Origin of the sequence: Hyunsoonleella aestuarii, assembly GCF_006148925.1 — a bacterium.
Taxonomy (GTDB): Bacteria; Bacteroidota; Bacteroidia; order Flavobacteriales; family Flavobacteriaceae; genus Algibacter_D; species Algibacter_D aestuarii.
The window spans coordinates 1,149,727-1,207,397 of sequence record NZ_VAWB01000001.1 but is presented as its reverse complement, the minus strand read 5'-3'; the positions used below and the strand labels follow the sequence as shown (position 1 = coordinate 1,207,397).

General features: G+C 32.2%; 54 protein-coding genes and 1 tRNA gene (2 of these 55 only partly in view). 8 read left to right on the top strand and 47 right to left on the bottom strand.

The window, feature by feature from the left end:
• From FEF17_RS05400 to FEF17_RS05275, 26 genes are all read right to left on the bottom strand, one after another.
• On the bottom strand, window positions 1–249 hold the 5' portion of the coding sequence (locus tag FEF17_RS05400; RefSeq protein ID WP_139001326.1) for a UDP-glucuronic acid decarboxylase family protein. The gene continues 738 nt to the left of window position 1, outside the view; 249 of the gene's 987 nt are visible here — the first part of the coding sequence; it begins with the start codon at window positions 247–249; the stop codon falls past the left edge of the window.
• Complete coding sequence (locus FEF17_RS05395; protein ID WP_139001325.1) at window positions 246–1,559, bottom strand: UDP-glucose dehydrogenase family protein; 1,314 nt, start codon at window positions 1,557–1,559, stop codon at window positions 246–248. The genes FEF17_RS05400 and FEF17_RS05395 overlap by 4 nt, the downstream gene beginning before the upstream one ends.
• A 7-nt stretch (window positions 1,560–1,566) precedes the next feature.
• A complete protein-coding gene (locus FEF17_RS05390; protein WP_139001324.1) occupies window positions 1,567–2,484 on the bottom strand; it encodes a WD40 repeat domain-containing protein in 918 nt (305 codons plus the stop codon).
• Window positions 2,471–3,670: an O-antigen ligase family protein gene (locus tag FEF17_RS05385; protein ID WP_139001323.1), complete on the bottom strand. Its 1,200-nt coding sequence runs from the start codon at window positions 3,668–3,670 to the stop codon at window positions 2,471–2,473. Before FEF17_RS05385 ends, FEF17_RS05390 begins: the two co-directional genes overlap by 14 nt.
• Before the next feature lie 3 nt (window positions 3,671–3,673).
• The gene (locus tag FEF17_RS05380; RefSeq protein ID WP_246046788.1) at window positions 3,674–4,399 is read right to left on the bottom strand and encodes a WecB/TagA/CpsF family glycosyltransferase; all 726 of its coding nucleotides are present in this window, start codon (window positions 4,397–4,399) and stop codon (window positions 3,674–3,676) included.
• 4 nt (window positions 4,400–4,403) lie between these two features.
• Window positions 4,404–5,519, bottom strand: coding sequence for a glycosyltransferase family 4 protein (locus FEF17_RS05375; protein ID WP_139001322.1), 1,116 nt, complete (start codon window positions 5,517–5,519; stop codon window positions 4,404–4,406).
• A gap of 34 nt (window positions 5,520–5,553) precedes the next feature.
• Entirely contained in the window at window positions 5,554–6,072 is a 519-nt protein-coding gene (locus FEF17_RS05370) for a serine acetyltransferase (RefSeq protein ID WP_139001321.1), read from the bottom strand.
• Between the two features lie 25 nt (window positions 6,073–6,097).
• Window positions 6,098–7,315, bottom strand: a complete 1,218-nt coding sequence (locus FEF17_RS05365; protein WP_139001320.1) for a glycosyltransferase family 4 protein — start codon at window positions 7,313–7,315, stop codon at window positions 6,098–6,100.
• Window positions 7,316–7,344: 29 nt separating this feature from the next.
• A complete protein-coding gene (locus FEF17_RS05360; protein ID WP_139001319.1) occupies window positions 7,345–8,322 on the bottom strand; it encodes a polysaccharide pyruvyl transferase family protein in 978 nt (325 codons plus the stop codon).
• 146 nt (window positions 8,323–8,468) lie between these two features.
• Window positions 8,469–9,605 (bottom strand): hypothetical protein, encoded by a 1,137-nt coding sequence (locus tag FEF17_RS05355; protein ID WP_139001318.1) that lies wholly within the window; start codon window positions 9,603–9,605, stop codon window positions 8,469–8,471.
• A gap of 49 nt (window positions 9,606–9,654) precedes the next feature.
• Window positions 9,655–10,422 carry a glycosyltransferase family 2 protein gene (locus tag FEF17_RS05350; protein WP_139001317.1) on the bottom strand — a complete coding sequence of 256 codons (768 nt, stop codon included), beginning with the start codon at window positions 10,420–10,422 and terminating at the stop codon, window positions 9,655–9,657.
• The gene (locus FEF17_RS05345; protein WP_139001316.1) at window positions 10,419–11,453 is read right to left on the bottom strand and encodes a hypothetical protein; all 1,035 of its coding nucleotides are present in this window, start codon (window positions 11,451–11,453) and stop codon (window positions 10,419–10,421) included. Before FEF17_RS05345 ends, FEF17_RS05350 begins: the two co-directional genes overlap by 4 nt.
• 224 nt (window positions 11,454–11,677) lie before the next feature.
• Window positions 11,678–13,042 carry a lipopolysaccharide biosynthesis protein gene (locus FEF17_RS05340; RefSeq protein ID WP_170180969.1) on the bottom strand — a complete coding sequence of 455 codons (1,365 nt, stop codon included), beginning with the start codon at window positions 13,040–13,042 and terminating at the stop codon, window positions 11,678–11,680.
• Between the two features lie 5 nt (window positions 13,043–13,047).
• The gene (locus FEF17_RS05335) at window positions 13,048–14,097 is read right to left on the bottom strand and encodes a GDP-L-fucose synthase family protein (RefSeq protein ID WP_139001314.1); all 1,050 of its coding nucleotides are present in this window, start codon (window positions 14,095–14,097) and stop codon (window positions 13,048–13,050) included.
• Between the two features lie 5 nt (window positions 14,098–14,102).
• Window positions 14,103–15,221: a GDP-mannose 4,6-dehydratase gene (gene gmd, locus FEF17_RS05330; RefSeq protein WP_139001313.1), complete on the bottom strand. Its 1,119-nt coding sequence runs from the start codon at window positions 15,219–15,221 to the stop codon at window positions 14,103–14,105.
• 111 nt (window positions 15,222–15,332) lie between these two features.
• On the bottom strand, window positions 15,333–16,328 hold the full coding sequence (gene pseB / locus FEF17_RS05325) for a UDP-N-acetylglucosamine 4,6-dehydratase (inverting) (RefSeq protein WP_344736097.1): 996 nt from the start codon (window positions 16,326–16,328) through the stop codon (window positions 15,333–15,335).
• 27 nt (window positions 16,329–16,355) lie between these two features.
• A complete protein-coding gene (locus FEF17_RS05320) occupies window positions 16,356–17,492 on the bottom strand; it encodes a DegT/DnrJ/EryC1/StrS family aminotransferase (RefSeq protein ID WP_139001311.1) in 1,137 nt (378 codons plus the stop codon).
• Window positions 17,493–17,495: 3 nt separating this feature from the next.
• The gene (locus FEF17_RS05315; protein WP_246046787.1) at window positions 17,496–18,065 is read right to left on the bottom strand and encodes a sugar transferase; all 570 of its coding nucleotides are present in this window, start codon (window positions 18,063–18,065) and stop codon (window positions 17,496–17,498) included.
• Between the two features lie 216 nt (window positions 18,066–18,281).
• The gene (gene rfbD, locus FEF17_RS05310; protein ID WP_139001310.1) at window positions 18,282–19,064 is read right to left on the bottom strand and encodes a dTDP-4-dehydrorhamnose reductase; all 783 of its coding nucleotides are present in this window, start codon (window positions 19,062–19,064) and stop codon (window positions 18,282–18,284) included.
• Entirely contained in the window at window positions 19,054–19,605 is a 552-nt protein-coding gene (gene rfbC / locus FEF17_RS05305; protein WP_139001309.1) for a dTDP-4-dehydrorhamnose 3,5-epimerase, read from the bottom strand. Before rfbC ends, rfbD begins: the two co-directional genes overlap by 11 nt.
• Window positions 19,595–20,464 carry a glucose-1-phosphate thymidylyltransferase RfbA gene (rfbA, locus tag FEF17_RS05300; RefSeq protein WP_139001308.1) on the bottom strand — a complete coding sequence of 290 codons (870 nt, stop codon included), beginning with the start codon at window positions 20,462–20,464 and terminating at the stop codon, window positions 19,595–19,597. The genes rfbC and rfbA overlap by 11 nt, the downstream gene beginning before the upstream one ends.
• Window positions 20,465–21,508 (bottom strand): dTDP-glucose 4,6-dehydratase, encoded by a 1,044-nt coding sequence (gene rfbB, locus FEF17_RS05295; RefSeq protein ID WP_139001307.1) that lies wholly within the window; start codon window positions 21,506–21,508, stop codon window positions 20,465–20,467.
• Between the two features lie 4 nt (window positions 21,509–21,512).
• Entirely contained in the window at window positions 21,513–22,586 is a 1,074-nt protein-coding gene (locus FEF17_RS05290; RefSeq protein WP_139001306.1) for a YveK family protein, read from the bottom strand.
• 9 nt (window positions 22,587–22,595) lie between these two features.
• Window positions 22,596–24,284: a DUF6909 family protein gene (locus FEF17_RS05285; protein WP_139001305.1), complete on the bottom strand. Its 1,689-nt coding sequence runs from the start codon at window positions 24,282–24,284 to the stop codon at window positions 22,596–22,598.
• Between the two features lie 28 nt (window positions 24,285–24,312).
• Window positions 24,313–25,815 (bottom strand): GH3 auxin-responsive promoter family protein, encoded by a 1,503-nt coding sequence (locus FEF17_RS05280; RefSeq protein WP_139001304.1) that lies wholly within the window; start codon window positions 25,813–25,815, stop codon window positions 24,313–24,315.
• Window positions 25,816–26,685, bottom strand: a complete 870-nt coding sequence (locus tag FEF17_RS05275) for a M23 family metallopeptidase (protein WP_139001303.1) — start codon at window positions 26,683–26,685, stop codon at window positions 25,816–25,818.
• A gap of 114 nt (window positions 26,686–26,799) precedes the next feature.
• On the opposite strand from FEF17_RS05275, the gene tatA reads away from it, so the two are divergent.
• The gene (tatA, locus tag FEF17_RS05270) at window positions 26,800–26,985 is read left to right on the top strand and encodes a twin-arginine translocase TatA/TatE family subunit (RefSeq protein ID WP_139001302.1); all 186 of its coding nucleotides are present in this window, start codon (window positions 26,800–26,802) and stop codon (window positions 26,983–26,985) included.
• A gap of 46 nt (window positions 26,986–27,031) precedes the next feature.
• Here the strand turns inward: tatA and FEF17_RS05265 are convergent, their stop codons facing one another.
• The 4 genes from FEF17_RS05265 to FEF17_RS05250 form a co-directional block, all read right to left on the bottom strand.
• The gene (locus tag FEF17_RS05265; RefSeq protein WP_139001301.1) at window positions 27,032–28,012 is read right to left on the bottom strand and encodes a DUF4837 family protein; all 981 of its coding nucleotides are present in this window, start codon (window positions 28,010–28,012) and stop codon (window positions 27,032–27,034) included.
• Window positions 28,013–28,033: 21 nt separating this feature from the next.
• Entirely contained in the window at window positions 28,034–29,587 is a 1,554-nt protein-coding gene (locus tag FEF17_RS05260; RefSeq protein WP_139001300.1) for a LysM peptidoglycan-binding domain-containing protein, read from the bottom strand.
• A 78-nt stretch (window positions 29,588–29,665) separates the two neighbouring features.
• Window positions 29,666–30,853 (bottom strand): phosphoglycerate kinase, encoded by a 1,188-nt coding sequence (locus tag FEF17_RS05255; RefSeq protein ID WP_139001299.1) that lies wholly within the window; start codon window positions 30,851–30,853, stop codon window positions 29,666–29,668.
• Window positions 30,854–31,032: 179 nt separating this feature from the next.
• Window positions 31,033–31,884: a T9SS type A sorting domain-containing protein gene (locus FEF17_RS05250; protein ID WP_139001298.1), complete on the bottom strand. Its 852-nt coding sequence runs from the start codon at window positions 31,882–31,884 to the stop codon at window positions 31,033–31,035.
• A 148-nt stretch (window positions 31,885–32,032) separates the two neighbouring features.
• Here FEF17_RS05250 and FEF17_RS05245 point away from each other — a divergent pair, with 148 nt between their 5' ends.
• Window positions 32,033–33,187 (top strand): DNA polymerase III subunit, encoded by a 1,155-nt coding sequence (locus tag FEF17_RS05245; RefSeq protein ID WP_139001297.1) that lies wholly within the window; start codon window positions 32,033–32,035, stop codon window positions 33,185–33,187.
• Between the two features lie 18 nt (window positions 33,188–33,205).
• Here FEF17_RS05245 and FEF17_RS05240 read toward each other — a convergent pair whose 3' ends face one another.
• The 3 genes from FEF17_RS05240 to FEF17_RS05230 form a co-directional block, all read right to left on the bottom strand.
• Window positions 33,206–35,557 carry a TonB-dependent receptor domain-containing protein gene (locus FEF17_RS05240; RefSeq protein ID WP_139001296.1) on the bottom strand — a complete coding sequence of 784 codons (2,352 nt, stop codon included), beginning with the start codon at window positions 35,555–35,557 and terminating at the stop codon, window positions 33,206–33,208.
• A 63-nt stretch (window positions 35,558–35,620) separates the two neighbouring features.
• On the bottom strand, window positions 35,621–36,556 hold the full coding sequence (locus FEF17_RS05235) for a FecR family protein (RefSeq protein ID WP_139001295.1): 936 nt from the start codon (window positions 36,554–36,556) through the stop codon (window positions 35,621–35,623).
• A 52-nt stretch (window positions 36,557–36,608) separates the two neighbouring features.
• Window positions 36,609–37,121, bottom strand: a complete 513-nt coding sequence (locus FEF17_RS05230) for an RNA polymerase sigma factor (protein WP_139001294.1) — start codon at window positions 37,119–37,121, stop codon at window positions 36,609–36,611.
• A 370-nt stretch (window positions 37,122–37,491) separates the two neighbouring features.
• On the opposite strand from FEF17_RS05230, the gene FEF17_RS05225 reads away from it, so the two are divergent.
• Window positions 37,492–37,899: a DUF6438 domain-containing protein gene (locus FEF17_RS05225; protein ID WP_139001293.1), complete on the top strand. Its 408-nt coding sequence runs from the start codon at window positions 37,492–37,494 to the stop codon at window positions 37,897–37,899.
• A gap of 127 nt (window positions 37,900–38,026) precedes the next feature.
• Here the strand turns inward: FEF17_RS05225 and FEF17_RS05220 are convergent, their stop codons facing one another.
• The 5 genes from FEF17_RS05220 to FEF17_RS05200 all read right to left on the bottom strand — a co-directional run bounded on the left by FEF17_RS05220 (window position 38,027) and on the right by FEF17_RS05200 (window position 45,449).
• Window positions 38,027–38,548, bottom strand: a complete 522-nt coding sequence (locus FEF17_RS05220; RefSeq protein WP_139001292.1) for an OmpH/Skp family outer membrane protein — start codon at window positions 38,546–38,548, stop codon at window positions 38,027–38,029.
• A 226-nt stretch (window positions 38,549–38,774) separates the two neighbouring features.
• Complete coding sequence (locus FEF17_RS05215; protein ID WP_139001291.1) at window positions 38,775–39,626, bottom strand: class I SAM-dependent methyltransferase; 852 nt, start codon at window positions 39,624–39,626, stop codon at window positions 38,775–38,777.
• 84 nt (window positions 39,627–39,710) lie between these two features.
• The gene (mnmG, locus tag FEF17_RS05210; RefSeq protein WP_139001290.1) at window positions 39,711–41,582 is read right to left on the bottom strand and encodes a tRNA uridine-5-carboxymethylaminomethyl(34) synthesis enzyme MnmG; all 1,872 of its coding nucleotides are present in this window, start codon (window positions 41,580–41,582) and stop codon (window positions 39,711–39,713) included.
• A 74-nt stretch (window positions 41,583–41,656) separates the two neighbouring features.
• On the bottom strand, window positions 41,657–42,073 hold the full coding sequence (gene ybeY / locus FEF17_RS05205; protein ID WP_139001289.1) for an rRNA maturation RNase YbeY: 417 nt from the start codon (window positions 42,071–42,073) through the stop codon (window positions 41,657–41,659).
• Window positions 42,066–45,449 (bottom strand): DUF4175 family protein, encoded by a 3,384-nt coding sequence (locus FEF17_RS05200; RefSeq protein WP_139001288.1) that lies wholly within the window; start codon window positions 45,447–45,449, stop codon window positions 42,066–42,068. The genes ybeY and FEF17_RS05200 overlap by 8 nt, the downstream gene beginning before the upstream one ends.
• Before the next feature lie 146 nt (window positions 45,450–45,595).
• Here FEF17_RS05200 and gltX point away from each other — a divergent pair, with 146 nt between their 5' ends.
• A complete protein-coding gene (gene gltX, locus FEF17_RS05195; RefSeq protein WP_139001287.1) occupies window positions 45,596–47,116 on the top strand; it encodes a glutamate--tRNA ligase in 1,521 nt (506 codons plus the stop codon).
• 1 nt (window position 47,117) lies between these two features.
• Here gltX and FEF17_RS05190 read toward each other — a convergent pair whose 3' ends face one another.
• Window positions 47,118–47,801, bottom strand: a complete 684-nt coding sequence (locus tag FEF17_RS05190) for a hypothetical protein (RefSeq protein ID WP_139001286.1) — start codon at window positions 47,799–47,801, stop codon at window positions 47,118–47,120.
• 74 nt (window positions 47,802–47,875) lie between these two features.
• Here FEF17_RS05190 and FEF17_RS05185 point away from each other — a divergent pair, with 74 nt between their 5' ends.
• Window positions 47,876–48,799 carry an SPFH domain-containing protein gene (locus tag FEF17_RS05185; RefSeq protein WP_139001285.1) on the top strand — a complete coding sequence of 308 codons (924 nt, stop codon included), beginning with the start codon at window positions 47,876–47,878 and terminating at the stop codon, window positions 48,797–48,799.
• Window positions 48,800–48,879: 80 nt separating this feature from the next.
• Here the strand turns inward: FEF17_RS05185 and FEF17_RS05180 are convergent, their stop codons facing one another.
• From FEF17_RS05180 to FEF17_RS05155, 6 genes are all read right to left on the bottom strand, one after another.
• On the bottom strand, window positions 48,880–49,185 hold the full coding sequence (locus FEF17_RS05180) for a hypothetical protein (RefSeq protein WP_139001284.1): 306 nt from the start codon (window positions 49,183–49,185) through the stop codon (window positions 48,880–48,882).
• A 147-nt stretch (window positions 49,186–49,332) separates the two neighbouring features.
• Window positions 49,333–49,968: a response regulator gene (locus FEF17_RS05175; RefSeq protein WP_139001283.1), complete on the bottom strand. Its 636-nt coding sequence runs from the start codon at window positions 49,966–49,968 to the stop codon at window positions 49,333–49,335.
• Window positions 49,955–51,556: a sensor histidine kinase gene (locus tag FEF17_RS05170; RefSeq protein ID WP_139001282.1), complete on the bottom strand. Its 1,602-nt coding sequence runs from the start codon at window positions 51,554–51,556 to the stop codon at window positions 49,955–49,957. Before FEF17_RS05170 ends, FEF17_RS05175 begins: the two co-directional genes overlap by 14 nt.
• A gap of 267 nt (window positions 51,557–51,823) precedes the next feature.
• Window positions 51,824–52,975, bottom strand: coding sequence for a GNAT family N-acetyltransferase (locus tag FEF17_RS05165; RefSeq protein WP_246046786.1), 1,152 nt, complete (start codon window positions 52,973–52,975; stop codon window positions 51,824–51,826).
• A gap of 67 nt (window positions 52,976–53,042) precedes the next feature.
• Window positions 53,043–53,525, bottom strand: a complete 483-nt coding sequence (locus tag FEF17_RS05160) for a DUF1761 domain-containing protein (RefSeq protein ID WP_139001280.1) — start codon at window positions 53,523–53,525, stop codon at window positions 53,043–53,045.
• A gap of 91 nt (window positions 53,526–53,616) precedes the next feature.
• Window positions 53,617–55,611, bottom strand: coding sequence for a glutamine--tRNA ligase/YqeY domain fusion protein (locus FEF17_RS05155; RefSeq protein WP_139001279.1), 1,995 nt, complete (start codon window positions 55,609–55,611; stop codon window positions 53,617–53,619).
• A 138-nt stretch (window positions 55,612–55,749) separates the two neighbouring features.
• Between FEF17_RS05155 and FEF17_RS05150 the strand changes: the two genes are divergently transcribed.
• The 3 genes from FEF17_RS05150 to FEF17_RS05140 all read left to right on the top strand — a co-directional run bounded on the left by FEF17_RS05150 (window position 55,750) and on the right by FEF17_RS05140 (window position 56,442).
• Complete coding sequence (locus tag FEF17_RS05150; RefSeq protein ID WP_139001278.1) at window positions 55,750–55,959, top strand: zinc ribbon domain-containing protein; 210 nt, start codon at window positions 55,750–55,752, stop codon at window positions 55,957–55,959.
• Entirely contained in the window at window positions 55,959–56,321 is a 363-nt protein-coding gene (gene folB / locus FEF17_RS05145; RefSeq protein ID WP_139001277.1) for a dihydroneopterin aldolase, read from the top strand. Before FEF17_RS05150 ends, folB begins: the two co-directional genes overlap by 1 nt.
• Window positions 56,322–56,371: 50 nt before the next feature.
• Window positions 56,372–56,442, top strand: a tRNA-Cys gene (locus FEF17_RS05140).
• Between the two features lie 156 nt (window positions 56,443–56,598).
• On the opposite strand, the gene FEF17_RS05135 is transcribed toward FEF17_RS05140, so the two are convergent.
• Window positions 56,599–57,279 carry a LysE family translocator gene (locus FEF17_RS05135; protein ID WP_139001276.1) on the bottom strand — a complete coding sequence of 227 codons (681 nt, stop codon included), beginning with the start codon at window positions 57,277–57,279 and terminating at the stop codon, window positions 56,599–56,601.
• Window positions 57,280–57,539: 260 nt separating this feature from the next.
• On the bottom strand, window positions 57,540–57,671 hold the final stretch of the coding sequence (locus tag FEF17_RS05130) for a glycosyl hydrolase (RefSeq protein WP_170180968.1). Its footprint extends 3,603 nt past the window's final position; the window shows 132 of its 3,735 coding nt (coding positions 3,604–3,735); its start codon lies beyond the right edge, outside the window; its stop codon occupies window positions 57,540–57,542.

The following is a 57,671-nucleotide window of genomic DNA, read 5'->3' as shown; positions in this document are numbered from 1 at the left end:
ATAGTCTATTGGACTTGCAGGTGAAGCAAAATGAAGTATGTAATCTAAATCGCAGTCAACTTTTATAAATTCTGAAACATCATGTTCAATAAATTCAAAACTAGGGTTATTAAACAAATGACTAATATTTTTACTATCGCCAGTAATGAAGTTATCCATACCAATAACTCGATAGCCTTCCTTTAAAAATCTTTCACATAAATGTGATCCTAAAAACCCTGATGCTCCTGTAATTAAAACCTTCTTCATGCTTTTTTAAAATTTCTTCCTATTGATCTATAATAAAAACCTTCTTTTTCCATATCCTCTACATCATATAGATTTCTACCATCGAAAATTACTGGGTTATTTAAATTGTTTTTTAACCTTTCAAAATCTGGCGTTCTAAAAATACTCCATTCCGTACAAATAATTAATGCATCTGCTGATTTTAAGGCTGCATACATATTGGCAGAAAAAATTAATTGGTCACCAAATTGTCTTTTAACATTGGGCATAGCTTCTGGATCAAAAACTTGTACTTTTGCTCCATTTTTTAATAACTCGTCAATTATATATAAAGCTGGAGCTTCTCTTATATCATCTGTTTCTGGCTTAAATGCTAATCCCCAAATTGCGAAAGTTTTGTTTCTAACATCTCCATTAAAATAAGATGTTATTCTAGGAATTAGAATTTTCTTTTGTAAGTCATTTACTCTAATTACAGCATTCAAAATATCAAATTCATAACCTTCATCCTTACCGGATTTATATAATGCTTTTACGTCTTTTGGAAAACACGATCCTCCATATCCTATGCCTGGAAATAAAAAACGTTTACCTATTCTCGAATCAGTACCCATACCAGCCCTAACTTTATCTACATCGGCTCCCACTTTTTCGCAAAAATTTGCAATTTCATTCATAAAGGTAATCTTAGTTGCTAGAAAAGAGTTGGCGGCATATTTAGTAAGTTCAGCTGATTTTTCATCCATAACTATTATTGGGTTTCCTGATCTTACAAACGGTTTATATAATTTTTCCATTAAGGCGGTTGCCTTATCAGAATTAGACCCAATTACAATACGCTCTGGTTTCAAAAAATCGTCAACAGCAAAACCTTCTCTTAAAAATTCTGGATTAGAAACAACATCAAACTCAACATCTGTTACACTAGAAATAACATGTCTAACTTTTTCTGAGGTTCCAACTGGCACCGTACTTTTATCAACTATTACCTTATAATTTTTTAATAATTTACCTATTTCTTGAGCCGCTCCTAAAACATAGGATAAATCTGCAGAACCATCTTCATCTTCTGGAGTAGGCAAAGCTAAAAATATAATGTCTCCATGCTCCAGCCCTTCTTTTAATGATTTTGAAAAATGTAGTCTGCTAGCTTTTATATTTCTATGAAATAGTAAATCTAAATGAGGTTCGTATATGGGCACCTCTCCATTATTCATTCTTTTCACTTTATTTTCATCAATGTCTATGCATAAAACATTATTGCCCGTTTCAGCAAGACATGTGCCTGTAACTAAGCCAACATAGCCTGTTCCTATTATTGATATATTCATTTATTTATTAGTTTAATGTCCATTTTTTTATTGTTTTATCTATGCTACTAGAATAAAACTCATTTTTACTATTGTTTATAATTTTAATAACACTTTGTTTATGATACTTAAGCTTATTTATAATGCTCATGTCATTATAATTAATTATAATTATTTGCCCCTTAAAGGTTCCACAAACTAACTTATCTTCTTGAAAATTTATCATGTTTAAAACGAAATCATTTTCAATTACCAATTTACTTAAACCATTATCAACCTTGTTATAATTAATAACCTCTCCATCAATTGTAGAAAAAATTATTTGTCTTTTATCCATGAAAAAGTCGGTTATCTCCTTACCGTAAGAATAAATTAATGAACTCTTTTCAGAACTTAAATCATAAACATAAATATTACCATGGTCTGCAGCATAATACAACTTATTTCCTTGATATATTATTTTTCTGGATACTGAATTCAACTGGATATCGTGAATAATTTCGAAAGTAGGTTTTTTACTAAAATCAACTACAATTATTTTGTTATTACTTAAACTCAATATAGCATATTTCAATTCTTGAATTATTAAAACGTCTAATGATTTTCCACCCTTATAGTAATATACCTGTTCTACCTTTTTTGATGATTTGTTATAAAACCTCAAACTACAAACATTCTGTATAAACTCATTTGAGACTGTTATTATTTCATTATTCCTTTCATCATTATAAATTTCCAATCCATACCCTCCAATAAAATATGAATGAAACTGACTGCTTTCTACAGATAAATCGTAGTACATTACATTTCTTTTTTCTATGAGAAAAATGGAATCTTTTTCAATAATAAAATCTCTTACTGAAAAACTATTGCTCCTAACTGTTTCCTGAGCAGTTAAGGTAAAAGGTAAAAAAACCAGAAAGCCTAATAAACTAAATATTTTCATTTTGAATAGCGACTAAATAATAATTATAAAATACTGTGCAAAAAACTATTCCATGATGACGGTCTAGTACATTTTCTATATAAAATGTAATTAAAACAATTACTCCAACTCCAATTGCCTCCTTTATACACCTTTTAGATGTTGATTTATTTAGTGTATTTATTGCATTCATAATGAAAATAGCAATAATCAAAAATCCTATTATTCCATATTTGAGAAAAATGGATAAATATTGATTATGACTATTTAGATTGCTGTCCATTAAATAGTACTTTCCATTTAAATAATGCTTTAAGTTTAAAAGGTCTTTTTCCTCCATCTTTAAGTTGCCCACAAATGGTGATTCCTTAATACAGTTAAGGGATTCTTGCCATATCTCTAATCTAAAATCCAATGCTCTCTTATAATTAATGCTCAATTTCTTATTAAAAAGAAAAATCCCTAGGATTAAAACGGAAAAAATTAGAATATATCTTAACGTATTTTTTTTAGAAAAATATGTAATCAAATAACCTATTAAAATAATCGAAAAAATGACTACGGCAACTTTGCTATTTAGCATGAAAATTATTGAAAATGTTATAATTACTATTGATCCATAAATTATGTTCCTTTTGTAAGTGGCACCTTGACTATTAGTAAAATATTTGACCAATAAAAAGTTAATAAAGAACAATAAATACATGGCCAAATAGGTATGATGTATGTCTAATATTCTTTCAAAAGCATTTCTATCAAAACCTATTTGCAAGATGAATGTCATTATCAAAACATACAAACATGCCACGGCTAAACCAATAAAAAAAGAAATAATTAGGCTCATGTTATCTTCTTTAGAACTTAATAACATGGGGATTAGAAAAAACAATGTAAGGTGCGAAAATTCTCCTTCAAAAATACTTATGGTATATGATAAATTACTCTGGCCTACGGAAATTAAAATAATGTAAATAAATAGAAATAACCCTATAAAGCTTGAGCGCCTTAAAGAGTTGACCATAAAAAGCTCCTGTTTAAAAAAAAGTAGCTGAACTAACTTTAGCCCTATAGCAAGAAACAGAAAAAAAGAACTTAAGTTAATTGAAAGGGGCAATAAAAACAAGCAAGCTATAAGCGCTAAAAATGAAAAATTCTTCTCGTAAAAAGCATCTTTAATAGTGCTTCCATTAAATTTTAAAAAATTCATTATTTATGATTTTTTCAAGTATTTAAGCTTGTACAATTCAAACAAGAATAATGGTGTAGAATACATGTATCTTTTTGTTAACCTCCAGGCGGTAAAACTTCTATATAACCATTCTAGTCTACAATTTATAACCCATTTCGGAGCTCTTTTCTTCGATTCCGAAATAAAATCAAATACGGCACCAATTGAACAAATAACTTTTGCGTTTAGAAACTCTTTATTTTGATGTACCCATTTTTCTTGTTTTGGCGCTGTCATTCCTACAAACAAAATATCCGGATTAACGTTGTTTACACTTTCTATCATTTCCCGGTTATCTTGTTCAGAAAAAGAGCTCTTGAAAGGAGGTGAGTAAAAATTAAAGTTTATATGACTATAAACTTTAGATAGTTTTTCCTTTATTAATCCTAAAGTGTTCTCACTGGAACCAAGATAAAAGCATTTTAATTCACTTTTTTCTGCTAATTCTAATAACTTTAAATGTATATCGGCTCCTGCAATTTTTTTTATCTTTTCTCCATTTAGTTTCTTTGCCATTAATACGATGCCTTCTCCATCGGGTAATAAAATATCACTATTTATTAATGCCTCCCTAAATTCCTCATCTTCTTTTGCAACTATATACGAATGTGCATTAATTGTATTTATTACCTTCTTATCCCCATTTAGCAATACATTATCTAAGCTATCATTAAAAACATTATAGGGACCTATTTCAATTGTTACCAAGATTCTAAGATTTAAGTATATTTAAAAGATTAGTTTCAAACTTTTGAGAAGTATATTTATCTAAGTAGGTATCTCTACACTTTTTGTATGCTATTTCATTTAAATATTTTTCCTTGATCAAATTAAAGGATTTTAACAAGTTTTCTTTGTTGGAAAGTTTACCTACCTCGTCATTAACAATATTTTTAACCGCTCCAACATCGAAAGCAATTATAGGGAGTCCATATGATAATGCTTCTAACAGTGATAAAGGAAATATCTCTTTCTTATATCGAGATGGAAATAAAAAAACTTTAGCCGATGCAAAAAGTTTCCTTTTTTGGTCTCCTTGTACCATACCATGATATTGAACTAAATCTTGCAGCTTATTCATCGATACAAAGTTATTAAAATAATCTGTGTCGGCCTTGGATGCCCAACCTCCAGCGAAATGAAATTTTATGTTTTTCACATTTAAATCTCTCACTGTTTTAGCTAACTCTAAAGCAGTGTCATAGCCTTTTTCTTTAATCATATTTGATAAATACAATACGTTTATTGTATCACTTTCTGATCTATGTTTTAAAATTTCATTAAATCCTGTTGCATCAATATTGTCTTCAACGCCATTATTCAAAAAATGAATCTTTTTATAGCTTTTTACATTATTCAGTTCACTTTCCATAGACGGCGATATAAAAATGGCATTTACCCCGGATAAAAATACATTGGTTAATTTTTTTGATAAACTTGAATTCGAAGTAAATTCTTTAATACCTCTCGAGTGATAATGATAAAATATATTATACTTAATAAAAAGCCTGAAAAACTTAATTGGAATAGATATCATTAAGTCTCTATAGAAGGCAAAACCTTTTGGTGATGTTGTATAATAAATAGCGCCTGGCCTAAAAAATAACAGCAAAAAAAGTACTCTAAAAAATAATAATAACGAATGTTTAACTTTATTTAAACTGAATTTACCAATTGCCTGTAGATCAACTGAAGCTTTAATTTTAATAAATCTAGTTTCAAGATTTTCGTTAATTATTGTACTATTAAGAATTGAATCTCCAACTTTTGATGCCCCATGCACGGGTGGAGAGCAATGCAATATAAAAAGCACCTTTTTTTTATTCATATTAATTCTTCAAAAAATAGATTGGGCTTATGTTTTAATCGATCTCTATTTTTCTTATTAATCGCGCAGGGTTTCCTGCTACTATACTATAAGGCTCAACATCCTTAATAACCACAGAACCTGCTCCAACTATAGCATTTTTCCCAATGGTAATAGGCCCAATAATAATACTGTGAGGTTCAATCACTACTTTATCTTCAATATTTGGAGATCCTAAATCTTGATCTTCTAAATCGGTCTTACTACCAATGGTTGTATTATGCTTCAACGTTACATTATTACCAATAACAACATTTTTATTTAAAACTGTAGCTCTACCATGGTGGATTATTAATCCTCTCCCTATTTTAGTGGAAGCTGGTATTTCGCAACCTAAAATAATATCGGTTATTAACTTGTAAAAAATAATTATTGGAGCAATTAAAATAAGTGCGAATTTGTTTTTTGCTCTTTTTCTAAAAAAGCTAGTTATGGTATAACTTACGACAATTATTCGCCCTTTAAAACTTTTATTGTTCTTAATATCTTCTTTTATGTCTTTTAAAAAGCCCATTAGAATATTATTGCTATTATTCCCTTTATAATTTGGTTTCTATAAAATTATAAGCTGTCTTTACTATTCTGCTCCAATTATAATATTCTGCTTTTTTAAAAGCCTCATTACGCAAATCTTCTAACTTATCTCTATTTTCATTTAAATCCAAAACAATGTGAGATAGTTCATCTATTATTTCAGGTACGGATTTATTTTCAACCTTAACTCTAAATCCGCAATCATCATCAACATATTTATTAGGCCCTCCTATATTTAGGCATATTACCGGAAGACCATATGAGAATGCCTCCAAAATAACTGTTCCACCACTATCGTGAAAACTTGGAAAAAGAAAACAATCATGAGATTCATAATAGGTGTATAATTCACTTTGTGGCACCCAGTCTATGAACTTTATAGACGCACTTTTTGCTCTATTTTTTAATTCTTTTTCAAAAGGCCCAGAACCTATTACTGTGAACTCGACATCATCCTGATCTTTATTAATTTTGTTAATAGAATCTATGCTCAAATGTATGCCTTTCCACCCCATAAACCTACCAACATATAGCACTTTAAGCTTTTGATTTGTGGGTTTTTCATTATAATGGTTAATCTTTCTAATACCTATGTCTACCTGTACTTGTTTTTTATGGTTATACTTTGAAGGTAAGAATTCCGCCGTCTCTTCTGTTCTACTAAATATTACAGTACTATTTTTATACATTCTATTCAGTATTGGGCTTAACCTCAAAACATAATTTGCCGTCACCCTAATATATTCTTTAATATAATCTTTTACAGGTAAGCTTTTTAAAATCCTGTTAGGGGTCATTTCAGCCCCCCCTATGGGGCCAAAAATAAAAGGCTTGTTTAATTTATATAAAAAGGATGGTTGTCTAAAAACTCCCCATGTAAGATGATGAAGAATATCAATATTGTTTGTCTTTATTAAATCTTTTGCAATTGAGACAATACCAATTTGCCAAAAGAAATAATAAGAATAGACACCAAATGGCATTTTTTCTATAAATCGCAACCATTTAGGTAAATCATAGTAACAAAAATGAATGTTGGGTATTGGCTCCATGTTTGCCAAACCCTTATCAATTACTTCTTTGTTTATCCCTCTAGTAATTACAAAAACATTATAATCTAGTCTTCCAAGTTCTATAGCCCAATTCCAACCAATACCTGGCTCTGAGCCCTTAAAAGGATCGCAGGCATAGGCAGATATGAGTGTGCTTTTAATTTTATTCATGCAAATTTTCAGCCTTTATTCTTTTAAACTTAACAGATTTGATTAAAAATCTTTCTAATGGCTTCTAATTGACTTTGCTTTTCTTTCTCGATGAAATCCATATCAAGACTTACTGGCTTATTTCTAATTTCAGATAAATTAACTCTATCAAAAAGATATGATCTATCGGATTTATCATAATACTGAGTTTTCCCTCCAAAAATTAATGTAGCTACACATGCATGAACTCTATCAGAATGAGTTACATATGAATTTGCGTAAAGATTCAAATAATCGTCTGGATAATCACTAACATAATCGTATGTGCTTACGGTCTTAAATGCTTTAAAACGCCTTTTTAAAAACAATCTAAAACTATCAATATCTAAAAGGCGGTGAGATATTTTAATTATCTTTTTTGATCCATCTTTTACTACTCTGGGATACGTTAAATCAAACGTATTAATTACATAGGGTTCAATATCTAATTTAACCGTATTAAAAGCATTATTTAAGAAAAATGCATTGTCTATACCAGAATAAGCTATTTTAGCATATTTTCCGAAATTTGCAAAGGCTTTTTCATCTCTGGCTATATAACCAATAAAATTGATTTTTTTCCAATAAGCAGATACAAAGGCCAACTCCTCTAAACTATAATCATTTCCACCGCCTCCGCCTAAAACCAAAACTGGATACTGCTTTTCTATTAACCAGTTAAGGAATAAGTCATGAACTTTACACCAAAACACATCAAATAAAGACCCTCCAAGCACTACTAAATCTGGTTTGGTATGCATTCGTAAATCAAAAATATCTTCCTTTTTCTTTCTTCCCCCACTAAGTAAATTATATGGGAATTTTTGGTTAAACTTATAATTATTATAAGGCTGTACATTTGATACGTTATTAACCTGAACATCATATTCCTTTAATGCTTCTTTTAAACTATAATTTATGCCATAGTCAATAAATGCATTTCCTACGTTATCTGCCCAACAATGTCCAAAGTAAAAGATTTGTTTCATTTTTTTGTTATCTAATTAATTTCTAAATGTAAATATAATTTACATCTTGTTTATGATTTATTTTTTAACTTTTTAGTTTATATATATTTTACTAATGATTATGATTTTATTTCGCTTTATCAAGATAAGATAAATAAAAAGACTTATTATTTTTTATCTAACACATAATAATGCAACGCGTTATAAATTATATCTGCTATTTGTAAATACGCACTACTAGCCGGATGCACATTATTTGAACCTTGTTTAACTAAGGTTTTCTGGTTTCTAAAATTAGCAGCTACATTCGAAAACTGCATGTTATGCATAATATCTAATGAAGGTAGTATATCTACAAATTTAAAATTTGAAGAGAAGGAAGTTTGAATCAAATTCTCCATCCGTCTATTGTAAATAAAGGTACTCGGAAAACTGCCATAAAAAGTTTGTCGATTTGATATTCCAACCATTCCCCCTCCTCCTAAAGGTGTAGCTAATATCTTGCCTGTAACAAGCCCCTTTATTTTAGGATTAAAGGCTATGAGCTTATTTAAAAATAATGAGACAGTCTCATTATTAGAAATACTATTCGTTCCTAAAATAATAACTACCGCATCAATACTTGAATATCCGTTTTTGGAAGTATAATTTTCAAAATCTATCTGTCCTGTACTAACATTATAAAATGGAGATTCCTCTCCTAAAAAGAAATTCCAGCTTTTACCTCCGTAAGCCTCTCTATTAACATCTATTCCATTTGTAACACTTCCAATAAAATTAATATTTTTCAACTTATCAGCTTTAGGTATTCCTTCACTACCCACAAGTCTTCGGGCTAGCTCTTCAGGATAGGTTATGTTAGCAGAAAAACTATCACCTATTAATAAGATATTAAATTGAGAGCTTGGACTTTTTGCTTTTGTAACAGGTCTTATGAGAGTTTGTTTTTTATCTATTATAAAACCTTGGTCATTTATAAGTGTGAACTCAAGCTCCATATCACTGTCCCCGGCTTTACAATCATATATAAAAACTCTATCATAAAATGCTCCTTTAGCAATACCCTTTGTTACTTTTGCATTTAAAAAGTAATTTTCTGGATTAATAGCATTAATTATTGAATGTTTAAATATTTCCAGTCTATTTCCCTCAACTATATAAACTTCTTTTGGTAAAGACAATTCAGGATCACTTAAAACTTGCTTATTATTTATTTTAACCCTTTTATCTTGTAAATTTATTTCTTGAGCATTTAACCTTATTCCTAATGAGACTAATGATATAAAAAATATTTGCTTTATCATTTTTATTGTTTCATTAATAGATTATGTACAAGTGTTTCGCGTAACTTGCTTAACTTTTAATTTTAAGTACTTTAAGTAAATTTATTATTGGTCTCAAAATTAAAACCTGAACAAATGCAAAAGCGCTCTCAAACAAACTCATTTTTGAGTTTTTTCTAGCGCTAAATGACTCTCTTAACTCATTGAAAAAAGATTCATTGCTACTTTCTCCTCCAAGTCTAAAATACACTAAAGCTTTATTTATATAATGAAACTGATTTGGGGATTTTAAAAATTGTGTCAGGACAAATTGATAATCGGAATATAATTTTAGATTCGTATTATAGTTATCATTTTCGTAAACTTCTTTAGTAATGAACATTGAAGGATGTGAGTATGTCATACAAAAGTATTTAAACCTAAAAACAGATGCGTTAAATTTAATCAACTCTTTATGCCCATTTTCCAGAACATCATACCTATCTCCATGAAAAATACTTTTCTCAGGATGTTGTAAATATTCATTAACTACAGTTTCAACCATATTTATATCATACCAATCATCGCTATTAATAATTCCTATTAATTCTCCTGTTGCCATACTAACACCTTTATTCATGGCGTCATAAATACCATTATCTGGTTCACTAATCCAATGCGTGATTTTATCTTTATTCTTTTTTATTATATTCAAAGTGCTATCTGTAGAAAAACCATCAACAATTATATACTCTACATTCTTGTAAGTTTGATTATAAACACTATCTATAGTTTGTTGTAAATATTTTTCTCCATTATAAACAACAGTAATTACACTTATTAATGGGAATTTTTTCATTGAATTAGCTCATTAATTTCTTCATTGGACATCTGTCTGTATTTTTTTACTGACACAGTTCCTATTGCTATCCAAAAGATAATAAAAGTAGGAGTAAAAGCGGGTCTAAGAGAAATTATGCTTAATATCAAAATAATTAATATATAAAACCCTAACCTTCTAATAAATTTGTTGTTAGCCCTAAATAGTGCCAAGTATGCAGCATAAAGACCTAATGAAGTATACAAAACCAACATTGCAAATCCTCCCTTTAATATCATTTGCAGGTAACCGACTTCGGTCGTTATGCGAATAACATTATCACCGCGCCAGCCTTTATTGCCTAATATTCTGTACCACCGATTGGTTCTTTCAAAAAAATCACTATAATATGTTCCTAAAGAGCCTCTGCCAAATATAACTTCAGATTTGTTTAAATCGGCAAATAACTCTGTAAATAAAAAAGTTCTTGAGTCCTGATATTCAACAAATGAAGCTATCAAATTAGATAAAGATTGGTACCCAGCAGTAAATATATAAACCATAACTAGAATAAATACTGTTATTACATATTTTAAAAAGGTTCTTTTTAATTTAATATTTAACAATTTATCAATTGCCAAAAAACCTATTACCATTCCTGTATAAAGGAACTCAAACCTAAATTTAGTATAAACAGCAATATAAAAGTATATTGTAATAAGAAAAATAACCTTTATTCTTCTTAAAATTTTGTACTTATAGAAAACGGTTAGAAGAATAAAATTTATAGGTCTCAAAAGCCAAGTCCATTCTTCATCAGGGTATTGAAAACCAGTTAAATAAAATATAAAAGCAATAATCATTAATAAAAACATGAAATTAATTGCTTTATAAACTTGCTTCCAATTTTCTATCTTTAGACCTACAATAAGCAAAGTAGGTGTCAACCAGGCCAACGCCATATAAACATTGCCAAAATTAGTAACCCAATCCTGTAAAGAAAGAGAGAAGCTTCGCGCAATTGTAATTAAAGAGTATATTAATAATAATGTGAATATAAACTTCTCCAAGAATGGTATGCTTTTTAGCCTAAAATGGTTTTTATTAATTACTAAAGCAAAACTAATTGAGGATAAAAATAAAAAACTGGTTATTATTATTTTACTTAGGTTAATACCATCTGGCTTAAGCAAGATTTTTAGAAACACATATATGACATTGCAATAAAGTCCAACTTTAAGTAAGTTAAAATCTCTAATAATAATTTTATTTGTCAAAATATGAGATTTATTTTCTATCGATTCCAAATGCCAGATGCTTTAAAATTAATTATTTTATAGTATTGTAATGGACCTAATATTGCAGACATTGCAACTGAAACAGTGGTGGCTAAAATTACTCCTGATAAACCAAAATCAAGATATTTTGCAAACAAAATACTTAATGGTATATTAATTATTAATGAAATTACACCAACGATCATTTGTACTCTAATTTTACCAACTCCATTAATAAAAAAATTGAAAACACTCTTAAATGTAAACAGCAAAACATAAATTGCCATTGAACTAGACAAAACAAATGAAATCATAACTTTTTCACCAATCCAAATTTTGTAAAACCAATCTGAAATAGTTAACATAATAATCAATAATATAGGAATCAAACACCATAATTTCAAAATACTTTTTATTGATTTTTTTATCCATTGAAAGTCTTCTTTTACATATGCCTCTGTAAATGATGACCAATAAGGGGTTAAAATAATGGTAAAAATCATTGTTGGGATAGAAAAATATTTAAAGGCAACATTGTATGGCACAACCTCCTCTGGACTAAATAAATTACTTATTATAAAATTATCTGTAGCAAATAACATAATACCAGATATTTGAATTATAAAAAACTCAAATCCTATACCCATAATATCCTTTAAATACTTATATCTCCACAAAGAAAAAGTAGGTCTTAACTCAATATATTTTTTAGAAAACCCAATGATATTTAAACCTAATAATACTAATACAGGTATTATAGAGAATATAGCTCCAAAAATTAATAGAGAACTTGTTGTTGTTTTAATAAGAATCCATATTATTATTAAAGAAAGTATTTGTGTAAAAAAATGGATTTTTACTTGTATAGAATGGTTTTGGCTAGCTAAATATATATTTCCAATTAATTTAACGACTAATTGCAAACAAAAACACCCAGTCACAATAGGCATTAGAATACTTAATTCGACTTGTAAGCCTGAACTAGTATTAAAAACTAGAGTCCAATCAATGAAATTGTTAATTAGTAAGAAAAACAAGAATAGAAACAAACTAATGGCTAAAATAGTAAAGTAAGCACTGCTCACATAGGCTCTTGCCAACCTAAAATCTCCAACTGTTAATGCCTCTGTTAATCTGTTTCTTAAACCATTTCCAAGTCCAATATCAAAAAAAGTAAACCAACCAATAACTGAACTTAATGTTAGCCAAATTCCATAATTCTCATTATCCAAAAAACCAATTAATAATGGAACTAGCAGAAAATTCGCTATGACCGCCCCCCCTTTATAAAAAAATGAGACGAAAACATGTTTAACTATATTTGCCGTTCGATTACTTTTTATTCCTAACTTTTCGAATATCTCAAGAATATGGAACTTCAATATTTTTAGTTTTTATTTAAATACCATTGGTACATTTTTTGAACGCCTTCCTGGAATTCAACCTTATGCCTCCAACCCAAACTATTTAATTTAGTAATATCTGTTAATTTTCGCATAGTGCCATCTGGTTTATCTCTATTAAAAACTAAATTACCTTTAAACCCAACAGCTTCCTTAATCTTTTCCGCTAATTCTTTAATGGAAACATCTTCTCCAGTTCCTATATTGATATGAGTGTTCCTTATTTCTTCTGTTCCAACATTATAGGTATCGTTAAAGTCTCTTTTCTCCATAATATAGACACAAGCATCTGCCATATCCTGAGACCACAAAAATTCTCTTCGTGGTTTACCAGTACCCCATATCTCAACACTGTTTTCTGTAACACCAAAACCTAACAAATATTCTTTGGCTTCCTCTATACTACTAACACCTAAATCAATTAAAACATCTTCAAATCTAGATTCGGATAAAAGTTTAGCCAAATGAATCTTTCTTATCAAAGCTGGAAGTACATGAGATTTTTCTAAATCAAAATTATCGTTTGGCCCATACAAATTTGTTGGCATAACCGAAATAAAATTAGTCCCATATTGTAAATTGTAGCTTTCACACATTTTAATCCCAGCTATTTTAGCTATGGCATAAGGCTCATTAGTATATTCCAAAGTGCCCGTTAATAAATACTCTTCTTTCATTGGCTGAAGAGCATTTTTTGGATATATACAGGTGCTTCCTAAAAACAATAGTTTTTTGACATTATTAATATAGCTTTGATGAATCACATTATTTTGAATCATCATATTCTCATAGATAAAATCTGCTCGATACGCGTTATTAGCAACTATCCCCCCCACTTTGGCTGCTGCCAAAAAAACATACTCAGGTTTTTCTTTGGAAAAAAAATTAGATACATCTATTTGATTTGTTAAATCAAGTTCTTTGTGAGTTCGGGTAATAATATTAGAGTACCCTTTATTTTTAAGATTTTCTAATATAGCACTACCTACCAAACCTCTATGCCCTGCAACATAGATTTTAGAATTTTTATTCATACAAACTATTCGAAGTAATTCATGATTTTATAGCCTCCATCTTTTAAAAATTGATCTTTCTCCATCAACTTTAAATCACTGGTCATCATATCGTCAACTAAACCTTGTAAATCATATTTAGGGGTCCATCCTAATTTTTCTTTAGCTTTAGTGGCATCACCAATAAGCAATTCCACTTCAGTTGGTCTATAGTATTTAGGGTCAACTGCAATAACCTCTTTCCCAATTTCTAATTGATATTTAGGATTGTTACAGCTTTTTACATAGCCTTTTTCCTCTTCTTCTTCTCCCTTAAACTCCAATTCTACACCAATATGCGCAAAACACATTTTCACAAAATCTCTTACTGTAGTTGTTTTATTAGTTGCAATAACCCAATCCTCAGGTTCATCTGCCTGAAGTATCATCCACATCATTCTAATATAATCTTTAGCATGGCCCCAATCTCTCTGGGCATCTAGATTTCCTAAATAAATTTTTTCTTGTAATCCTAATGCAATTTTAGAGGTTGCACGCGTAATTTTTCTAGTCACAAAAGTCTCTCCCCGTATTGGAGACTCATGATTAAATAAGATTCCATTACAGGCAAACATACCATATGCTTCTCTATAGTTTACTGTTATCCAATAAGCATACATTTTAGCGACAGCATAAGGACTCCTTGGATAGAACGGTGTTGTTTCAGTTTGAGGCACTTCTTGAACTTTACCATATAATTCGGATGTTGAAGCCTGATATATCCTAGTTTTCTTTTCTAACCCTAACAATCTTAGTGCTTCTAACAGCCTCAATGTGCCAATACCGTCTGCATTTGCCGTGTACTCCGGCATTTCAAAAGACACGTGCACATGGCTCATGGCTGCCAAATTGTAAATTTCGTCTGGCTGTACCTCTTGTATAATTCTTGTTAGATTGGTACTATCTGTTAAATCTCCGTAGTGTAAATAAAAGTTCTGATTATCAACATGAGGGTCTTGATACAAATGATCTATCCTATCAGTGTTAAATAATGAAGAACGTCTTTTTACACCATGAACTTCATACCCTTTTTTTAAAAGAAATTCACTTAAATAAGCCCCATCTTGTCCAGTAACACCTGTGATTAGTGCTGTTTTTTTTTGCATGTCTAAATAAATACTTTTGTTTCTTTTGAAAGAAACAGTTTATATTCTTGCAAAAGTAAGGTTTTTGTTAGGCTTAACAAGTGAAAAGTTTATTCTTTGTTCACACCTTTTTTAATCAACGTTAATTAACAATTTTAAACTATCAATTGTTTCCCATTTATCATTATTTCCTGAATCATACCTAAATCCTTTTATTACTTTTTTCGCATTAAACGTTTTTATATAATCTTCTAAATCCCATAGCGGTTGTGGTGGAAGAATACTAAAGTGTGTTCCTAAATCGTAGGTATAAAAGGAATCGGAAGAAGAAATCATTTCTTCATGAATCTTTTCACCTGGTCTTATTCCAATGATAGGTTTATCGCAATTCGGGCCAATAGCATTTGCAACATCCATTATTCTATACGATGTTGATTTCGGGATTAAAATCTCGCCTCCCCAAGCGTTTTCTAATGCATAAATCACCATTTTCACACCATCACTAATTGAAATGCTAAAACGTGTCATATTAGGGTCAGTAATAGGCAACACCCCATCATCTTTTTTCTTTTTTAAAAAAAAAGGTATAACAGATCCGCTGGATCCCATTATATTTCCATAGCGTACCACCGAAAACTTTGTAGGATTGTTTAGTCTAATATTATTCGCAGCTATAAACAGCTTGTCTGAAGCCAACTTTGTTGCTCCATATAAGCTATTTGGAGCACACGCTTTATCTGTTGATAAAGTAACTACACGCTGGACATTGTTTTGCAAACAAGCCTCTATAACATTTTGAGCGCCACCAATATTTGTTTTAATACATTCATCTGGGTTATCCTCAGCGGTATGTACATCTTTCATAGCGGCCGTATGGATAACATAATCAATTCCATGAAAAACTCTGATTAGTCTTTCTTTATCGCGAACATCTCCAATAATAAATTTAATTTGTGGGAACTCGCTTTTGGGAAAATCTTGAACCATTTGAGCATGTTTCCGCTCATCTCGAGAAAAAATTAACAAACTATTTATATCTTGATGATGGTTTATAATATGCTTCGTCAATCCTCTTCCCAAAGATCCCGTACCACCAGTAATCAATATATTCTTCCCTTTATATTCCAAAATGTAAGTCTGATTTAATATTCAAAACTAAGCATCTAAATAATTTAATACAACTTCGATAATTCTTTCTTTATTCTCTTGATTGAGATTAGACCCAGAAGGCAAACATAAACTACTATTAAAAAGCGATTCAGCTAAATCTTCACCGTAATAGACGGCTTCTTTAAACACGGGTTGCAAATGCATAGGTTTCCAAATGAATCTTGATTCAATTTGATTATTATTTAAACAATTCAGTAACCCACTTACAGTTTTTTTGCCTTTATTTTCAGATAATGAGATACACGTTAACCAATGATTCGATTTTATATTTGAAATGTATTCACTAAAAACATTAATAAAGTCGTAAGGTTTAAATAATTCTCTGTAAAACTTATTATTCTCTCTTCTTTTATCAACATGAGAGCTCAATACCTCCATTTGGCCTCTGCCTATTCCAGCCGAAATATTGCTCAATCGATAATTATATCCAACATTACTATGCTGAAAGTACAAAGTTTCATCTTTTGATTGGGTTGCTAAGAATATTGCCTTTTCTTTTAAACTATACTTTTTTGTGATTAAAGCTCCTCCTCCCGAGGTAGTAATGATTTTATTTCCATTGAAAGATAATATCCCATAATCAGCAATTGTTCCACATTTCATTCCTTTATATTCAGAACCTAATGCCTCTGCTGCGTCCTCAATTATGGGAATATGAAACTTTTTTGAAATACTTGCCAATTCATCCATTTTCGCTGGCATGCCAAAAATATGGACCACAATTATGGCTTTTGGTCTTTTCCCTTTCTTTAATCTATCTTTAATCGCTTTTTCAAGATAATAAGGACTCATATTCCAAGTGTCTTTCTCACTATCAATAAATATAGGTAATGCTCCTTGGTATAAGATTGGAAAAGCTGTACCTGCAAAAGTTAAGCTTTGACACAACACTTCATCTCCTTTTTCTACACCAGCTAAAATTAGGGCTAAATGAATGGCGGCAGTTCCAGATGATAAAGCCGCTACTTTCACATTTTGAGACAAATAGTCTTCTAAGCTCTTTTCAAAATATGTGATGTTATCTCCAGCCGGAGCAATCCAATTTGTTTGAAAGGCTTCATTTATATACTTTAATTCCTCCCCACCCATGTGAGGCGCAGATAATCTTATTACGCGTTTCATGTTCTAAAAAACAGTTTTTAGAATAATTTTTAAATCTAAAAAAAAACTGTAGTCGCTAAGGTACTTCTTATTTAATTGAACTTTTTTTGGCCAAATTACGTTTTTATTATAGTTGTCAGGATTATCTTGAGCATCAAGAATTTGCTCTTCATTTTTAAAATGAATGGTAGCCAGTCCCGTTATTCCTGGTTTTAATGTTAGAATAATTCTATCATCTCCAATTAATTTATCGGCATAACCTTCAACATCTGGTCTAGGTCCGACGAAACTCATATCCCCTTTTAGCACATTAAAAAGCTGAGGTAATTCATCGAGTTTTGTCCCTCTTAAAAACTGACCTATCTCAGTTGAACCTTTTAATCCATTACTAAATTCTTTTAGTGTCGTTATTTTATATATGCTAAAAAGCTTTCCGTTTTGCCCAACTCTTTTTTGCGTAAAAATTCCCTTTTGTTTCGTGTCAAAAAATGAAATTATAATCAAAATCAGAATAAAAGGACCTAAAAAAGTCAATCCAATAAGAGAAAAACAAAAATCAAATATTCTTTTAAAAATTATATCTCTTTTTTTCAATCAATTATTTTTTAAACCATAATCTATTAAAGTCAATCGGCTATAATTCCAACTTGTAAAAAACTTTTAACAAAATATAATGTTCATTTTTTATCACCAACAAATTCAATTACCAAAGGCAGATCAAAGTAATCAAAGTCCGATTGCAGAACGATTATTAGCCTTAACGTTAATAGAATTCAAAAGTAAAAAATAACCAATATTATCACTTAAAGATTAACCTAAAACGCTATAATGTGGACGTTTAGCAATAGATTTATATGTGTTAACTGGCTTGATTTCTATTATACCAAACAATCCGTTTTCTTTTAAAATATCTTTTGCGAATCTATACCATGTTTTTGGTTCTGAATTACAAAAATGATAAACTCCAAATGGTTTATTTCCTTCTACAATAAAGCTTGTAATGTACTTTGATAAGTCTTCTGTATCTGTAGGACAACCTGTCTGATCGGTAGTTATTGATAAGTCTAAACCTTGATTAGCTTTCTCAACTATAAATTTGTAAAAATTATTGCCAAACTTCTTGCTATATAACCAAGAGGTTCTAATAATAAAGTATTCATCTAAATAACTTTTAATATATTCTTCACCAGCCAATTTGGATTTTCCATATTCATTTATTGGATTTGGAATATCATCCACTTTATAAGGCTCACTTTTTTTTCCATCAAAAACGTAATCTGTAGAAATATGAATTAATACAATTTCATGTTTTTTACATTCAAGAGCTAAATTTTTAACTCCTTCTGCATTAATTTTAAAAGCCTCTTCTGGAGTTTTTTGTGCTTGCTCAACATTGGTATAAGCAGCACAATTAACGCAAAAATGAAATTTATTTTGATGGAAGTATTCTTCTAATTGAAGTTTACTAGTTATATCTAAGTCTTTTTTCGAAACAAAAACAAAATCAATCTTAAGTGGATGAATAGCGTAAAGATCTTTAATTGTTTCACCTAATTGCCCATTAGCTCCTGTTACTAAAACCTTAAAATTCATCAAGTAAATCTTTAAATGTAGGAAGCATTGAATCTTTTTCAGAAATAATCATTTCTTCTTTAGGAAAAATCCAGTCTATGTTTAATTCTTTATCATTATAAATAATTCCCGATTCTGATTCTTTATTGTAAAAATTATCACATTTATATGAAAAAATAGTGTCATCTTCTAGAACTAAAAATCCATGGGCAAATCCTCGGGGCACATAAAATTGTTCATGATTTATACTGTCTAAAATAACAGAAAAGCTTTCTCCAAAAGTTCTAGATTCTTTTCTTAAATCTACACAAACATCTAATACTTTTCCTTTAACAACTCTAACCAGTTTAGCTTGAGCGAATACTCCTTTTTGAAAGTGTAACCCTCTTAAAACACCTCTCGATGATTTTGATTGGTTGTCTTGAACGAATCTTATAGACAATCCCGTTTTTGATCCAAAAACCCTTTCATTAAAGCTTTCATAAAAGTAGCCTCTTTCGTCCTCAAAAACATTTGGAGATAGAACAAAACATCCACTTAAAGGTGTTTCTTTAATCTTCATAACTCAATAAATTTTGAAGATACTCTCCATAACCGCTTTTAAGCAACGGCTGAGCCAATTCTTGCAATTGATTCTTATCAATATAACCCATTTTATAAGCCATTTCTTCTATACAGCCAATTTTTTGACCTTGACGCTCCTCAATAACTTGAACAAATTGACTGGCTTGCATAAGAGATGTAAACGTACCCGTATCCAACCAAGCCGTTCCTTTGTCTAAAATTTGAACGTTCAACTTTCCTGATTTTAAGTATTCCTTGTTAACGTCTGTAATCTCCAATTCTCCCCGACTACTTGGCTTGATGTTTTTAGCAATTTCTACAACGTTATTATCATAAAAATAAATGCCAGGAACTGCATAGTTCGATTTTGGTTTCGACGGTTTCTCTTCTATTGAAATTACTTTGTTGTTTTTATCGAACTCCACAACACCATAACGTTGCGGATCATGCACGTGATAAGCGTAAATTATTCCTCCTTCAGGATTAACATTAGATTTTAATATTTGTTGTAACCCAGAGCCATAAAAAATATTATCCCCTAAAATAAGGGCTACCGTATCAGACCCAACAAAGCGTTCTCCAATAATAAAAGCTTCAGCTAAACCATTTGGATGCTCTTGAACTGCATACTCAAACCTGCATCCATATTCACTACCATCTCCCAATAGTTTTTTAAATAAGGGTGTGTCTTTTGAGGTAGAAATAACTAATATTTCTTGAATTCCAGCCGACATTAATGTAGTAAGCGGATAGTAAATCATCGGTTTATCGTAGATAGGCATCAGTTGTTTACTAACCACTTTTGTAAGTGGGTGTAGCCTTGTTCCCGATCCTCCTGCTAATATAATTCCTTTCATCTAACTATATTGTTTTTCATAATACGACTGATATGCTCTACTTGTAACATTGTCTAACCAAACTTTATTATTCAAATACCAATCAATAGTTTTAGATAAACCTTCCTCAAAAACCAATGAAGGTTTCCAACCTAGTTCTTCTTTAATTTTAGAGGCATCTATAGCATATCTTTTGTCATGTCCAGGCCTATCCTTAACATAGGTGATTAATTTTTCAGAGGTGCCATCAGCACGCCCTAATTTATCATCCATCTGTCTGCAAAGTACTTTAACCAAATCTATATTCTTCCATTCATTAAAGCCTCCAATATTATAAGTTTCTTTAATAGTCCCTTTATGAAAAATCAGATCTATAGCATTTGCATGGTCTTCAACATATAGCCAATCTCTTGTGTAATTACCATCTCCATAAACTGGCAAGGGTTTATTGTTCACAATATTATTTATAAACAAGGGAATTAGTTTTTCAGGAAATTGATTAGGTCCATAATTGTTCGAACAATTCGAGATGATATAAGGCAATCTATAGGTTTCGCCATAAGCTCTAACAAAATGATCTGAGCTTGCTTTAGATGCTGAGTAAGGCGAATTTGGGTCGTATGATGTCGTTTCATTGAAAAGTCCAAACTCTCCTAAACTGCCATAAACCTCATCTGTACTAATATGATAAAACAACTTGTTTTGAAAGTTGTTTTTATGACATTGCTTAAAAGCATTCAGTAAGTTTATTGTCCCAATTATATTCGTTTTGACAAAAGCTAATGGATCTGCTATAGATCTATCTACATGAGATTCTGCTGCAAGATGTATTACCTTATCGAATTTATACTCTTTAAAAATGGTGTTAATTGCTAAAGCATCTGTAATATCTTCCTTAAGAAACGTATAATTAGGGTTGCTTTCTAAATCTTTTAAGTTTTCTAAGTTGCCTGCATAGGTTAGACAGTCCAAATTATATATAGCATAATCTCGGTATTTGTTCACAAATAAGCGTACAACATGAGAGCCAATAAACCCAGCACCGCCTGTTATTAGAATGTTCATTGATTTATGCTTTTTCTTTAAAACGCTCTAAAAACTTTAAAAAGTCTCTTGCTAACAACAAAACAAAAGTTAATATAGATAATAATAATGCATACACAATAGGTCTGCTTAACTCAAATCCAAAAACATCCGATGTGTCTTGAACTGTACCACGACCTTTTTTCGTCGATACAATTTCTATAATATTTTCTTTTTCTTCTTTTTCTCGCTCAATTTCAACCAATTCTCTTCTTAATACTAGATCATTTTGATATAATTCAAACTCTTTAGTAACACTTTTATCTTCAGTATTGTCTATGGTGATACTGGTTTGGCCTCCGCTTTTAGCGTCAGCTGATTTCTTTAAAACCTCTTGGTAAACCGCTTGCAAAGAGTCAGATTTCACAAGTGTCTGCTTGAGCGTACTTTCTCGTCTGTTTAACTCGTTTAAATCCCTTGTTTGAATACTTAAAAAATAAGGAGATGTTTTAATTTTATTTACTACACTCGAAATAACCTCTTCAAAAGATTCATTGATGTAAGATTGTAAATCTAATTTCTGAAATGGTATATCAAACTCCTGAGAAAAATCTAAATAATTGTCATATGTTATGGTTGAAGCCACAACTGAATCTAAATTTTTAATATAAGCATCATAGCTCTTTATTCTTTCATTATCATTTGTAACCGCTTCAATAGAAAAAGATTTAATTGATGATGCTTTAGATGGATCAATATTCAAATCATTAGATAAAGTAATAGTATCACCTTCTGTAACAAGTTTATTATAGTAATTAACTGCTTCATAAAGTACTTCTCCAGAATTATAGTTTTGCTTAATAATGGCAGAAGAACTATAAAACGGAGCAGATGTTTTTTCCTTTACAAGACCTAAAACAACACCAATGATACCTGCAATTACTATTTTTAAAAGGTGCCTTTTCACAAAAAAAACACCCCAAACAAAGGCTAAAAAAAGTTTATTGAAAATACTCCCTATAAACTTAAAAAGTCTATCAAATGCATTGCCAATTAATTTAAATAATTGGCCTAAATCTACTTCTTCAGATTGCTGTGGTTGTGGCAAATCTTTACTCATAATTTTTTATTAATTAAATATTTGTTCTAATATCTTTCTTGTTATTACATATGTTGGTCTTACACCAGAGGTTCCTAAACCCCCCGAGGCCAAAGTACTTCCAGTTTCTAATGGGTTATCGCTTGCATAATACGCGTATCTTACTTCTACATTTGGGTTAATATTACCTCTAACTTTTGAAGCTGCTTGAATCGCTTTTTGATAATGCGCTCCTTCCATTTCTAAACCAATAACGTTCCATGTGGAATTATGAAAAAACTTTAAAATGTCTTTATTCTGTAACGAGGTTCCCAGAACCGTTATCATAGATCCTTCATATATACTCACCCCTTGACATTCAACATCTTCTTTAGTCAGTTCATTTTTAAACGGATAATTATCTGCTGTTCCTTCAAAAATATGTGCAGAAGGTATCATAATATCGCCTTTACAGCCTTCTAAAATACCTGCTTTTCCCATTATAGATAAAGATTCAACATTCAAATGAATTTTCTTCCCTTTTATTTTATATGGCTTCAGTAATTCATCAATTGTTTCATAAGCTTGCTCTCCAAAGGCATAATCCATGACTAATATAAGCGGTTTTTTCGACTTTAAATTAGTTTCATTTATATTTATATCTGTTTTTGAAACCTCTAATAATGAACTATCAAAAACTTGAACATCGATGTTAGTTCCTGAGGTGTCTTTTATATAAATCATTCCGTTTTTCAACGCTTCTTGAGTGACTTTATTTCGGAGTTTATTGTTTTCTTTTTTGCTCAGCGCTTCGTAAACCTCGAAAATATCTTTTTTAGAAAATAATGTCTTCAAAGCTATTGGAGCAAAAAGGGTATTCATTACGCTATGCATATTCGCGCTAATAATATGAATCTCTCGCTCTAAAAGTTGATTTTTAGCTAGAACATCTTTTATGTTATCCGCCCAAATTTCACCGTGTATATGGTGTCCAATTCGCTCTCTTAAAACAGGGCTAAACGTTACTGTTCTCTTATTATTATTAACCTGCTCATCAATAGCTAGTTTACCTAACCAGTAAACAATATGTAACAATCGCTCTGGCTGTGAAGGTGTGGAAAACGCTTCATATATATTTCTTAACTCGTTAAAAGTTCTTCCTAATATATAAGCGGTATGCGTAATAGCTACTTCTCTTTCTTCCTTAGTTAGTTTCTTTTTAGATAAAACAGCTTTCTCTAGTTTAATCCAATCTCGCGTAGTTGTACCATCCTCATTGATTACTACCCTTTTGCTGATTTTATGAGATTCAATAAAAAGAAAGGTTAAATGTGTTAATATATCATAGATTTCAGAACGCCCTCGAGTTATCTCAATATTCATCTGCTCATCGTCAATTCTATAGCAGTTGCGCCTTCTTTTTTCTGGAATTATTGGCTTGAAATGAGAGTTAGCATACCCTTCATCACTGGTAAGGTTTATAAATCGGCATTCTTCAATACCTACTGGGAGTCTGTCCATAACATACAAAAGACCCTCCAATTCGGCCTTTTCTTCACCAATAGAACCATATATTTCAGGCTTTAAAAGTAGTAAGGCTTGACGAAGTGTTTCACCTGAAATCCCCATAGGTTTATAAAACCCTCTATTAAACAAATGTCGCATAGTAATATACATCCGTTCAATAGCATTCGAACTCTCTTGAGCTCTTGTTCTTTCATGGTTCTTTTTTCTACTCATAAGTTTGTTAATCGCGGCAAAGATACTATTATTTAACAGAAATCATGTTCCAAATAGCATCTGCAATCTTTCTATCATTTGATAGCCTTGGGATTTTATTTTGCCCACCTAGTTTGCCCACAGATTTCATATAATTTTGAAATCCTTCTCTTGGCACTTTTGTGATTTTAAGTGGCTGTAAAACTTTTCCCTGAATCAAATCGAAGTAATACGTGTTCTGATTTTGAAGAGATTGATCAAGGTCTTCAGCCAATTTTGAAATGTCTTCTGGTTCTTTATCAAACTCTATAAACCATTCATGGTAAGGGAGTTCCTTTTCTGTATTAATTTGAGGTGCCACCGTGAATTCCGAAATTTGAACATTTGTATCCTTTGTTGCTTCTTCCATAGCTTGTTCCACTTCCTTTCCAATTACATGCTCTCCAAACGCCGAAATAAAATGTTTTATACGTCCAGAAACAATCACTCTATATGGGTTAAGAGAAGTAAACTGAACTGTATCTCCAATATTATATGCCCATAGACCTGCATTAGTTGATATAATCATAACATAATTAACACCTACTTCTACATCTTTAATTGTAATACGGTTTGGGTTTTCATTAAAAAACTCATCTGCTTTTATAAACTCATAAAAGATGCCTGAGTTTAATTGAAGCAACATACCTCTTCCATTCTGTTTATCTTGAAAAGCGAAAAAACCTTCGCTTGCTGGGTACAGCTCTATACTATCAACTTGTCGCCCAATTAAGCTTTCAAATTTTGCTCGATAAGGTTCGTAATTAACGCCTCCAAAAATGAACAGATTAAAGTTTTTAAATACCTCTCCAACTTTCTTTCCAGTTCTTTCTTGAAGTCTTTCGAAATACATTTGAACCCAAGATGGAATTCCAGATATTATTGTCATGTTTTCGGGTAAGGTCTCTTCAACTATAGCATCTACTTTGGTTTCCCAATCCTCAATGCAGTTAGTTTTCCAAGATGGTAATCTGTTTTTTTGAAGGTATTTGGGAACATAATGAGCAACAATACCTGACAGCCTTCCTAGTTGCACCCCGTTTTGTTCTTTTAGAATTGGGCTTCCTTGTAAAAAAATCATTTTTCCATCAACGAACTTGCTCTTCCCTGTTTCATTAATGTAAAGTAGTATGGCGTTTCTTGCCGCTTCAACATGACTTGGCATGCTCTCTTTTGTAATAGGAATAAACTTTGAACCTGAAGTCGTTCCTGATGTTTTAGCAAAATAAATAGGTTTGCCTTTCCAAAGTATGTTTTCTTCTCCAGCAACTACTCTTTCAACATAAGGTTTTAATGCTTCATAATCTCTAATGGGTACATTTTGGATAAAATCCTCATGAGATGTAATATTTTTAAAATTGTGGTCAATTCCAAACTTTGTTCGAGAAGCTTGAGCAATTAATTCTTGAAACACTTTTTCTTGGGTTTCAATAGGCTTTGTCGCCCACTTTTGAATCTTATTATATACTCTTCTGGCGAATGGTTTCGCGAGTGCTGATTTTAATGATATCATTTATTCAAAATCTATGAAATTTGAAGGATTGATTGGGTAACCATCATTCCATAATTCAAAATGTAAATGAGGGCCAGTTGATAATTCTCCGGAATTTCCAGCGGTAGCAATAACTTCTCCTGCTTTAACCAAATCACCTTGTGATTTAATGAGTGCCGCATTATGCTTATAAACCGAAATTAACCCATAACTATGTTCTATAATAATAACATTGCCGGTACTAGCTGTCCATTCTGCAAAAATAACAGTGCCATCTGCCGTTGCTTTTACGGGTGTGTCTTTTGCGACCACAATATCTACAGCGTAATGTTTTTCCTCTAGATTATAAGGTTCACTTATTGTTCCGTTTACAGGGGGAAATAAAACAAAATTTGTTGCGGAAATGGCTGATTCAAACAAGTTATATTTATCTTCTTTATCAACTTTTTCCCTAAGAAGAGAATCTTCAATTATTGGTGTTAAATCTACCTCGCTAGCCTCAAGTTTAGTCGCCTCTATAATAGAATCTTTATTAATATCCAAAGCACTAACATCGCCTTGCAGCACTTTTTTAATTGAGGCATAATAACGCTCATTCAATGCAAGAACTCGTTGTAACGAATCGGTTTTATAGTTTAATTCGGTAGCTTGCTTTTTTAAAGCGGTAGATGAATATCCAGGAATATACTCTCTTAATGATGTGAACGCAATTATAAAGTACGTAATTAAAATTAGTAAAATAATTGCTGCCGAACCAAAAACAAATACGTTAAGCCTAGTGAGTTTAAAAGCTATTCGCTCTTCAAAAGTATCCTCATTTAAAATAACCAATCGATACTTGTCGAGTAGTTTATTTCTCAGTTTTCTTGACCCCTTATTATTTTTACTCATACTAAAACAAAATTAAACAAATTATCGCAAGACACTTTCTAATATGACTAAAGTTAGGCTATAAACGTTAATATTAAACTTTAATTATTAACTTTGCTACTAAATTAAATAATTATGACTTTATATATGTTACCATTAGCAATTGGACCATGGCAAATAGCACTGATTGTTGTTGTTGTTTTGCTTTTGTTTGGAGGAAAAAAGATTCCAGAATTAATGCGTGGACTAGGAAGTGGCATTAAGGAATTTAAAGACGCCAGTAAAGAAGAAGATTCTAGTAAAGAAGATAAAAATGAATAGTTTTAATTTATAAAAGCAAAAAGCCAGCAAATATGCTGGCTTTTTTTTATTCTAGTTTTATAGTTTTAATTATGGATTCCAATTCAAACATATAGTTTCGTTTTTGAACCGATGGAGCAAATGCAAAGCCTTCTGCAATAACCCATCTATTGTTTATTTTATCTTCAATGGCATAATTAATAAATGGTCCTGCCATAAATGCGTTCTTAACATCCCAAATGCCTTTTGTTTCTAGTGTTGGTTTATTATCCAAAATAGTTTCAGTATGAAATGGGGTATACGCTCTTTCTGTAATCATATACGAGCCCTCTACAGGACCTTCAATATGAGATTTGCCTATTGAATCTCTAATAGCAATTACCTGATTTATTATACTTATACTATCGTTTCTCTTAATAGCATCTATTGGCAATTCATATATCATTAGATTCAACGTACCCGTATTAACATCTTTACGCATCCAAAAGAAATTATTATCATCTTTCGCCACTCTGTAAGCTGTTGGGAATCTAATACTAAGTCCAATTTTTTCTTTTAAAAACGACGCATTGTACAAGGATTTTTTTATTAACCGTTGCTTTTCATAAATTTCAATGTTTCTGAATGTTTCTATTATTCTTGAAGCATTCTCTTCGAGCTGATGTATAACATCTTGCTTTGTTTTACCTGAAATAAGAATTACTTTCTGTGGTTTTGCATAAACATTGTTATAAAACTCTGTTGCAGTTTTTTCACCAACTTCAACTTTAAGGATCGTTCTGTTTTTTGTAATGAACCCTGAAAACACACTGGCTGGAATTTGGTTTATAGTAAACATAGGTTCGTCTTGAGGCAACCCATAAACAGGAGATGCTAATACCGCTCTTATTGCTTCGCCCACGGATCCTTTCCAAGACTCATTGTCTATCACTACAGATACCTCATTAATAATCCCTGTGGAATCCAAGAGAATTTTTTCATCTGAATTTCCTTTTCCACAAGAAAAAACAATTGCTATTAAGGCTACAATCCCTATTAATTTTTGCATAATTTATTCGTTTTTAGGATTTCAGCTTTTCGATATTTTAAGCTTCATTCCTGGTTTTAATTTTGTACCACTAATACCGTTCCACTCTTTAATATTTTGGACAGAAACTCCAGGAAATTTTTGAGAAATACTCCATAAGGAATCTCCGCTTCTAACGGTATAGGTAGTAATATCACCCGTTATTGGATTTGTTGTTGTTTTCTTACTACTGGCATTTGAAGCTTGAGCATAAGGTCTTCTCGGGTAAACAGTTAATCTTTGACCGATTTTTAAATTATTACTTCTTAATCCATTCCATCGTTTTAAATCACTTACTCTAACTCCATAATTACGGGCAATTCTTCCTAAGTAATCTCCAGACCTAACCGTATAACGAATTCTATCGTTAGCATTAAAAAATTTAGGTAATGGTTTTTCCCTTTTGGCAAACTCTTCTTTTACAAAAGCATAAATAGCTTCTTCATTGTTTACGAATGTACCCACCACATCTCTAGGCAATCTTAAAACATAATTTTCGTCTTTAATAAATGGTATAATGTCTAACTTATAAGATGGGTTTAAAAATTGAAGTTTTTCAACTGGGGTGCCTGTAAGTTCTGAAACTTGATCTAAGGTAATCATGTGTTTCACTCTTACCGTATCAGTTTCAACCAGCGCAAATTCTGGCTTTATCTTTTTAAAACCATGTTCTTCAGCAAACTCAAAAATATACATATTTGCCAAAAATGCTGGAAGATAGCCAGCAGTTTCACGAGGTAAATTATGCCTTATATTCCAGTAATTCTTGTAGCCTCCTGAACGCCTAATGGCTTTTGAAACATTACCTGGCCCTGAATTATACGCAGCCAAGGCCAAATCCCAGTCTCCAAAAATCTCGTACAATTTTGACAAATATTTGGCGGCAGCTTCAGTTGATTTTAATGGGTCACTTCGTTCGTCTACATAACTACTTACGTCGAGTCCATATATTTTTCCTGTACTAAACATAAATTGCCATAAACCAGTAGCACCAACTCTAGATTTTGCTTTTGGCTTTAAAGCAGATTCTACAATGGCTAAATATTTAATTTCTAATGGTATATTATGATTATCTAACTCCCGTTCGAACATTGGGAAATAAAACCCGCTTAGGGTTATTAACTTTTGAATAGATTTCCTCCTATGTTTAAGGTATGATTTTATAACACTTTCTAAAGCTGGGTTATACTCTACGTTGAAAGGCGTTCTTGCGTCTAATTCTTTTAATCTCGCTTTTAATGTATCTGTTGGTAATTCTGGGTAGTCAACTTCTTCAAATGTTAATTCTGTAACCGATTTATAAATGGTATCAAAAAGGGCATTGTTATAAAGCTCTTCAAACCATTTTTCATCAAATTTAGCTGCGAGTTCATTATCGGCTAAAGCTTTTATTGACGTGCTATCTTTTATAGCTTCTACAGCCTTAACAGACTGTACCATCCCGTCAACCAAAGTGTCTTTATCTTGAGTTAGTTGAATTGGAATAGATTCTTGTGCTTGAGACAAACACAGCCCAATATTAAATATTAATAGTATTTTAAAAAAACGAAAAGCCATAAAATCCATTCAGTGGTTATTGAACGATAGTATGGCTAAAATCGTATTTTTTAGGCTAATTTGAAAGCTTAATGTTGTTTATTCTAAGATGGCTGCAATACCAGGCAGTGTTTTACCTTCTAAGCTTTCTAACATCGCTCCTCCTCCTGTACTCACATAACTTACTTTGTTTTCAAAACCAAATTGTTTTACAGCAGCAACAGAATCTCCACCTCCAACTAAAGAAAACGCACCATTTTCTGTTGCTTCGGCTATAGAATTCCCTAATTCAATAGTTCCTTTTGCAAAACTTTCCATCTCGAAAACTCCAAGAGGTCCATTCCAAAGAATCGTTTTAGATTCATTTACAACTTTATCAAATATTTCAATAGATTTTGGTCCTGCATCAACGCCTTCCCAACCATCTGGGATTTCATTTATATCAACAATTTGCGTATTTGCATCGTTACTAAAGTCGTCTGCAGCAATAACATCAACCGGAATATGTACTTGAACGTTTTTAGCTTCAGCTTGCTTTAAAATGTCTAATGCTAAATCCATTTTGTCATCCTCACATATTGAATTTCCAATTTTTCCTCCTTGGGCTTTAATAAATGTAAACGACATCCCGCCACCAATAATTAGGTGGTCTACCTTATCGAGTATATTCTCTATGATTGTTATTTTTGAAGACACTTTAGCACCGCCAAGTACTGCTAAAATTGGCTTTTCTCCAGTTTCCATTACTTTTTTAATACTATCTATTTCTTGAGCTAATAAATTTCCAAAGCATTTTTTGTCTGGAAAAAATTGCGCCACAATAGTTGTAGAAGCATGTGCTCTATGGGCAGTTCCAAAAGCATCATTAACGTAAATGTCTCCTAACTTCGACAATTGCTCCGCAAAATTTTTATCTCCAGCTGTCTCTTCTTTATGAAATCGAAGGTTTTCTAATAATAAAATCTCCCCCGGCTCTAAATTAGTAACTGCTTCCTCGGCCTTTTCTCCCACACATTGGTCAATAAACTTAACGCCAACACCAATAATGTCTTCCACTTTTGCCGCTATGTGTTTTAATGAAAACTCATCTTGGACACCTTTCGGTCGACCCAAATGAGACATTAGTATACAGCTTCCGCCATCTTCCAATATTTTAATAATAGTTGGTTTTGCAGAAACAATTCTTGTTGCATCGGTTACTTCAAAACTTTCGTTTAAAGGCACATTAAAATCAACACGAATTAAGGCTTTTTTATTCTCGAAATTGAAATCATTTATGGTTTTCATTGGTATGAATTTTTATATTTTATGTATTGCTTTTCACAAATGTAACTAATAAAAACAGTGCTAAAAAATGTGTTTTTCACGAAAACGTTTGAAGTGGTAAAAAAAAATTGGAATAAAAAAATCCGAGTCACTTTTATAGAAAGTTACTCGGATTAATAAACCGTTAAATTATATTTGGATTACTTCTTTATTATTTTTAAGGTTTGACTTACATTGTCAGATTCAATTTTCGCCAAATAAATACCACTTGATAAGCTTGAAAGCGATAAGGACGCTTTATTAGCATTTATTTTTTCTCTTAGAACTTCTTTTCCTAAAACATTATAAAAAGACACTTTGTCTAATCTCACGTCTGCTCTAAAATTTATATAGTCACTTGTTGGGTTCGGTCCAAATGAAAACCCTTTGATTAGATTATTATTGTTTGAAAGAGTTCCAGATGTTTCTAATTCAAAATTATCAAAGCCTAAATATTCATTTCCGTTTTGATAAACTATTAAACGCATTCTTACAAAGCTATGCCCTGAAGGAATATTATAGCTAACCTCATCCCATCCTGTTGAATTAAAATTTCCTCCTTGGGTGGTTTTAAAGACATCATAATTGTAGTCATGAGTAGTCCAATCGATAGCATTATCGTAACGTAATTGAAATTTGATGTAGTCGTTCTTATCTAATCCAACATAGTGGACTCTAAAAGATAATTCAGCTGGTAAACCACCAATGTTAATCGTCTCGAAAGTAAGTATGTGTTCAGGAGAGTCTGTTTGTAAAAACTGCTCGGAATAGGGGTTGTCTAAATCACGGCCAGCCAAAAAATCGCTTCCAGAAAAAGGCCCTGGTATACGTCCATTTGGGTTAGATTGATTCCCCCAAATATCTGAATTATTACTCTGTGAATAAAAAGGAATGTTAGATGTATAAGCCCAGTTATCTTCAGCTTTATTGTCAAATCCCTGCTTAGCCGTTTGTGCACTTAAATAGAACGCACACAAGAGCAAAGATGATAGAAATAATGTAGTTTTATTCATGATTTTAATTTTAAATAATTAAAAACTAATAGATTATAGAGGGAACTCAAATCTATAACAAATAACAGCAGGTAGTATAAAAACTCGACAACTAACCTTTTATTTAGCCTTATTGCAAATACAATACCATTTCTCCTATATTTGCTGCATGTTATTTACCGATATTCTAGGTCAAAATCATATTAAAGCTCACCTTACTAAAAGCGCAGATAATGGTAGAATTCCTCATGCTCAGCTATTTGTGGGGCCAGAAGGGTGTGGCGCCTTGCCTATGGCAATAGCTTATGCTCAGTATATTTTATGTAATAACATTGATGGAGACAACGGAACAGGTAATGAAAGTTGTAATTTAAAATTTAATAATTTTTCTCATCCAGATTTACATTTTGCTTTTCCAGTTGTAACAAGTAATAAAGCAAAGAGGCATCCTGTTTCTAATCATTACATAGAAGAATGGCGACAGCTTTTAAACGAACAGCCTTACGGTAATTTATTCGATTGGTATAAACTTTTAGGTGTTGAAAATAAACAAGGACAAATTGGTGTTGATGAAGCTCTTGAGATTGTAAAATCTTTAAGCCTTAAGTCTTATGAAGGAGGCTACAAAGTGATGATTATATGGATGGCTGAAAAAATGAATAGCGCTTGTGCTAATAAACTCCTAAAACTTATTGAGGAACCGCCTAACAAAACCATTTTTATACTCATAGCCGAAGAAGAGGAACAAATAATTAATACTATAAGATCTCGATGTCAAATATTACACTTTCCTCGATTATCAGAAGACGTAATAAAAGAAGGCCTCATTAAAGATTATAGTCTTGATGCAACCGTGGCTCAAAAAATTGCTCACCAGGCTAATGGGAACTATAATAAGGCTTGCGATTTAGTTTATCATGATTCTGAAGATTTACAATTTGAAGAATGGTTTGTGTTTTGGATTAGAAGCGCATTTAAAGCTAAAGGCAATAAAAAAGCGATTCATGATTTAATATCATGGAGCGAAGACATAGCTAAAACAGGAAGAGAAACACAGAAGCAGTTTTTGCATTTTTGTATAAATTTTATAAGACAAGCTTTATTATTAAATTATGGAGCTGAAGATCTGGTGTATTTAGAACCTAAATCCAAAAATTTTAAACTAGAAAATTTTGCCCCCTTTATTCATAATAATAATATTTTAGACATTAGTGAGGAAATACAAAATGCTATTTATCATATTGAGCGGAACGGAAATTCTAAAATAATTTTAACCGACTTATCAATAAAACTTACGCGCTTACTTCATAAAAAACCAGCATAACTCGATGCGCAATTCGTTTTAAAATTCTAGTCTAAAAACAAGATTTGGTGTTATGCCAAGTGAGGTTCTATTTACTTCTCTTAATACTTCACCTTCTTCAACAGTACCTTGTCGCTTTTCATAGGTTCGACTTAAGACATTCTCTTTGTTATAAACGTTCAATAAAGAAACACCTAGTTTGCCTTTCCTCTTCTCATTAGATGACATATTAAATTTATAGGTTGCTGAAATGTCTAATCGATCATAATTTGGAAGTCTATCTCTATTAGTTTCTTCAAAATCAATAACTTTTCCATCGGGAGTGTCAACTAAACCTGAAGCTTTGGTATATGGAATTCCCGTTCTAACATTCCAGCCTAAGGAAACATCGAAACGTTTCCACTCATAGGTATGAGACCAAGTTAAATGATGCGTAATATCATTATTACCAGAAAATTTATTTCCATTATTTATATTGTCAAATGTAAAATCATTATTCATTATGGAATAACTTAACCATGTTCTATAACTTTGAATTTTCTTCTTCACCAGAACATCCAATCCAAATACATTACTTTTTCCAACCGAAAAGAAATCGTCTATATTATCGAAGCCAAGCGTAAAAGAAGTTAGCCCCTTTATGTTTCTATAGTATGCTTCTATGTCTATATTCCATCCACTTTTATCAAAAATAAATCCCGCTGTTATCTGAGCACTTTCTAATACCGGTATTGTTTCATCGTCTGAAAGCGCCCAAATTTGGTTTTCTAACCCAAATTCTTGTGTGTTAAATTCTACAATCTGACTAACAGCTTGATGTAATTTCTCCCCAGATAATTTGAACCTAAAGTTTGTGTTAAGCGCGGTTTCTAATTGTAATCGAGGCTCAATAAATAATTTATCCAAAACCGAAAAGTAATTGGTTCTAATACCGGCATTTAGAAACCACTTATTACTTAATTTGTATTGATAGTCAAAGTAAAGTGCATGCGCATTATTGGTATCTTTATTAGATTCATTAAAATTTTCTTCTGGACTTTCACTATCTACAAAACCGAGCCCAAATTCAACATTATTAGACGAAAACTGATACCCAAAACCTATGGTTGTTGTTTTATTTAGCTTCCAATCGGAGTCAAAGGCTAGTCCAAAATCATCAATCTTATTTCGTTTAGTTAAGGCATCACTAAACTCATCAACAATACTGTTACTGCCGAGATAATCTAATTCAAAATTAGAATTATAAACATTAATTTCGTGCGAAAATGAATTGTTGTAATCGTGCTTCCAATTAAAGCTCAATCCTTGATTAATTATTTCTAAATTATCTTCTGAGGCCTCTTCAAACTCTTCAATTAAAAACCCGTAATCAAGTTTATTTTTAGTGTATAAACTACTTAATGTGAATTCATTTTTATCATTTGGTTTTACCGTGGTTTTAAGGGTGAGATCGGTAAAATAAAATAAATCCTTAGTGGTTAAGACTTCATCATCTTCAAAAACTTTATTCCCATTTGAGATTTTAGTTTCTTGAAAAACTCTTTGAGATAAGTTTCTAAACGTTTCTGTACTAAACGCGTCTGTAATTGATCTTCTCGCTGAAAGCATAACTGCGGCTTTCTCGCTTACAGGCACCTTTAGAAAAGCATCTGCATGTGTCATGTTAAAACCGAGCCCACCATTAATTTCATCAGGGATATCACTATCTGAAGCTATATCAATAACACCAGAAATCCTATTACCGTAACGGGCTCTTGTTCCGTTTTTATAAACTTTTACCTCGTCAGTTATATAAGGGTTAAATGCCGAAATAGTTCCAAAAAAGTGCCCAGAATAATACATTTTAATTCCATCCCAGAGAATTAAATTTTGATCTGGAGTTCCTCCTCTTATGTACAATCCTGATGCGGTTTCGGTAGGACTCTGAACCCCTGGTATTAATTGAATACTCTGTAAAACATCTGGTTCGGTAAGTCCAGGAATAATTCCAAGTTTTTTAATTGATAAGGAAAGAGATGCGTCGTCGTTTTTCTTACTTATTCCTGTAGTTACATATTCTTTAATTAAAACCTCATCTAATTCTTGAGTATCGGTTAGTCGAATACGTTTACCCTTGACAGTATAATATCGGTCCGACGCTTTTTTGATTCGTATAGACGCCTTTTCCTCTAGGAAAAATAAAATGTCTTCCAAAAGAGCATCTGTTACTTGAAGGGTAATAAATCTATCATTAACTAATTCAGAGTTAAAAGAAAACTTAATATTAAATTTTTCTTCTAACTCTGAAAAGACGTTACTTATAGGTTCGTTTGAATAGTTTAAGGTAGCTCTATCTTGAGCGGTAACATATAACGAAAATATTAAAAAGAAAATCGCTATGCTATATTTCATTTGTTCTCCTAAGTTGATTCGGTGCGTTCAAATTTAGGATAATATAAGTAAATAAAATAAAAATTAATTATTGTTGTTCGAATTTAATAGAATTACGCCTGTTTCCTTATTAACAGAATACGACAACCCCATAGGAACCGCCACGGTTTTTAACGCAAGATTTAAATCTCTGTGTGTAAAAGCTCCTGTAAAACGTTTGTTTGTATCTATATTAGATTTATCAAGAGTAATATTAAATTGATTTTCTATAGCATACAAAACTTGTTCTATGGGCGTATTATTAAAAGTGCTTTCTCCCAATGTCCAGTTGGACTCTTTCAGAGAGAAGTCCCATTTTTCAAGCTCATTATTAACAACACGAACAGCATCGCCTGGCAGTAAAATTACATTATCACCAATCTTACTACTTGTTACTCTTACTTTACCTTCCATACATTGTACTTCAAAATAGGAATCTCTGGAAATAACATTGAACTCCGTACCTAAGACTTCTACCATTCCAGAGTCTGTGTTTACTTTAAAGGATTTGCCCTTTTCAACATCAAAAAAGGCTTCGCCTTCTAGCTGTAAAGCACGGTTAGATTTCCACCCAAGGGTTTTATAATCTAAATGACTATTAGCATTAAGTTTAACCGAAGAGTTGTCGGGAAGTACAATGGCTAATTGTTCACTAAATCCTGTTTGAAAATGTGATTTCATAGTCATGGTGTAAAACACACCAAAAGCAATAACTACAGCAGCTGCTGCATATACCCAATTAGGAATAAGCTTTACAACTTTACCCTTAGGTTTGGCTTGTTCCGAGTTATTTAGTTCTTTTAATTTACTTAATAGTGCTTGATCGTTAAAAGTAGGTGCTTTTAGATTTTGGGACGCATCATTAATTTTTTTAAGAACAGGATAATCATCAGATTTTTTAAACTTCTCTAGCTCTTGCGGCGTTAATTCGCCTGCAATCCATCTTGCTAAAAAAGAATCATCTTTAATATATTTCTCCATTATTAATAAGTTCTTCTAATATGTAAACAGTTATAAATCAATTTACCCTACTTTAAATATTACCTAATTTTTCTCGTAAAGTAATTAAGGCTAAACTCATACGTTTTTCTACCGCTTTAACAGAGATGCCCGTTATTTCAGAAATCTCAGAATATTTCTTCTTATCTATACGACTCAACAAAAACACTTCTCTCTGTTTTTCTGGAAGATCTGCAATAACTTTTTTCAACTTAACCATAAATTCTTTCTCTTCTAATAAAAATTCGGGAGACTCATTGGTTCTATCGTTAAACGGTACGGACTGGTGTTGAAGCACAACTTTTTTATGTGCCACTTCATTTAAAAAAAGATTTCTTGCTATAGTATATAAATAGGACTTTGCTTTAGTGAAAATAACTTTAGAGCAATTATTCCAAAGTCTAACGAATGCATCTTGAACAATATCTTCCGCCTGTTGCCTATCCCCACATTTATAATACACAAAATTAAAAAGCGATTTGGAATGTGTATTAAATAGTTGCTCGTAATTTATTTGCTCACAAACAGATTTCGTTTCATCATCCATAAATACTAACCATTATGTAGGTCTAATAAATCAAAATTAAAAAAATTAAATAAATAAGTAGGGTGTTTTCTTTTTTAACTGTTATATATGTAAACTAAGACGTTAGCCCCAAATGACAAATTAGTTTTTAGCCCCAAGCCCCTAGTTTACTTTTAACTTACCTACATTTTTATGGATAATGCGATGCCGTGTCTTAAATAATATTTAAGATTTGGTTTAAATAGTAATAAAGAATTACATGGTATTGCGTTCAAGTTTAATCACTTGAAAAGGTTGAGTTAGCTAATTTGCGCCAAAGCAAGTCCCCAATCTGTAAGACTTTGTCGCAAATTTGCAACTTAAAAATGTTTAACTGATAGACAAAGTTGCTATGACTTTATTAACGTCCTATTTTGTGAGTAAGGAAGAAAAATTAAAAGACACAAATGATGCTTTACTTAGCTTGTCTAAAGGTAAATGCCAAAATAAATGTCCCGTTTACGACTTATGGATTTTCGAAAACGGACAAGTAATTTATAAGGGTATTGAAAACGTTAGTAAAGAAGGCGTTCAGACAATTACAATTTCAACTGATCTCGTAAGAAAAATGTATGACTTAATATTAAATTGTAATCCAAGAGATATTGGAGGCGCTAAAGGCAGAGATAATCCTTTAACAATAATAAAATTCAATAATAAAAAAGTTGTTTTTCAGTCTCAGCGCGCTAAAGGAAACTTACTTGAATTAAATAATTTATTGGAACATATAGCATCAACCATAAATGAGATTGATGACTAAAATATAAACAAAACAAATAAAAGAGAATGAGGGTTCAAACTTTTATTGTGTACCTCCGCTAAACCTAACTAGCGGAGGTTTTTTTTATTTAAAAAAAGACTAAATACTTGTAATTCAGTTATTTAATCTATTTTTCTTCACTATACTTAGCATTCAACGCATCTAACACAGTCTGTGTTAAATCATTTTCTTCTGTTCCGTAAAGCACAGAAGCAGCAGCATCACTAGTTCCTAAAATATAGGTATACTCATTTGCTTTTCCATAGTCTTTTACAAAATCCTTAACTTTAATAATGAGCGAATCTATTTCTGTTTGAAACGATTGCCCCAATTGTTGCTGCTCAAATTGCATTTGTTGTTGTAAAACTTGTTGCTTTTGTTGTAAACCACTCATTAATTCTTGAGCTTTCTTTTGAGAAGACTTTCTTACCGTAATTTGTGTTTGTTGTACTTCCAATTGGAATGCTTGACCTATACTGTCTGCTTTTTTCTTCCAAGCTTCTTCTTTTGCCTGAAATTTGGCTTCAACATCTTTCTTCTCTTGATATTCATTTATAACAGTTCCATTATTAACAAACCCAATTTTTTTCTCTTTTTGACAAGAAATAATGATAATTGACAATAACCCTAAATAAAATATATTTTTCATTTTATAAATTTTTAAACTTCGAACAAAAGTAACAAAGTCCAATTTATAATCTCTAAAAATTATTTTGATTTTAACCTATAAGTAATAATTATTGAAAATAAAATACAAATAACTAATTCTTATAAAAAATAAACTCAAATAAAGCGATTTAAGCGATTAAAAAAATACTGTAGTCATATTTTATTAATTCCAAATCAAAACGACTTAAAGCTTTTTAAAAGCAGAATTAACCATTTTTTACAATGTAAATTAATGAAGAAGCTTCCTTAGTTTTGAGAGCTTTCATATTTGATAGCAAACCTACCCAAAAAGATCTAATAGGACTCATTGCTCCAGATTTATATTTTTCTGAAAGCATACTCACATAAAAAGCATCAAACCACATAGGTTTAACTTTTTCAACTTTCAAAAAACAACTGGACAACAAGCTTGAAATTGATTTCTGATTAAAATGCCAGAGGTGTCTTGGGACATCATATCCTGCCCAAAATTGTTTGTAGTATTGTGCATCGTAACTTTTATAATTAGGAACGGCTATTATTAAAGTTCCATTCGTTTTTAAAAGTTTTTTAATTACAGAAATATGTTCATCTAAATTTGGTAAATGCTCAAGAACATGCCACAGCGTTATGACATCAAAACTGTTAGCTTTAAATTCTAGTAATTGCTCAACATTAAAAACAGAATTATTTGTTTTTGTATTAGCAATTTCTCTAGCTTGTTCACTAGGTTCAATTCCAGAAACAATCCAATTATTATTTTGTGCGATATGCAAAAAATCGCCTGTGCCACATCCAATATCTAAAAGTTTTTTACTCCCTAAAGAAAAAGAATTAATCAATCTTAATTTCTTCTTTAAAGAAATATGGCGCACTAAATGATATACTTTTTCAAATAAATTTCTTCGCGAATCTGTATGAGAAATATAATCTTCGCTTTTATAGTATTCAGGTAATTTGTTAGTGGAAGGCTGAGGTGTAGTTTCTAAAAAACCATATTCCAAATTCTCTACCAATTCAAATTCTTCTCCCGAAACAGAATGATCTTTTACTTTTAAAAAAACCTTTTTTATATGCATTTGAAATAAATTCAGAATCAAGTTAAGAAAGTCAAAACAATAAAATAATTAGAAACGTTCCACGTGGAACCTTTTTAATTAAAATTATCGGCCCATATAAACTAATAATACCGAAATATCATTAGGTGAGACACCACTAATTCTTGATGCTTGCGAAACTGTAGTTGGTTGTATCTTTTTTAGTTTTTCACGCGCTTCAAAACTCATAGATTTGATTTGTGAATAATCAAAATTTTCAGGGATTTTCACATATTCCAATCTACTTAATTTATCTGCATTATTTTTTTCTTTGGCAATATACCCTGAGTATTTTACCTGAATTTCAGCCTGCTCGATAACCTCTCTGTCCAAATTATTTTCTTGAATATAAGCCTCTACACTATTTACTTTTCTAACATCGTCCATCTCAATGTTTGGTCTAGCAAAAACTTTAAAAAGCTTCCCAGATTGTTTTACTGGAGTCGACTTTTTAGATTCTAATATGGGATTTATTTCTTCTGGCTTGACACTTTGCGTTTCAAAAAAGTTAACAAACTTTTCTGCAGCATTGTGCTTCTCCTCCATCCTCTTTAATCGTTTTTCTGATGCCAAACCTAGTTTATAGCCTTTAGGAGTTAACCTTAAATCAGCATTATCTTGACGCAATAAGGTTCTATATTCAGCACGAGAAGTAAACATTCGATAAGGCTCTTCAGTGCCTTTTGTAATTAAATCATCTATTAACACACCTATATAAGCCTCATCTCTTTTTAACGTAAACCCATCCTTTTCTTGAACTTTTAAACTAGCATTGATGCCTGCCATTAAACCTTGGGAAGCCGCTTCTTCATAACCCGTTGTTCCATTAATTTGCCCTGCAAAATATAATCCTTTAACTAGTTTCGTTTCCAAAGTATGTTTTAATTGAGTAGGTGGGAAATAGTCATACTCAATAGCATATCCAGGTCTAAAAAACTTAACCTTTTCAAAGCCTGCCACAGAGCGTAATGCATTAAATTGCACATCCTCTGGTAATGATGTAGAGAACCCATTAACATAAACTTCAACAGTATTCCAGCCTTCCGGCTCTATAAACAATTGATGTCTATCCTTGTCTGCAAACCGATTTATTTTATCTTCAATCGAAGGGCAATAACGAGGGCCTAAGCTTTTAATTCTTCCATTAAACATTGGGGATCTATCAAAACCTTCTCGTAATAAATCATGGACCTCAGCACTCGTATAAGTCATGTGGCAAGCACGTTGGTTTTCTAACGGTTTAGTCACATCTAAATAAGAAAACTTCTCTGGATTATCATCCCCTGGCTGTTTAATCATCTTAGAATAATCTAATGATCTTCCATCAACCCTTGGAGGTGTTCCTGTTTTCATTCTTCCAGAATCAAAACCTAAATCAACTAACTGCTCGGTTATGCCTGTTGCAGCTCTTTCACCTGCTCTACCTCCACCAAAATTTTTATCGCCAATATGAATCAAACCATTTAAAAAGGTGCCATTGGTTAACACAACAGTTTTAGCCTTAATTTGAATCCCTAATGATGTTTTTACTCCAATAACTTTTTCTCCTTCAATAAGCAACCCTGAAACCATTTCTTGATAAAAATCAAGATTTTCAGTTCCTTCTAAAAGCATTCGCCAATCTTCCGCAAAACGCATACGATCACTTTGAACTCTAGGACTCCACATAGCGGGTCCTTTAGATTTGTTCAACATCTTAAATTGGATAGCCGATGTGTCTGAAACAATGCCACTATAGCCTCCTAAAGCATCTATCTCTCGAACAATTTGCCCTTTAGCAATTCCTCCCATAGCAGGATTACAAGACATTTGAGCAATGTTTTGAAGGTTCATTGTTACCAACAACGTTTTGCTTCCCATGTTAGCGGCAGCGGCGGCAGCTTCACTTCCCGCATGACCTGCGCCGACAACTATTACATCATAAACCTCGTTAAACATAATTCTAATATTCTAACCATTGTTCCACGTGGAACATCTTCTAATTTTGAGTGTGCAAATATACGTTGAAATCTTTAATTTTTAGTCAGGAAAGCCAAGTAGTGATTTTCCTTTTTCCTCATTAAAGCCATCTCAGAATCACTCTTGTCTTTATAACCACAATAATGTAGGACACCATGAATGATAACTCGATGAAGCTCTTCTTCAAAAGGCACATTGAAATCTTTGGCATTATCAGCGACTCTTTCAATCGAGATGAAAATATCTCCTTGTACTATTTTTCCGATAGAATAGTCGAAACTGATTATGTCGGTTAAAGTGTCATGATTTAAAAACTCCACATTTAGTTTGTGCAAATATTCATCATTACAAAACACATAATTTATTTCTTCTAACTTATGATTCTCTAACCTAATAGCTTCAACTATCCAATTAGAAATTGCTTCTTCAGAATGTAACTTGAAATCTGTTTCGTAATTGAAATTAATCATTATCCTTTTTGAAATATTCCTGCACTTTCCTTTTATAAACTTGATGCAAAGGTAAAGCTTGTCTGTTTAATATTTCTGTAGTTTGAAAGTATTGTTTCGCCGTAGGTATTTGGCTGCCTGTATTGTTATTAAATTGTTTTTTATTAGTCTCAGACTCCCTTTTATCGTCCTCACCTTGCTGGAATGTTGCATTCTCAAGTTTTAAAAGCTGATGTTGTAATTCCATCATTTTTTTTAGTGTTTGGTTTGTAAATCCTTTGTTTAACAAATCCAATTCCACATCTTCCATGTCTTTCAGCAACTTTTCTCCTTGATCTCCAACGCCATCCTTCCCACGTTTATCTAGAGCTTCCTTTAACGCTTGTCGTAATTCCTGCTGCTGTTTATAAATTTCATATAGTTCACCATTTAAACCCTCTCCATTCGAGTCACCGTTCTCACCATTAGAACCCTCCTTACCACTTTGACTCTCCTTTCCTTGTTCACCCTCCTTCTGGCCTTCTCCTTCCTTCTCACCCTCACCTTCTTTAGGTTTACCTTCTTTACCTTTCTTCATGCCTTCCTCCATCATTTTATTAAGCTCTTCCTGACTCATAATGATATCAGGCAACTGCATATCTCCTTGACCCTTACCTGGCGACATGCTTAAACTTTCTTGCATACTATCAAGAATATTGCTCAAAATATCCGCCAGATTATTAGCTGCAGTTATGGCAAACTGTTGATTAGAAACGCCCTGATATAATTGATTTTCGGCTAATAAGACTAAAGCTTTTTCAATGTTAAAATACACTTCTGTAATCTCTTTATTCACTTTTTCTGAAAGCTTTGGTTGTCTTAAAGAAAGCGCAAAAAGGCTATCGTCCACATGCTCAAAATGCTCTCTTAAATTATGTTGATTTCGAAGATAACTTGCATATTTATTATTATTAACACCAATGGCTTTAAACTTATTCATTAAAGCTTCTTCATCAAACGAAAAAAGAACCAAATTATCTAAGATTTGCCTTAACATTTCCATGTCTTCCTGCATTTGCTCTCCACCACCACCCTGCATCGAGCTTTGCATCTTTTGACTCAATTGCTTCATTTTTCTTGCAGCATTCTTTTGGTTTTTCTGAGCTTGTTTTTGACTTTCTTGCTTTTTATTATCCTCTTCCTCATTCTCACCCTTTTCCAGATTGTCAGAGGCTTTTTGCTGTTCTTCATCAACTTCTCTTTCATCTAACTTATCTCGAGGAATATCAAATGGTTTCCTTAGGGCCTTATTCTCTTTTTCAAGGTTCTCCATTTCCTTTTTAAAGTCATCGAACTGCTTATTTATTTCCTTCTGTTTCTCTTTTGTGTTATTCTTATCAGACTCGTTTGAAAGAGCTTCTTGCTTTTCAGCCAATTTGTCTAAATCATTCTTTAGCTTTTCTAATTTCTTTTCGACATAATAACGCTTAGTAAGCTCCAGTAACTGCTGTAAACTCCTTTTTTTATTCTTATTCTGCTTAGCTAGTTCCTCCAATTTTTGAACTAATTCTTCCTTATTAATTTTCTCTTGAAGTTTCTTGAGCTCCTCTAGGAGTTTTTCATCTTTTTCGAGCTGTTCTTCATTTTCCTTTAATCGTTCCTTTAAATCTTCTTTAAAAACATCTTCTTCACTGTTTTCTTTCTGAAATTCCTCCAAGTTATCTTTTAACTTTTCATTGAAGTTTTTCATCATTTCGTCTTGCTGTTTTTGACGCTTTAAAAATGATTCTAACTTTTTCTTGTCATTAAAATTAAACTCTGATTTTTCCTTTTGAATTCTTGTTAATTCTTCTAATTGTTTCTCTTGCTCATCATATTTCTTTAAAGACTTATTTAAATCTTTAATAGTCTCTCCTTGCTCCTTTAGTTGTTTCTGGGTTTCTTCTTCTTGAGTTCTTTTCCTGTAAACAAAAACATTGCTTTTGGCACTCTTAAATTTATTAACGCCGTCATTATCATATACTTGAAAGTATAATTCATAAGGTATGCCCTCGGCAACATCCAGGTTGTCTGGAAAAGCTGTTACAAAATCAGCAATGTTTGAAGTTGCAATAGGAATACTTTTATACTGCTCATCTTCACTTTTCTCAATTGGATAATAAACAAGTTGAAGCTTTGTTAATCCATAATCATCACTTAACTGCCCATAAAAATATAGTGTTTGTAAGTCTAAGCTGTCGGTTTCCGCCTTTATACTAAGCTCTGGATATTCGTCCTTAATGACGTTAATACTGAAAGACAGATTTTCATAATGAATTAAATTGGAATTACTTGTACTTAAAGTGTAATCAAAGTTATTATAAAGCTTTTTCGTCGCCTTAAATTCATTAGGGTTATTAGAATTAAAATCAATGGTGTCCTTAGAAAAAAGCTTAACACCTTTAGTAGATTTAGTGCTAAGTAACCACGTAATATTTGTGCCTTCGGGAACCAACGCATTACCCGTTCCTTTCAGTGTCTCGTCCTTCTTTTTAGTGTGACTCGGATAATCTAAAACCATATCAAAGCCAACCAAAGAAGGGACCTCAACTACACTAATTGTGTAGGGTTTAGATTTTACATTATTAGCTAACAATTGAAATTCAACATCTTTCTTAATTTGTGGAAAAACAAATTCAAATTCACCGAAATCTGTCCTTTGTAAAAAATAGTTTTCGTCATTAAACACTATCTCTGCATTCTCTGGAACAACATCTCCTGCAGTTTTTACAATAAGCTTAAAGTCTTTGTTTTCAATGGCGCTCAAATCTTCATTTAAAACAAAAAATTGAAACGGTGCAGGTGGTTCGTAAGCCGTTTTATAATTCACAATACGCTCATAACTATCACTAAACCAGTTAAAGTTTCCTGTGATATATGTTAAAAGCAAAATAGCAATAGGAACTGCTGCATACTTTAAATATTTAAGATTATTACCAAAGTTTATTGCAAGTTTAAACGGGATCGGTTTTAATTCAATAGACTTTTGCTCAATGCTTGCTAATAACAATTCAGATTGTTGGTCACTCTGTTTTAACTGAAGGACATTAATCAGTTTGTCATTAACCTTCGGAAAATGTTTACCGATAATCTTAGATGCGTCTAAGTAATCTATTCCCTTCTGTAGTTTAAAAAGCTTTGCTAACGGAATAAAAACAAATTTAATTAATAGCGTTAATTCAACCGCTATAAACACCCAAAACAAAACGCTTCTTGCTGTAATGCTTAGCCAAAAAACATACTCAATAAAAAGTGTAAACAACAAATAAAGCAAACCAATGGCAAAGAATAGAATCCCTCCTCTAATCAATTCATTAGTATAATATTTTCTAATGAACTGTTCTAGTTTACTTATAATGTTATTAAAGTTTTCTTGCATTACAATTTAATTTCCCTGTTATCAAGAATAAACGTTCATCCATTATGTCTTATATCAAGACACTGGTTTAACTCACTAAACTACAATTTTATTTTTTACAAGGTTTATAATTATCTGTTAATTGTATCTTTGCACAAATTTCCAACATGACCAAAAACGTTCGCGTGCGATTTGCACCTAGCCCAACAGGACCACTACATATTGGTGGTGTTCGTACTGCATTATTTAATTATCTATTTGCAAAAAAACATAACGGAATCTTTGTTTTAAGAATTGAAGACACCGACCAAACTCGTTATGTAGAAGGCGCTGAAAATTACATCATTAATTCATTAAACTGGTGCAACATCGCATACGATGAAGGCCCAGGAAAGAACGAAAAGTTTGGGCCTTACAGACAGAGCGAGCGTAAGCATTTATATAGAAAATATGCTGAAAAGTTATTAGCATCAGGTCATGCTTATTATGCTTTTGATACTGCCGAAGAATTAGATTTTCATAGAAAAGATCACGAATCAAAAGGCAAAACTTTTATATATAATTGGCATAATAGAGAAAAAGGGCGTTTAGTTAACTCTTTAGTGCTTTCTGAAAAGGAAACACAAGCTAAAATTAATGCAGGTGATGATTATGTTATTCGATTTAAGTCTCCTCAAGATGAAACTTTAAATCTTAAAGATATCATTCGTGGTGATATCAAAATAGATACAAATATTTTAGATGATAAAGTGCTTTTTAAAAGCGACGGTATGCCAACTTATCATTTAGCCAATATTGTAGATGACCATTTAATGAAAATTTCGCATGTTATACGTGGAGAAGAATGGCTGCCTTCTTTAGCTCTTCATTACCAGCTTTATAGGGCTTTCGGCTGGAAAGTACCAGAATTTGCTCATTTACCTCTCATTTTAAAACCAACTGGAAAAGGAAAACTAAGCAAGCGTGACGGCGATAAATTAGGTTTTCCTGTATTTCCATTAGAATGGGAAGATCCTAAAACTCACGATGTCTCCAGGGGCTATAAAGAAGATGGTTATTTTCCAGAGACCATGATTAATTTTTTAGCTTTTCTTGGTTGGAATCCCGGCACAGAACAAGAGCTTTTCTCTTTAAACGAATTAATCGAGGCTTTCGATTTAAAAAAGGTTAATAAATCTGGGGCGCGTTTCGACCCTGATAAAACCAAATGGTTTAACCACCATTACATGCAAGAGCAAAGTAATGACACTCTAGCTGAACTCTTCAAAGCTTCAAATAAAGCTTTAGAAGATATTGATGTCAATTACATCGCTTTGGTTATAGGTTTGGTTAAAGAACGGGCGACATTTATAAGTGATTTTTGGGATTTAACTTATTATTTCTTTCAAACTCCAAAAATGTACGATGAAAAAGCGGCTAAAAAAGCTTTTAAAGAAGGGACTGAAGCTGTAATGAACCATATTATAGATTTAATAAACGATATTGAAGATTTTACCGTTGAAAACCTTCAACATGCTATTAAAGGCTGGATTACAAGTAACGAAATTGGATTCGGTAAAGTTATGATGCCACTACGTTTAGCGCTCGTAGGTGCTTTGCAAGGTCCTGATGTGTTTGATATTATGTTTATGATTGGGCAAGCAGAAAGCGTAAAACGCATTCAGGCCATGATTAAAAAACTGAAATAAATTAAAAAGAAATCATAGCCCCAAAAACAAGCATGGATTGATTTCCTTCGAATCTCTCATCACCGTCAATGGTGTCTAGACTTTCGTCTTCGAGTTTACGCAGTATGTTTGTGAAACCATGAATGTATTGTGCTTTCAATCTAAAAAATTTATACCCAACAGAAGCGCCAATTAATCCATTAAAATTAAACCGAGAAATTTCCACAATATCATTGGCTTGTAGGTTAGTGTAGTTATTAATATAATAATTCTCTTGATTATCATTTTCTAACTCGAGCTTGCCATTATATTGCAGCATTGGGCCTACATCAATTGTTAAATAGCTTCCAATGAGCTTAATATGACCCAGCAATGCCAATTGCGCCGCGAACATTTTATATTCAATAAATTCTTGTTGAGAACTTACTATATCTGGTCTTCCCGAAATATCAATATAATTCTCAGAAAGTTGCATGCCATAACTCATGTTATACCATCTATGAGGTAAATCGACAGTCGCCGACATCCCGAACAAAAAGCCATTCCCTTGTTCTGTAACAAAATTATCGGTTTGAATATCAAACTTGGTAATTCCTCCAAAGACACCTATGCCATTTGTTATGTCATAATTTCTTGGTTGGGCGAAAGATTTTGTAACAAAACCTACGGTAATTGCTACTAATAAAATGAGGCTATTAATCTTCATAGTTAAGGTTATATGGCGTCAAATATAATATAAATTTTGTATCTTAATTTTTCTAACAGTTTTAAACAAAAATCATGAACTACGTCTTATTCCCCTTTATTTTTATTGGATTAATAATATTAATCTCTTCATTCTTCATTGTTAAACAACAAACAGCTGCCATTATTGAGCGTTTTGGTAGATTTCAAAGTATACGCCATTCAGGGTTACAATTAAAAATCCCTTTGGTTGATAGAATTGCGGGTAGGTTAAGCTTAAAAATTCAGCAGTTAGATGTTATCATTGAAACAAAAACCCTTGATGATGTATTTGTGCGTCTTAAAGTGTCTGTACAATACAAGGTTATTCGGGATAAAGTGTATGATGCTTTTTATAAATTGGATTATCCACACGATCAAATAACATCTTATGTTTTTGATGTGGTACGTGCTGAAGTTCCTAAGATGAAGCTTGACGATGTATTTGTTAGAAAAGACGATATCGCGATAGCGGTTAAAGCCGAACTTAATGACGCCATGATGGAATATGGGTATGATATTATTAAAACCCTTGTAACGGATATTGATCCAGACGGCCAAGTAAAAGAAGCCATGAACCGCATTAATGCCTCTGAACGCGAGAAGATTGCGGCTCAATTTGAAGGTGATGCTGCAAGAATTTTAATTGTTGAAAAAGCAAAAGCTGAAGCTGAAAGTAAACGTCTACAAGGACAAGGCATTGCAGACCAAAGACGCGAAATTGCACGTGGATTAGAAGAGTCTGTAGAAGTATTAAACCGTGTTGGCATTAATTCGCAAGAAGCCTCCGCCTTAATTGTTGTAACACAACATTATGATACATTACAATCTTTAGGTGAAGAAACCAATAGTAATTTAATTCTACTGCCAAACGCACCACAAGCGGGAAGTAATATGCTGAATGATATGGTTGCCAGTTTTGCAGCAAGTAATCAAATAGGTGAAGCCATGAAACAGGCTAAAAAGAAAGACGCTAAATAGTTATAATTTCTATTAATTAAGAAAGCTGTTAGTCTCGAGACTAACAGCTTTTTTTATAAATATCCTTACTAGTTTTAGATTTAGGATTTATTTTTTCTCCAAGGCTTATAGTTTTTAAATGCTGGTCCAGTTAGCTTATTTTTGTCTGAACCAAAGTTAATTGACGTGTATATTTTATCAGTTTTATTTTCCCAAGGTTTCTCATTTTTACGTTCAGGCCCTGTTAAATTTTCTTTTTTGGCAATACTATAGACTGCCGTAGGCTCGTTATCATGGAGCCATGGTTTATAATTTTTATAGGCTGGCCCAGTTAGGTCACTTCTTTTTTGGGCACTTAAACTTAATGACATAAACGCAATTACAAATGTTACTATCAGTGTTTTCATAACTTTACGTGTTTTGTTTGCACAAAATTACATTGATAGACATGAGTTAGTCCTATAAGAAATCACTCTATTTTTATCCGTATTTATACGGATTTTTAAAAGTATAATGGGTGCCTTTCTTTGAAGAAATAGTCCTAGGAGAAAAGCCTAGGTAATGAGCTTTAACTTAACTGCCTTCTTAATAAGTTCGGCTGTATTTTTAGCCTTTAGTTTTTTGAGTACGTTAGCGCGATGTGTTTCGATTGTTCTTGCGCTCACGTAAAGCATTTCGGCTATTTTCTTGGTTGTATGTCCTTTAGAAATCAATTCAAGTACTTCGGTTTCCTTATTGGAAAGTATATTATCGCTCACCGGATTTTCGGACATGTAATTTATCATCTTTTCCGAAATTGAATGACTAAAGTATTTCCTTCCTTCATTCACTATGCGCACTACTTTTATAAGTTCTTCTTGATCTGTGTTTTTTAACAAATAACTATATGCTCCTTTTTTAGCGCATTTAGCAATGTAATTGCCTTCGTCATGCATCGATATTATAATGGGTTTAATGCGAGGGTTAACGGTTTTAATTTTGTCTAAAACTTCAAACCCATCCATATTGGGCATGGTTATATCGAGTAAGACAATATCGATGTCTTGATTGATATCTATGTAGTTCATGAACTCCTCTCCATCTTCAACTAAATTTACAACATCAACATCATCATACTTCTTTAAAAGTTCTTTAAGTCCGTTTCTAAACAACTCGTGGTCGTCCGCTATAACAAGTTTAATTGTTTTCATTTTCTATTGGTAATTCTATATCAAAAGTTGTGCTTTCGTGTTTTGAATTAATCTGAATTTTGCCATTACAAATCTCAACACGTTCTCTAATATTGATAATTCCAGAGCCTAATGTAACCGACTCAATATTAAAGCCCGAGCCATCATCAAAATAAAACAATGATATAAAATCATCAAACTCAGATAATGTAATTCTAATGTTCTTGGCATTGGCATGCTTAAGTGTATTATTCACCAGCTCCTGCACTATTCTAAAAACATGAACTTCTTGATTCTTCGTAATTTTACTTTCACTTTGTTTGAGAAGATCTTCAAACACAATCGAACCTTCAAACATTCTATTGATGTTGTCGCAGAAGTTTCTTAACGCGGCACCAACACCAAAATCCTCAATTGTAGAAGGCATTAAGGCATTAGACATTACTCGAATCTCTGAAATTGTTTCATCAACAATTTGTTTCATTTCTGACCGTAAAACGGAGTCCTGAACCTTATTGTCTACATGAAACTTTAAGGACGTTAAAAATGGTCCCAATCCGTCATGCAGTTCGCGCGCAAGTCGTCGTCGTTCTCTTTCAAGTCCATCCACCAATTGACGTTTTATGTTCATACGGCTTACCCTTTCATTATTTCTAAATTCCTTCAATTTATTCTGCATCTTAATCAAACTTATGCCCAAGGAATCATTCTCGCTATTGGGTTCGTAGGCTGCATTTAAGTTCATTTCTCCAATTTCTTCAGAAAAATTAACAGCTCCTTGCAAAGATTTTTTTAAATGCTCTAGTGCTTCAAACATTTCATATATCTCATTAGAACTTTTGCGTATCTTATTAATTTCGTTGTAATTCCCATCTGCCATAATTTTTAGGCTTTTCTTCATACCTAAAATTGGATTAGCAATTATTCTTGTGAGGAATAAAGAAAAGAAAATAGCTATTGCCATAATTAAAAGCATCAAACCGATAAGCCTTTTTCTTAAATCTTTTAGTGGTGCTGCCACTTCACTTTCATCTATTTCTGATAGGATTGCCAATTTAAGGTTAGACACCCCTATAGGCCCATATACTCCATAAACATTGACATTTCTGTAATCCTCATACAGTCCTTTGTCCAATTTCCCAGATAAAGCCTGAGTTACTCCAATTGTTTTAACGGTAATTTTATTGGGCATTGAATCTTTGAAAAAACGGGATTGTGAACGCATTCTATAATCTTCGCCAACAAGGTAGGATTCCCCTGTTTCCCCCATTCCAGTGCGCTCCAAAAGAATATTCATAACTTTATCGTAAGGAATAACCTTTACCCTAGTTTTTTCATTATTTACGTCCACTAAGCCAATGGATAGCTGCTTTTCTTTATGAAAATTAGTAAAATCGTAAATCCCTGATTCTAAAGTGCTTTTAGGTATAATTAAATTCAAACTATCTGTTGAATTGTATGACTCTTTAGAGTCCATAAAATCAATCCATTCCTGCTGAATGAGCTTCTCAATTTGATTCTGTTTAAGTGTTTTAATAGAATTTAATTGTAATAGAATTCTGCTCTGTAAAACTTCTGAAAATTGATTATAAAAAGCAATGGATAGCACAATGGCCACGAAAAATACCAGGCCATTTATAATAATTAATATGAGTGATTTTAAGCTAATACTGAATGAAAATTAATTGATTTATTACCTTTTTAGCAAAGATAAAACTAATTAACTATCATAAATAGCCAGCACTAAGCTTGATTTTTTTTAAAGTTCTAAGTCTAAGATTTTTGAGGTTTTAATTTTTTAAGCTTCTCTTCTTTATCTTCATGAATGCTACCAGGAAAGCTAAACGATGTACTTGCTAATTAGCACTAAATCAAATTAGTCAAAGGGATGCCTTTCCTCCCACTCTTTTGAAGGATTCATAAATCGAAACACTTGCTTTAAGATAGCATTTAAAATGATATTGGTGTGTTTTAAATACATAACCATTGGTTTAGGTTTTGCTCCAACCGAACTCTTAATTTCCATGGCAGTACGCGCATAGACTATACTTTGAAATTTATTCTCAATTCCAAATTGCGCCATGTCGTAGAGCATATTCAAGTATAACTGATTCGGGTATTGGTGTTCATGATCGTAGCCCAAAAAATAAGTTTCTAAATGATTGTTGTTTAAAATCAAGGTGAAAAAACCAATTAGCTCATCTTTTAAGTAGTATCCAAAAACCTTAAACTTTTCTTTTAAACGCAGTTTGCAATGGTAAAAATGATTTTCTGGAAGTATAAACGTGTTGAATTTCGCATTATCAGACACATTAAGATATAAATCATGTATTAATTTAGAATTTGCCTTTACCATTTCTAAATCCATTTCGCTACAGGTAATACTATTTAGCTTCTTTTTAGCTCTTTTATAACGGTCTCTATATTTCTTTTTCATGCAAGAAATATAATCTTGATTGCAAGACCAATCACCGAGCACATTCATTATCATATTGGGCTGTACAGAAGCTTTATGAAGTTTTTTGCTTTGGAAAAAGTTCTCGTCTATAAAAGTGTCATTCAGGAAAAAATCCTTTACTAAAACAAGTCTGATAGTTTTATTATTTTCGGCCTTTATTTTGGATTTAAGCTCTTCTAAGCCTTTAAATATTTCATTGTAAAACGTATTAGGGGCAATCTTCTTACCATCAAAATATAGCCCGTGTTGACCTGTATGTGTTAGATTACCAACCACCAAAATATTTCCTTTTAAAACTTTAGACAAATTGTCTTTTACAAAGGTCTTTACACATGAAACCCCTGAGTCTCTAAACATATCCTTCAAGTACAACTGCACCCTTTGTATTAAAGCAATACCAACCAATTCATCGTTAATAAATACTCCAATATAAAAGCATTGTATGTTGTTAGGAGAGGCCGACTCTAAACCTTTTAAATAAGCTGGTTGAAGTAAAACATCATGAGTTGTTAGATCATTCCATGAATCGGGAAGGTCTTCGGTTTTATTATAAATTTTATAGTGTGTCAATACAAAAATAAAAAGACCGAAAATTACAATTCTCAGTCTTTAAATATGTTAAATATTTACAAAATTATTAATGCCAGCCACAAACGATGGCTCCCATTACTCCCATTGTCACAATCCAATATCCTGAGTTAATAAGGATATATTTGGCGCCTTTACGTTCAAATAAGGCATTCGTACCTATTATGGGCAAAGCCACAAAAACACCGCTCATTACGCCATGTAATGCGCCATGACCAAAAGTTCTATGAGCCATACCGTAATCTGCCATAAAAGCTGCATAAGAAGGTAGTGCGTTTTCTATATCACCACCCACCATTCCCATGGCCCCTATTTGATGTATGGTTAACATTTGCATAGCCATGGCTAACAGAAACGCAAAGATGAATGCCATGATAAAAATCTTCGCCATGTTTGCCCCTTGTAACTTTTCTTCTGTCAAGTCGGCTGCCTGCATCCAAGCTTTACCGAAAACGTTTGGATTGTACCAAACAAACCCCACAACCAATGCAGAAACTGATGCCGCAATAAGTGCTAAAAAATTAATTTCCATGATATTAAATCGTTATAGTTAGTAGTTAAATATAGATAAAATAGAAACATTATGGCTGTTTTTAACAGAATGTTTATTGTTAAACAGGCTCTTAAATAGCTCTTGCTTCATCCACCAGCAGCGTATTTTTATCCTCCATGGCTTTGTCTAGAAACGCAACAATATCATCACTTTTAGATTCACCGTTTTGCAGCAAAACTTTCAGGATTAAAACTGCTGCTATTCGCGTACCAACTTTCTTTACCGCAGTATTAAACAAAGGTTCTAACTCATCATAAGTAACATCTTTTGCAAGCTCCAAAATCTCATCTCTCACTTTTAAACGCTTAGCATCTGGTAAATTAGTGTACTTTTTACCTAGCTGTTTAATCACGTCTATTGACTTCCTTTTGGGTTGATTATTGGAAGGTTTTTGTGGTTGACTCACATTTTGATTTGGCTTTTTCTTAGCCCAAGTATCTCTTAAACCTACCGTTTTATTAAATACTAATTTTTCTGAAGTCGAATCCTCATCAACATTAAAATACCCCAAACGTTGAAACTGAAACCGCTCTCCTACTTTAGCTTCAGCCACACTTGGTTCTGTAAAAGCTTCTATAAGCTTTAAAGAATTTGGATTAATAAAATCCATAAAATCTTTGTCCTGATAACTATCTGGAGCCTCGTCCATAAACAAGCGATCATACTCTCTTACTTCTGCCTTCAAAGCATGTGCAATAGACACCCAATGTAGTGTGCCTTTTACCCTTCTATCAGTGTCTTTTGAATAAGTACAATGTATTTCTGTAACTTCACCATTAGCATCTTTTACAACACTTTCAGCTTTAACTATATATGCGTTTTTAAGGCGTACCTCTCCACCCAATTTTAATCTAAAAAACTTATTACCAGCTTCCTCTTTAAAATCTTCCTTTTCAATATACAACTCACGAGAAAAAGGTACTTTTCTGTAACCAGCACTTTCATCTTCTTGATTATTTTCAGCATCTAACCATTCAACCTTACCATCAGGATAATTTGTAATCACCAATTTTACCGGGTTTAAAACAGCCATTACCCTTGGTGCAGATTTATTTAAATCTTCACGAATACAGAATTCTAAAAGGGATACATCAATTACGTTCTCTCTTTTTGCGACACCCACCGTTTCAACAAACTTTCTAATTGCCGCAGGCGTATAACCTCTGCGCCTTAATCCAGAAATAGTTGGCATTCTAGGGTCGTCCCAACCATTTACGATGCCATCTTCAACCAACTTTAACAACTTCCGCTTACTCATAATCGTATAGCTTAGGTTTAAGCGCGCAAATTCACGTTGTTTAGGTCTAAGTTTAGCAGAGTCTACAACTTGGTCTAAAAACCAATTATAGAGCTCTCTATGTGGTTTAAATTCTAATGAGCACAATGAGTGCGAAATTTGCTCAATATAATCACTTTCACCATGAGTCCAATCGTACATTGGGTAAATGCACCAATCGTTACCCGTTCTGTGATGGTGCTTCTTTAGAACACGGTACATAATTGGGTCTCGCATTAACATATTCGGATGTGTCATATCTATTTTAGCACGCAAAATATGTTCTCCTTCATCAAACTCACCGTTCTTCATGCGTTCAAATAAATCAAGGTTTTCGGCAACTGTTCTGTTTCTGTATGGGCCTTCTACACCCGGTTGGGTAGGTGTTCCTTTCTGTTCGGCCATAGCCTCGCTAGACTGAGAATCCACATAAGCTTTACCTTCCTTTATAAGTTGTATCGCCCAATCGTATAACTGTTGGAAATAATCTGAAGAAAATAGTTCTTTATCCCATTTATAACCTAACCATGAAACATCTCGTTTAATTGCATCAACATACTCTTGTTCTTCTTTGGCGGGGTTGGTGTCATCAAACCTGAGGTTTACAGGGGCACTATAATATTCTCCCAAACCAAAACTTATCCCTATAGCTTTGGTGTGTCCAATATGCAGGTATCCATTTGGTTCAGGCGGAAACCTAAAACGTAGGTCGTCTTTAGTCATACCATTTGCCAAATCGTCTTCAATAATTTGTTCAATAAAATTTAAAGATTTTCTCTCCTCAGACATTTTTGTGCTATATTAAAATAAGCGTCAAAATTACGGAAATTCCATTTATTTTAATGTAATTACCAAAAGAAGCGTAACAAATATTAACTCATTATGACTGATAGCGTAATGGTTATTAATTTTTAAAGAAATATTGCTATGAATAATATAAACTATAAATGCCCAAAATGTAAAAATACTACTTGCGATATAAGTGAAATGCGCGCCACTGGTGGCACACTTTCTAAGATTTTCGATGTGCAGAACAAAAAATTTACATCGGTAACCTGTTTAAGATGTACTTATACCGAATTTTATAAAACAAAAACTAGTGCAATTAGCAATATTTTTGATTTCTTTACAGGCTAATGGGAACAATTAAAGTTGAAAATATTCGTGTCTTTGCTTATCATGGCTGCCTAAAAGAAGAGACCAAAATAGGTAGTGATTATCGGGTTGATTTAAAAGTAGATGCAGATCTACAGGCCTCAGCGAAGACAGATAAACTCGCTGATACAGTTGATTATGTGTTTTTAAATCGCATAATAAAAGAGGAAATGAATATGTCTTCTCATCTTCTTGAAACTGTTGCAAGACGTATTCTAGACCGCATTTTTAATGAAGACGCATTAGTTAAAAAAGCAACTGTTTGGGTTAGTAAGTTAAACCCGCCAATAGGAGGGGACGTGGCCCGTGTAACTATAAAAATGAGTGATAAACGCAAAAAGTAATTTTAAGTAAGAGAAAGTATTATTTTTTTTTACATTTGCAGCAGTATTATGGCGTCATGGCCGAGTGGCTAGGCAGAGGTCTGCAAAACCTTCTACAGCGGTTCGAATCCGCTTGACGCCTCTAAAACCTTCAAGTTCTCTTGGGGGTTTTTTTGTGATAAATTTTCAATAAAAATTAATTAAATAAAGGACTAACCTTCAAGCCATATTTGCACAAATCTGTTTGATATCAAAAAAACAAATGTATCTATAGCGTCTCTTTGTTTGTTATTAAAATTTATTTTATTGGATTTATTTGTTCTAGTTTCTCCTTATTCTTTTCGTAAGCATTTGGAAATAATCCCTGTACAAAAAGTAAAATCCCAAAACCTAAAATAACCACAGCAATTACTTTTTTTGTTTTGAATATAAGCCTAGGGGATAATTGGGCTTTCAGTTTTTTCGCGGCTAATATTTTGAATATATCGGTAACAAAATAAGCAGCTAACATGGCTACTATAAATATAATATCTCCATTTTTTGAAGTGGTTAGCGAATCGCCCAACACCATAAAACCTAACCAACCTAGCAAAACACCAATATTAATAAAATTGAGAAGAAAGCCTTTTATAAATAGTTTCCCATAATCTTTTTGTAACTCAACTTTATGATACTCTTTAACTATGGCACGAAATGATTTTGAGGTTTTTATAAAGGAAATAACACCGTAAACCATTAATAAAACGCCGCCAAATATTAAAAAACTTGGGTCGTTACCAATTTTACCTCTTAGGTTATTGGTGCTATAAAATGCAATTATAATAAAGATGATATCTGCTAAAATTACACCAAGATCGAATATTAAAGCACTTCTAAACCCCTTTGTTGCACTTGTTTCTAAAAGCACAAAAAAAACAGGGCCAATAGTAAAGGCTAGTATAATTCCAAACGGAATAGCTGTTAAAATATCGTCAAACATAAACTAGAGAAGCTTTTCATCTATTTAAAATTTCTATTTCATTATTAATGAAATAAATAAAAAATTCTGCATAGATCAACCGCTGTGCTTTCGCACAAAAAAAATTAATTTTCGAGCAAATAAGAAAAAATAAATTTTTTTATGCTCATTCCACAAAGTAAAGAAATATTTTAAAATAGCGGGGTGATAGCTACTAACAATACAAATAAAAAAACGCACCCCATAGAGGTGCGTTCTACAAACAACTAAACTAAAAAGTGTTACTGCTTAATAAGTTTTAAACTACTTGTACCAGACTCTGTTTCTATTTTAGCAAAGTATAAGCCCGAAACCAAGCTTAAACCATCGATGATTGCTTCGGAGCTATATGGAGAAAGTGTTAAAACCCTTTT

Excerpts from the sequence above, each read along its gene's own strand:
- FEF17_RS05395 (WP_139001325.1), bottom strand. The coding sequence starts at position 1,559 with ATGAATATATCAATAATAGGAACAGGCTATGTTGGCTTAGTTACAGGC.
- FEF17_RS05390 (WP_139001324.1), bottom strand. The coding sequence starts at position 2,484 with ATGAAAATATTTAGTTTATTAGGCTTTCTGGTTTTTTTACCTTTTACC.
- FEF17_RS05385 (WP_139001323.1), bottom strand. The coding sequence starts at position 3,670 with ATGAATTTTTTAAAATTTAATGGAAGCACTATTAAAGATGCTTTTTAC.
- FEF17_RS05375 (WP_139001322.1), bottom strand. The coding sequence starts at position 5,519 with ATGAATAAAAAAAAGGTGCTTTTTATATTGCATTGCTCTCCACCCGTG.
- FEF17_RS05370 (WP_139001321.1), bottom strand. The coding sequence starts at position 6,072 with ATGGGCTTTTTAAAAGACATAAAAGAAGATATTAAGAACAATAAAAGT.
- FEF17_RS05365 (WP_139001320.1), bottom strand. The coding sequence starts at position 7,315 with ATGAATAAAATTAAAAGCACACTCATATCTGCCTATGCCTGCGATCCT.
- FEF17_RS05360 (WP_139001319.1), bottom strand. The coding sequence starts at position 8,322 with ATGAAACAAATCTTTTACTTTGGACATTGTTGGGCAGATAACGTAGGA.
- FEF17_RS05355 (WP_139001318.1), bottom strand. The coding sequence starts at position 9,605 with ATGATAAAGCAAATATTTTTTATATCATTAGTCTCATTAGGAATAAGG.
- FEF17_RS05350 (WP_139001317.1), bottom strand. The coding sequence starts at position 10,422 with ATGAAAAAATTCCCATTAATAAGTGTAATTACTGTTGTTTATAATGGA.
- FEF17_RS05335 (WP_139001314.1), bottom strand. The coding sequence starts at position 14,097 with ATGAATAAAAATTCTAAAATCTATGTTGCAGGGCATAGAGGTTTGGTA.
- gmd (WP_139001313.1), bottom strand. The coding sequence starts at position 15,221 with ATGCAAAAAAAAACAGCACTAATCACAGGTGTTACTGGACAAGATGGG.
- FEF17_RS05320 (WP_139001311.1), bottom strand. The coding sequence starts at position 17,492 with ATGAAACGCGTAATAAGATTATCTGCGCCTCACATGGGTGGGGAGGAA.
- rfbD (WP_139001310.1), bottom strand. The coding sequence starts at position 19,064 with ATGAATTTTAAGGTTTTAGTAACAGGAGCTAATGGGCAATTAGGTGAA.
- rfbC (WP_139001309.1), bottom strand. The coding sequence starts at position 19,605 with ATGAAGATTAAAGAAACACCTTTAAGTGGATGTTTTGTTCTATCTCCA.
- rfbA (WP_139001308.1), bottom strand. The coding sequence starts at position 20,464 with ATGAAAGGAATTATATTAGCAGGAGGATCGGGAACAAGGCTACACCCA.
- rfbB (WP_139001307.1), bottom strand. The coding sequence starts at position 21,508 with ATGAACATTCTAATAACAGGCGGTGCTGGGTTTATTGGCTCTCATGTT.
- FEF17_RS05290 (WP_139001306.1), bottom strand. The coding sequence starts at position 22,586 with ATGAGTAAAGATTTGCCACAACCACAGCAATCTGAAGAAGTAGATTTA.
- FEF17_RS05285 (WP_139001305.1), bottom strand. The coding sequence starts at position 24,284 with ATGAGTAGAAAAAAGAACCATGAAAGAACAAGAGCTCAAGAGAGTTCG.
- FEF17_RS05280 (WP_139001304.1), bottom strand. The coding sequence starts at position 25,815 with ATGATATCATTAAAATCAGCACTCGCGAAACCATTCGCCAGAAGAGTA.
- FEF17_RS05275 (WP_139001303.1), bottom strand. The coding sequence starts at position 26,685 with ATGAGTAAAAATAATAAGGGGTCAAGAAAACTGAGAAATAAACTACTC.
- tatA (WP_139001302.1), top strand. The coding sequence starts at position 26,800 with ATGACTTTATATATGTTACCATTAGCAATTGGACCATGGCAAATAGCA.
- FEF17_RS05265 (WP_139001301.1), bottom strand. The coding sequence starts at position 28,012 with ATGCAAAAATTAATAGGGATTGTAGCCTTAATAGCAATTGTTTTTTCT.
- FEF17_RS05260 (WP_139001300.1), bottom strand. The coding sequence starts at position 29,587 with ATGGCTTTTCGTTTTTTTAAAATACTATTAATATTTAATATTGGGCTG.
- FEF17_RS05255 (WP_139001299.1), bottom strand. The coding sequence starts at position 30,853 with ATGAAAACCATAAATGATTTCAATTTCGAGAATAAAAAAGCCTTAATT.
- FEF17_RS05250 (WP_139001298.1), bottom strand. The coding sequence starts at position 31,884 with ATGAATAAAACTACATTATTTCTATCATCTTTGCTCTTGTGTGCGTTC.
- FEF17_RS05245 (WP_139001297.1), top strand. The coding sequence starts at position 32,033 with ATGTTATTTACCGATATTCTAGGTCAAAATCATATTAAAGCTCACCTT.
- FEF17_RS05240 (WP_139001296.1), bottom strand. The coding sequence starts at position 35,557 with ATGAAATATAGCATAGCGATTTTCTTTTTAATATTTTCGTTATATGTT.
- FEF17_RS05235 (WP_139001295.1), bottom strand. The coding sequence starts at position 36,556 with ATGGAGAAATATATTAAAGATGATTCTTTTTTAGCAAGATGGATTGCA.
- FEF17_RS05230 (WP_139001294.1), bottom strand. The coding sequence starts at position 37,121 with ATGGATGATGAAACGAAATCTGTTTGTGAGCAAATAAATTACGAGCAA.
- FEF17_RS05225 (WP_139001293.1), top strand. The coding sequence starts at position 37,492 with ATGACTTTATTAACGTCCTATTTTGTGAGTAAGGAAGAAAAATTAAAA.
- FEF17_RS05220 (WP_139001292.1), bottom strand. The coding sequence starts at position 38,548 with ATGAAAAATATATTTTATTTAGGGTTATTGTCAATTATCATTATTTCT.
- FEF17_RS05215 (WP_139001291.1), bottom strand. The coding sequence starts at position 39,626 with ATGCATATAAAAAAGGTTTTTTTAAAAGTAAAAGATCATTCTGTTTCG.
- mnmG (WP_139001290.1), bottom strand. The coding sequence starts at position 41,582 with ATGTTTAACGAGGTTTATGATGTAATAGTTGTCGGCGCAGGTCATGCG.
- ybeY (WP_139001289.1), bottom strand. The coding sequence starts at position 42,073 with ATGATTAATTTCAATTACGAAACAGATTTCAAGTTACATTCTGAAGAA.
- FEF17_RS05200 (WP_139001288.1), bottom strand. The coding sequence starts at position 45,449 with ATGCAAGAAAACTTTAATAACATTATAAGTAAACTAGAACAGTTCATT.
- gltX (WP_139001287.1), top strand. The coding sequence starts at position 45,596 with ATGACCAAAAACGTTCGCGTGCGATTTGCACCTAGCCCAACAGGACCA.
- FEF17_RS05190 (WP_139001286.1), bottom strand. The coding sequence starts at position 47,801 with ATGAAGATTAATAGCCTCATTTTATTAGTAGCAATTACCGTAGGTTTT.
- FEF17_RS05185 (WP_139001285.1), top strand. The coding sequence starts at position 47,876 with ATGAACTACGTCTTATTCCCCTTTATTTTTATTGGATTAATAATATTA.
- FEF17_RS05180 (WP_139001284.1), bottom strand. The coding sequence starts at position 49,185 with ATGAAAACACTGATAGTAACATTTGTAATTGCGTTTATGTCATTAAGT.
- FEF17_RS05175 (WP_139001283.1), bottom strand. The coding sequence starts at position 49,968 with ATGAAAACAATTAAACTTGTTATAGCGGACGACCACGAGTTGTTTAGA.
- FEF17_RS05160 (WP_139001280.1), bottom strand. The coding sequence starts at position 53,525 with ATGGAAATTAATTTTTTAGCACTTATTGCGGCATCAGTTTCTGCATTG.
- FEF17_RS05155 (WP_139001279.1), bottom strand. The coding sequence starts at position 55,611 with ATGTCTGAGGAGAGAAAATCTTTAAATTTTATTGAACAAATTATTGAA.
- FEF17_RS05150 (WP_139001278.1), top strand. The coding sequence starts at position 55,750 with ATGAATAATATAAACTATAAATGCCCAAAATGTAAAAATACTACTTGC.
- folB (WP_139001277.1), top strand. The coding sequence starts at position 55,959 with ATGGGAACAATTAAAGTTGAAAATATTCGTGTCTTTGCTTATCATGGC.
- FEF17_RS05135 (WP_139001276.1), bottom strand. The coding sequence starts at position 57,279 with ATGTTTGACGATATTTTAACAGCTATTCCGTTTGGAATTATACTAGCC.